At 44.8% G+C, this 57,671-nt stretch carries 51 protein-coding genes and 2 pseudogenes; 30 read left to right on the top strand and 23 right to left on the bottom strand.

The annotated features are described in order from the left end of the window. The first annotated feature begins 386 nt into the window (after positions 1 to 386). On the top strand, positions 387 to 3,416 hold the full coding sequence (locus H6F66_RS03190; RefSeq protein WP_190418141.1) for an SMC family ATPase: 3,030 nt from the start codon (positions 387 to 389) through the stop codon (positions 3,414 to 3,416). A gap of 205 nt (positions 3,417 to 3,621) precedes the next feature. Then, positions 3,622 to 4,344, top strand: coding sequence for an alternative oxidase (locus H6F66_RS03195; RefSeq protein ID WP_190418143.1), 723 nt, complete (start codon positions 3,622 to 3,624; stop codon positions 4,342 to 4,344). 65 nt (positions 4,345 to 4,409) lie between these two features. Here H6F66_RS03195 and H6F66_RS03200 read toward each other — a convergent pair whose 3' ends face one another. After that, the gene (locus H6F66_RS03200; protein ID WP_190418145.1) at positions 4,410 to 4,571 is read right to left on the bottom strand and encodes a hypothetical protein; all 162 of its coding nucleotides are present in this window, start codon (positions 4,569 to 4,571) and stop codon (positions 4,410 to 4,412) included. Positions 4,572 to 4,793: 222 nt separating this feature from the next. Between H6F66_RS03200 and H6F66_RS03205 the strand changes: the two genes are divergently transcribed. Then, positions 4,794 to 5,261, top strand: a complete 468-nt coding sequence (locus tag H6F66_RS03205; protein WP_190418147.1) for a hypothetical protein — start codon at positions 4,794 to 4,796, stop codon at positions 5,259 to 5,261. A gap of 314 nt (positions 5,262 to 5,575) precedes the next feature. On the opposite strand, the gene H6F66_RS03210 is transcribed toward H6F66_RS03205, so the two are convergent. The 4 genes from H6F66_RS03210 to H6F66_RS03225 form a co-directional block, all read right to left on the bottom strand. Further along, entirely contained in the window at positions 5,576 to 7,411 is a 1,836-nt protein-coding gene (locus H6F66_RS03210; protein WP_190418149.1) for an ABC transporter ATP-binding protein, read from the bottom strand. Between the two features lie 64 nt (positions 7,412 to 7,475). Beyond that, positions 7,476 to 7,709: a hypothetical protein gene (locus H6F66_RS03215; RefSeq protein ID WP_190418151.1), complete on the bottom strand. Its 234-nt coding sequence runs from the start codon at positions 7,707 to 7,709 to the stop codon at positions 7,476 to 7,478. Between the two features lie 14 nt (positions 7,710 to 7,723). Further along, positions 7,724 to 8,365, bottom strand: coding sequence for an ATP phosphoribosyltransferase (hisG, locus tag H6F66_RS03220; protein WP_190418153.1), 642 nt, complete (start codon positions 8,363 to 8,365; stop codon positions 7,724 to 7,726). A 259-nt stretch (positions 8,366 to 8,624) separates the two neighbouring features. Further along, the gene (locus H6F66_RS03225; protein WP_190418155.1) at positions 8,625 to 10,679 is read right to left on the bottom strand and encodes a 5'-nucleotidase C-terminal domain-containing protein; all 2,055 of its coding nucleotides are present in this window, start codon (positions 10,677 to 10,679) and stop codon (positions 8,625 to 8,627) included. Positions 10,680 to 11,110: 431 nt separating this feature from the next. On the opposite strand from H6F66_RS03225, the gene rppA reads away from it, so the two are divergent. After that, positions 11,111 to 11,803, top strand: a complete 693-nt coding sequence (rppA, locus tag H6F66_RS03230) for a two-component system response regulator RppA (RefSeq protein WP_190418157.1) — start codon at positions 11,111 to 11,113, stop codon at positions 11,801 to 11,803. A gap of 197 nt (positions 11,804 to 12,000) precedes the next feature. After that, positions 12,001 to 12,228 (top strand): hypothetical protein, encoded by a 228-nt coding sequence (locus tag H6F66_RS03235; protein ID WP_190418159.1) that lies wholly within the window; start codon positions 12,001 to 12,003, stop codon positions 12,226 to 12,228. A 176-nt stretch (positions 12,229 to 12,404) separates the two neighbouring features. Here H6F66_RS03235 and H6F66_RS03240 read toward each other — a convergent pair whose 3' ends face one another. Together H6F66_RS03240 and H6F66_RS03245 are read right to left on the bottom strand one after the other, a co-directional pair. Further along, entirely contained in the window at positions 12,405 to 13,007 is a 603-nt protein-coding gene (locus H6F66_RS03240; RefSeq protein WP_190418161.1) for a DUF3177 family protein, read from the bottom strand. Positions 13,008 to 13,213: 206 nt separating this feature from the next. Continuing rightward, entirely contained in the window at positions 13,214 to 13,435 is a 222-nt protein-coding gene (locus H6F66_RS03245; RefSeq protein ID WP_190418163.1) for a Calvin cycle protein CP12, read from the bottom strand. 404 nt (positions 13,436 to 13,839) lie between these two features. Here H6F66_RS03245 and H6F66_RS03250 point away from each other — a divergent pair, with 404 nt between their 5' ends. Then, on the top strand, positions 13,840 to 15,096 hold the full coding sequence (locus tag H6F66_RS03250) for an FIST N-terminal domain-containing protein (protein ID WP_190418165.1): 1,257 nt from the start codon (positions 13,840 to 13,842) through the stop codon (positions 15,094 to 15,096). 174 nt (positions 15,097 to 15,270) lie between these two features. Here the strand turns inward: H6F66_RS03250 and H6F66_RS28705 are convergent, their stop codons facing one another. From H6F66_RS28705 to H6F66_RS03260, 3 genes are all read right to left on the bottom strand, one after another. Next, entirely contained in the window at positions 15,271 to 16,017 is a 747-nt protein-coding gene (locus tag H6F66_RS28705) for a DapH/DapD/GlmU-related protein (RefSeq protein WP_277874019.1), read from the bottom strand. Between the two features lie 336 nt (positions 16,018 to 16,353). Beyond that, on the bottom strand, positions 16,354 to 16,485 hold the full coding sequence (locus tag H6F66_RS28710; RefSeq protein WP_277874020.1) for a hypothetical protein: 132 nt from the start codon (positions 16,483 to 16,485) through the stop codon (positions 16,354 to 16,356). A gap of 135 nt (positions 16,486 to 16,620) precedes the next feature. Beyond that, positions 16,621 to 17,724 carry a metallophosphoesterase gene (locus H6F66_RS03260; RefSeq protein ID WP_190418167.1) on the bottom strand — a complete coding sequence of 368 codons (1,104 nt, stop codon included), beginning with the start codon at positions 17,722 to 17,724 and terminating at the stop codon, positions 16,621 to 16,623. A gap of 324 nt (positions 17,725 to 18,048) precedes the next feature. Between H6F66_RS03260 and trmB the strand changes: the two genes are divergently transcribed. Next, entirely contained in the window at positions 18,049 to 18,681 is a 633-nt protein-coding gene (gene trmB / locus H6F66_RS03265; RefSeq protein WP_190418169.1) for a tRNA (guanosine(46)-N7)-methyltransferase TrmB, read from the top strand. 53 nt (positions 18,682 to 18,734) lie between these two features. Here the strand turns inward: trmB and H6F66_RS03270 are convergent, their stop codons facing one another. Further along, on the bottom strand, positions 18,735 to 20,255 hold the full coding sequence (locus tag H6F66_RS03270; RefSeq protein ID WP_190418171.1) for a phospholipid carrier-dependent glycosyltransferase: 1,521 nt from the start codon (positions 20,253 to 20,255) through the stop codon (positions 18,735 to 18,737). Positions 20,256 to 20,498: 243 nt separating this feature from the next. Here H6F66_RS03270 and H6F66_RS03275 point away from each other — a divergent pair, with 243 nt between their 5' ends. From H6F66_RS03275 to hpsP, 10 genes are all read left to right on the top strand, one after another. Then, a complete protein-coding gene (locus tag H6F66_RS03275; protein WP_190418173.1) occupies positions 20,499 to 21,938 on the top strand; it encodes an NCS2 family permease in 1,440 nt (479 codons plus the stop codon). A 378-nt stretch (positions 21,939 to 22,316) separates the two neighbouring features. Further along, positions 22,317 to 22,616: a hypothetical protein gene (locus H6F66_RS03280; protein ID WP_190418175.1), complete on the top strand. Its 300-nt coding sequence runs from the start codon at positions 22,317 to 22,319 to the stop codon at positions 22,614 to 22,616. Between the two features lie 95 nt (positions 22,617 to 22,711). Then, entirely contained in the window at positions 22,712 to 24,637 is a 1,926-nt protein-coding gene (locus H6F66_RS03285; protein ID WP_190418177.1) for an ATP-binding protein, read from the top strand. Between the two features lie 304 nt (positions 24,638 to 24,941). After that, positions 24,942 to 26,429, top strand: a complete 1,488-nt coding sequence (gene glmM / locus H6F66_RS03290; protein ID WP_190418179.1) for a phosphoglucosamine mutase — start codon at positions 24,942 to 24,944, stop codon at positions 26,427 to 26,429. A 172-nt stretch (positions 26,430 to 26,601) separates the two neighbouring features. Continuing rightward, a complete protein-coding gene (locus tag H6F66_RS03295; protein ID WP_190418181.1) occupies positions 26,602 to 26,904 on the top strand; it encodes a hypothetical protein in 303 nt (100 codons plus the stop codon). 33 nt (positions 26,905 to 26,937) lie between these two features. After that, positions 26,938 to 28,596: a hormogonium polysaccharide biosynthesis protein HpsL gene (hpsL, locus tag H6F66_RS03300; RefSeq protein ID WP_190418183.1), complete on the top strand. Its 1,659-nt coding sequence runs from the start codon at positions 26,938 to 26,940 to the stop codon at positions 28,594 to 28,596. Between the two features lie 119 nt (positions 28,597 to 28,715). Beyond that, positions 28,716 to 29,834 (top strand): acyltransferase, encoded by a 1,119-nt coding sequence (locus H6F66_RS03305; RefSeq protein ID WP_190418185.1) that lies wholly within the window; start codon positions 28,716 to 28,718, stop codon positions 29,832 to 29,834. Between the two features lie 35 nt (positions 29,835 to 29,869). Continuing rightward, entirely contained in the window at positions 29,870 to 30,886 is a 1,017-nt protein-coding gene (hpsN, locus tag H6F66_RS03310; protein ID WP_190418187.1) for a hormogonium polysaccharide biosynthesis glycosyltransferase HpsN, read from the top strand. Positions 30,887 to 31,009: 123 nt separating this feature from the next. After that, a complete protein-coding gene (gene hpsO / locus H6F66_RS03315; protein WP_190418188.1) occupies positions 31,010 to 32,197 on the top strand; it encodes a hormogonium polysaccharide biosynthesis glycosyltransferase HpsO in 1,188 nt (395 codons plus the stop codon). A gap of 10 nt (positions 32,198 to 32,207) precedes the next feature. After that, on the top strand, positions 32,208 to 33,395 hold the full coding sequence (hpsP, locus tag H6F66_RS03320; protein ID WP_190418190.1) for a hormogonium polysaccharide biosynthesis glycosyltransferase HpsP: 1,188 nt from the start codon (positions 32,208 to 32,210) through the stop codon (positions 33,393 to 33,395). 332 nt (positions 33,396 to 33,727) lie between these two features. On the opposite strand, the gene H6F66_RS28215 is transcribed toward hpsP, so the two are convergent. Beyond that, positions 33,728 to 34,387, bottom strand: a complete 660-nt coding sequence (locus H6F66_RS28215) for a hypothetical protein (RefSeq protein ID WP_242023751.1) — start codon at positions 34,385 to 34,387, stop codon at positions 33,728 to 33,730. 30 nt (positions 34,388 to 34,417) lie between these two features. Between H6F66_RS28215 and H6F66_RS29180 the strand changes: the two are divergent. Next, positions 34,418 to 34,663 (top strand): annotated as a pseudogene (locus tag H6F66_RS29180) (transposase); the annotation flags it as partial. A gap of 124 nt (positions 34,664 to 34,787) precedes the next feature. Here H6F66_RS29180 and H6F66_RS28225 read toward each other — a convergent pair. Next, a complete protein-coding gene (locus tag H6F66_RS28225; protein ID WP_242019250.1) occupies positions 34,788 to 35,276 on the bottom strand; it encodes a hypothetical protein in 489 nt (162 codons plus the stop codon). A 3-nt stretch (positions 35,277 to 35,279) separates the two neighbouring features. Here H6F66_RS28225 and H6F66_RS03340 point away from each other — a divergent pair, with 3 nt between their 5' ends. The 3 genes and pseudogenes from H6F66_RS03340 to H6F66_RS03350 all read left to right on the top strand — a co-directional run bounded on the left by H6F66_RS03340 (position 35,280) and on the right by H6F66_RS03350 (position 37,728). Further along, positions 35,280 to 35,609, top strand: coding sequence for a pentapeptide repeat-containing protein (locus H6F66_RS03340; protein WP_242019251.1), 330 nt, complete (start codon positions 35,280 to 35,282; stop codon positions 35,607 to 35,609). A gap of 47 nt (positions 35,610 to 35,656) precedes the next feature. Further along, positions 35,657 to 35,884 (top strand): annotated as a pseudogene (locus tag H6F66_RS29185) (transposase); the annotation flags it as partial. Positions 35,885 to 36,048: 164 nt separating this feature from the next. Then, positions 36,049 to 37,728 carry a GspE/PulE family protein gene (locus tag H6F66_RS03350; RefSeq protein ID WP_190418197.1) on the top strand — a complete coding sequence of 560 codons (1,680 nt, stop codon included), beginning with the start codon at positions 36,049 to 36,051 and terminating at the stop codon, positions 37,726 to 37,728. 302 nt (positions 37,729 to 38,030) lie between these two features. Here H6F66_RS03350 and H6F66_RS03355 read toward each other — a convergent pair whose 3' ends face one another. The 6 genes from H6F66_RS03355 to yidD form a co-directional block, all read right to left on the bottom strand. Then, a complete protein-coding gene (locus H6F66_RS03355; protein WP_190418198.1) occupies positions 38,031 to 39,551 on the bottom strand; it encodes a site-2 protease family protein in 1,521 nt (506 codons plus the stop codon). A gap of 154 nt (positions 39,552 to 39,705) precedes the next feature. Then, a complete protein-coding gene (gene murQ, locus H6F66_RS03360; protein ID WP_190418199.1) occupies positions 39,706 to 40,626 on the bottom strand; it encodes an N-acetylmuramic acid 6-phosphate etherase in 921 nt (306 codons plus the stop codon). A gap of 12 nt (positions 40,627 to 40,638) precedes the next feature. Next, complete coding sequence (locus H6F66_RS03365) at positions 40,639 to 41,019, bottom strand: DUF3110 domain-containing protein (RefSeq protein ID WP_190418200.1); 381 nt, start codon at positions 41,017 to 41,019, stop codon at positions 40,639 to 40,641. 96 nt (positions 41,020 to 41,115) lie between these two features. Next, complete coding sequence (locus tag H6F66_RS03370; RefSeq protein WP_190418202.1) at positions 41,116 to 41,823, bottom strand: M15 family metallopeptidase; 708 nt, start codon at positions 41,821 to 41,823, stop codon at positions 41,116 to 41,118. A 370-nt stretch (positions 41,824 to 42,193) separates the two neighbouring features. Next, on the bottom strand, positions 42,194 to 42,742 hold the full coding sequence (locus H6F66_RS03375; protein ID WP_190418204.1) for a hypothetical protein: 549 nt from the start codon (positions 42,740 to 42,742) through the stop codon (positions 42,194 to 42,196). 428 nt (positions 42,743 to 43,170) lie between these two features. Next, positions 43,171 to 43,404 carry a membrane protein insertion efficiency factor YidD gene (yidD, locus tag H6F66_RS03380; protein ID WP_190418206.1) on the bottom strand — a complete coding sequence of 78 codons (234 nt, stop codon included), beginning with the start codon at positions 43,402 to 43,404 and terminating at the stop codon, positions 43,171 to 43,173. A 58-nt stretch (positions 43,405 to 43,462) separates the two neighbouring features. On the opposite strand from yidD, the gene H6F66_RS03385 reads away from it, so the two are divergent. Together H6F66_RS03385 and H6F66_RS03390 are read left to right on the top strand one after the other, a co-directional pair. Then, positions 43,463 to 44,167, top strand: coding sequence for a diacylglycerol/polyprenol kinase family protein (locus H6F66_RS03385; RefSeq protein ID WP_190418208.1), 705 nt, complete (start codon positions 43,463 to 43,465; stop codon positions 44,165 to 44,167). A gap of 659 nt (positions 44,168 to 44,826) precedes the next feature. Continuing rightward, positions 44,827 to 45,519, top strand: a complete 693-nt coding sequence (locus tag H6F66_RS03390; protein WP_190418210.1) for a hypothetical protein — start codon at positions 44,827 to 44,829, stop codon at positions 45,517 to 45,519. A 95-nt stretch (positions 45,520 to 45,614) separates the two neighbouring features. Here the strand turns inward: H6F66_RS03390 and H6F66_RS03395 are convergent, their stop codons facing one another. Continuing rightward, positions 45,615 to 45,767 carry a hypothetical protein gene (locus H6F66_RS03395; protein ID WP_190418212.1) on the bottom strand — a complete coding sequence of 51 codons (153 nt, stop codon included), beginning with the start codon at positions 45,765 to 45,767 and terminating at the stop codon, positions 45,615 to 45,617. Positions 45,768 to 46,255: 488 nt separating this feature from the next. Here H6F66_RS03395 and H6F66_RS03400 point away from each other — a divergent pair, with 488 nt between their 5' ends. The 5 genes from H6F66_RS03400 (at position 46,256) to H6F66_RS03420 (ending at position 51,228) form a co-directional block, all read left to right on the top strand. Continuing rightward, a complete protein-coding gene (locus H6F66_RS03400) occupies positions 46,256 to 47,656 on the top strand; it encodes a nicotinate phosphoribosyltransferase (RefSeq protein WP_190418213.1) in 1,401 nt (466 codons plus the stop codon). Positions 47,657 to 47,721: 65 nt separating this feature from the next. Continuing rightward, positions 47,722 to 48,312 carry a nicotinate-nucleotide adenylyltransferase gene (locus tag H6F66_RS03405; protein ID WP_190418214.1) on the top strand — a complete coding sequence of 197 codons (591 nt, stop codon included), beginning with the start codon at positions 47,722 to 47,724 and terminating at the stop codon, positions 48,310 to 48,312. After that, a complete protein-coding gene (locus H6F66_RS03410; RefSeq protein ID WP_190418215.1) occupies positions 48,285 to 49,022 on the top strand; it encodes an NUDIX domain-containing protein in 738 nt (245 codons plus the stop codon). Before H6F66_RS03405 ends, H6F66_RS03410 begins: the two co-directional genes overlap by 28 nt. Before the next feature lie 50 nt (positions 49,023 to 49,072). Beyond that, the gene (locus tag H6F66_RS03415) at positions 49,073 to 49,369 is read left to right on the top strand and encodes an isochorismate lyase (protein ID WP_190418216.1); all 297 of its coding nucleotides are present in this window, start codon (positions 49,073 to 49,075) and stop codon (positions 49,367 to 49,369) included. 113 nt (positions 49,370 to 49,482) lie between these two features. Continuing rightward, complete coding sequence (locus H6F66_RS03420; protein WP_190418217.1) at positions 49,483 to 51,228, top strand: NAD+ synthase; 1,746 nt, start codon at positions 49,483 to 49,485, stop codon at positions 51,226 to 51,228. A gap of 49 nt (positions 51,229 to 51,277) precedes the next feature. Here H6F66_RS03420 and H6F66_RS03425 read toward each other — a convergent pair whose 3' ends face one another. From H6F66_RS03425 to hetZ, 3 genes are all read right to left on the bottom strand, one after another. Continuing rightward, positions 51,278 to 53,593: a DUF3488 and DUF4129 domain-containing transglutaminase family protein gene (locus H6F66_RS03425; protein WP_190418218.1), complete on the bottom strand. Its 2,316-nt coding sequence runs from the start codon at positions 53,591 to 53,593 to the stop codon at positions 51,278 to 51,280. A gap of 173 nt (positions 53,594 to 53,766) precedes the next feature. Then, entirely contained in the window at positions 53,767 to 54,780 is a 1,014-nt protein-coding gene (locus H6F66_RS03430; RefSeq protein ID WP_190418219.1) for a hypothetical protein, read from the bottom strand. Next, positions 54,773 to 55,936, bottom strand: a complete 1,164-nt coding sequence (gene hetZ, locus H6F66_RS03435; RefSeq protein ID WP_190418221.1) for a heterocyst differentiation protein HetZ — start codon at positions 55,934 to 55,936, stop codon at positions 54,773 to 54,775. Before hetZ ends, H6F66_RS03430 begins: the two co-directional genes overlap by 8 nt. 76 nt (positions 55,937 to 56,012) lie before the next feature. Between hetZ and H6F66_RS03440 the strand changes: the two genes are divergently transcribed. Together H6F66_RS03440 and H6F66_RS03445 are read left to right on the top strand one after the other, a co-directional pair. Further along, positions 56,013 to 56,498: a hypothetical protein gene (locus H6F66_RS03440; protein ID WP_190418223.1), complete on the top strand. Its 486-nt coding sequence runs from the start codon at positions 56,013 to 56,015 to the stop codon at positions 56,496 to 56,498. Positions 56,499 to 56,849: 351 nt separating this feature from the next. Then, a complete protein-coding gene (locus H6F66_RS03445) occupies positions 56,850 to 57,443 on the top strand; it encodes a proprotein convertase P-domain-containing protein (protein WP_190418225.1) in 594 nt (197 codons plus the stop codon). Positions 57,444 to 57,671: the final 228 nt, after the last annotated feature.

A 57,671-nucleotide genomic window follows, 5' to 3' on the forward strand; every position in this document is an offset into this window, starting at 1 on the left:
TCCTTCTACCGCATCTTCAGTTCAACGTTCACATAGAGGCACTGGAAACGATGGAAGCTAACAATTCATTCCTTCCTTCTACCGCATCTTCAGTTCAACTGCGTAACTCCTGACCAAGAAAACTTATGACAAAAACAGAAATATTGGCAGCACCCAAACAGATGACAACCGAAGAACGCTGAGAAATCATCGAAGCTGCTTCGCGGATGATGCAGGAAAAAATAGAAGACAAGGCTTCGTTTTTATAGCCCTTAAATTCTATTTGGCAAATATTTTTAGAGCAAATTGGCAAATTTATCGCAAAAATCCTATTTTCAACCGTTAAACTAGGCAATAGTGCAGATGTACTGCTATTTCTAAATAAGAGGTACGGCGCTTTACCCTGAATGATCCCACTGCAACTGGTTCTCAAAAACTTCCTCAGCTACCGCGAGGCAAATTTAGATTTTAGCGGCTTGCATACAGCCTGCATCTGTGGTTCTAATGGTGCGGGTAAATCTTCCCTTCTAGAGGCTATCACCTGGGCAATTTGGGGAGAATGTCGTGCAGCTACGGAAGATGATGCTATCAATGCTGGCGCTAAAGAAGTTCGCGTTGATTTCACTTTCCAATGCAATCAGCAAACTTATCGGGTGATTCGGACTCGTCAGCGGGGACAGGGTGGATCTCTAGAATTTCAGGTACAGAGTTCCAACGATTTTCGCTCTTTGACTGGGCGAGGAATGCGGGCGACGCAACAGATGATAATACATCACCTGAAGTTGGATTACGAGACTTTCGTGAATTCCGCTTATCTGCGTCAAGGTAAAGCGGACGAGTTTATGCTCAAGCGTCCCAATGAGCGGAAACAAATTCTCGCCGACTTGCTGAAGCTGTCTCAGTATGAGGAACTAGCAGAACAGGCGAAGGATGCGTCTAAACAGTATAAAGCGCAGGCGGAGCAGTTAGAGCAGAGTTTACTCTCGATAGAGCAACAACTGCAACAACGGGATGCGATCGCTCTCCAACTCTCCTCCGTGGAAACTCAGTTGAGCGAGTTGCAACAAGCCCAAACTATTGATAATAGCAAAGCCCAAGGTTTGCTTGCCCAACAGCATCAGCGGCAAACTTTTGAACAACAACTGAGTTTTGTCAAGCAGCAGTATCAAAATCTTAACCAAGATTGCGATCGCTATCGGCAAGAAATCGCCGCAACTCAACAGCAACAACGGCAATTAGAAAATTTACTCCAAAAAGAAGACGAAATCTTAGCTGGTTACGCCAATTTTCAAGGCTTGCAAATTCAGGAAGAAACGCTCACTTCTAAATCTCAAGCTTACCAAGATGCCCAACAACAACTCGGTAAACTACAGCAAAAGCTAAGCGAACAAATTAACGAGCTTAATTTACAACTCAGACAAGAGCAAGGGCAACTTGACGCTTTGCGGCAATCTAGAGCAGATATACAACAAATCTTGAGCCGCACGGAAGAAGTAGAAGCCGGGTTGCAAAAATTACAGCAAGCGCGAGCTTATTTAAGTCATCTCGATCAGCTACAGGTGCAAGTGGCTCCCCTGGCGCAACGTCGCGCACAGGTGCAAACGGAACTAGATCGCGTCCAGGCTCGATTATCTGCCAGATTAGAAGAACTCCGCAAGTCAGTTCGCGATCTGCAAAAACAGCAACAACGCCAACCCAAACTGCAAGAAACATTACAGCAGGTTGAAGGACAAATTCAGCAACTCGACAAAAAGCGAGTTTATCAGGAACGAGTGCATGAAAAAGAATTGCATCAGCGTAGTTTCCGCGATCGCTTGCAAGCAAATCAGCGGGAATGGGAAAATAAACTTACAGAATTAGCTCAAAAGCTGCAATTGATCCAGAATCCTAATTCTAGTTGTCCGCTGTGCGATCGGCCACTGGATGAACATCACTGGCAATTGGTAGTGCAAAAAACCCAAAGTCAGGAACAAACGGTTCAAGATCAAATTTGGGATGTAGACGGGCAAATAGCTTTATGCGAGTATCAGTTACAGACGCTGACTCGTGAGTTGAAGGAAATATCCCAAGAACTTGCCAACTACGATGCTTTGCGGGAACAACGCGGACAACTAGCAGCAGAACGCTCAGCTATGGCTGAAATCCAGGCTCGTCTGCAACAGATTTTAGTAGAAAAAGAGCAAATTGAGCGATCGCTTTCTGCCAACGATTATGCTCCCGATAAACAAGAAGAACTGCACCGCCTTGACCAACAATTGCAACAGCTTAAATATAATGAGCAAGATCATGCCTTAGCTAGAGGTGAGGTAGATCGTTGGCGTTGGGCAGAAATTAAACAAGCAGAAATCAAACAAGCACAGCGGCGACAAGCACAAATAGACGCACAACAACCAGAATTATTAGCGAAGATTGCTCATCTGCGATCGCAAATTCAGCAGCTACAAGTCAATTCCGATTTATCTCGACAGATAGAAGCTCTGAATCAGCAGATGGCGGAAATTGGTTATGAGCGATCGCAGCATGACACGCTGAGAAAAGCGTTGCGTCAGGCGCAGGCGTGGCAATTCCGCTATCAAGAACTCCAACAATCACAGCAGCAATATCCTCTGGTGAGACAGCGATCGCAAGATTTAGCGCAGTCCTTGGAAATGCGATCGCAAGACTTGCAACAAATGACCTCTCAAATGGATGCCATTGTTCAACAATTGCAACAAACACCAGATACTAAAGGCGAGCTTCGAGATTTAGAACAGCAGATACACCAGCGGCAACTGTTACAAAATGACCATCAACGACAGTTAGGAAGCTTACAACAACAGCAACAACATCTCGAACAACTCAGCACTCAACACGCAGAACTCAAAAATCAGCACGTAACCACCCAGCGGCAATATCGAGTTTATCAAGAATTAGCACAAGCTTTTGGTAAAAACGGCATCCAAACTTTGATGATTGAAAACGTGTTGCCACAGTTAGAAGCTGAGACAAATTCTTTACTTTCTCGGCTTAGCGGTAATCAATTACACGTCCAATTTGTAACTCAAAAAGCCGGACGTAGTGGACGCTCATCAGCTAAAAAAGCGGCAAAATTAATTGACACCTTAGATATTTTAATTGCTGATGCTCGTGGTACCCGTCCTTATGAAACTTACTCTGGGGGTGAGGCATTTCGGATTAACTTTGCAATTCGTCTGGCGTTAGCAAAGATGTTAGCGCAACGTGCGGGAACGGCTTTGCAAATGCTGATTGTCGATGAGGGATTTGGTACCCAAGACGCCGAAGGATGCGATCGCTTAATTGCGGCGATAAACGCCATCTCTCCTGACTTCGCCTGCATTCTCACCGTCACCCATATGCCACAATTCAAAGAAGCCTTCCAAACCCGCATCGAAGTGTATAAAACCCAGAATGGCTCTCAGTTGAGCCTGATGATGTAAAACCTAACCCCAGGTTTCCGGCAGGAATCAACCTTGCCCCACCCGAACTATACTATTCGGTATTCTCACCCTAATTCGCTCACTCAGACGATGCCCTTCAGCATGGGAATCGCTACGATCAAAGTAACAGAAAGAAAGTGAACAACACAACATCTTCCTCCAGGCTGAATTGTCAGCCATTCTTATCACTCCTGCGAGAGGTTTTATGATTCGATTTCTCGTTAGCGTGCTAGTGTTTGTTATCGACACGCTTTATCGCGATCGCCCTTATCAACGCTTCTACGTATTAGAAACAGTGGCTCGCGTCCCCTACTTTTCCTTTTTGTCAGTCTTGCACCTTTACGAAAGTATGGGATGGTGGAGAAAAGCTGACTGGCTGAAAGTTCACTTTGCCGAATCTTGGAACGAACTGCACCACCTGCTGATTATGGAATCCTTGGGTGGGAACCAACATTGGAGCGATCGCGCTCTCGCCCGAACTACAGCCCTAATTTACTACTGGGTAGTTGTAGCACTTTACATCGTTTCGCCCCGCACCGCCTACAACTTCATGGAAATGGTGGAAGAACACGCCTACCATACCTACGCGACGTTCTTGCAAGAGCATGAAGCTGAACTAAAGGCGCAACCTGCACCGCAAGTAGCAATTCACTACTACCGCGACGGCGATCTCTACCTATTTGATGAGTTTCAAACTGGTGTAGTACCTGAATCTCGACGGCCTGTAGTTGACAACCTTTATGATGTTTTTGTCAACATTCGGGATGACGAAGACCAACACGTCAAAACCATGATCGCGTGTCAAAAAACCGACGCTCAAAATACTTTCCAGAGTCCCCATTCCCTACCTTACACCGAACAGAAGGTTCTCCTGCCTCAAGTATCAGGTGCCGAGGTTGAGTATCAGTTAGCCACTGCTAAAAGTTAACTGATTCTCCAGCATTCATCTCCTTCTCCGTTTGCACTGAGAAGGGGATGAGAGGCTAAAAAATATTATTCCCCAAAGCACCAGACGAATAACACCACCAAAGTTGTAAGAATCAACCAGTTAGGTATAGATACCAAATTTAAGATACTCAAAGGCCACAAAACCAGAATTTGCGAAAATATCCAACTGGCGGTTAACATTAGCACAGTCAAGATAACCAGTGGCATAAAACCCTCCTAAACTAAAGCGATATAAAAATTGCTTTCTCTTTCTGGTTCACTGAGCATTTTTTCGGCGAAACACTTTGTAAATGTGGCAGACAAATAGGTGTCACTTGTGCCAACCGCAAATTGCATAAACTTGATTAAAACAGTAAGTAGTCTTATCTGTACTCGTACTCACCTGCGGGTAGAAAATTAAATCCGTGGTTGAAAAGGAGGGTACCTGCAATGCAACGATTCAGAGTTATTGGTAGTTTAGCTTTAATCTCAGCCTTAAGCGCTACAGCCGTTTTAGCGAAAGAAGCAAATTTTGATAATTTAATTATGTCAGCCGAGGGGAGAAATGCCAGAAGGGTTGCCACAGGTTACACTGGCGGCTCTTTTTCGCTGACATCAATTGCCAATCGCGATCGCTCTAAAAACCCCTGTATCGGTTACGGTTCGCCAAATCCCGATCATATTTTAGTCTTGCAGAAAGATTATCCCCGCCTAAAAATACAAGTAGACAGCGGAGGACAAGACACAACTCTACTCATCAGAGGACAATCAAATATTATTCGCTGTGGCGACGATACAGGTTCGCGTAAGGATGCCAGCATCGAAGATACGGGTTGGAAAGCTGGTAGATATCGCATTTGGGTGGGTTCTATAGACGCTGGGAAACGGCGAAATTACACCATTTCCGTACAAGAATAAGTTTTTCTCCCTCCCAGTTTCCGACTGGGAACGCAACTCTTAAAGGTGCTTCCCGCAAGCCTCGCGAAAGCTGAGAATATGTGAGCCTCACAGTAGCGCCATTTCCAGGCGGGGGACTGAGAACGAGAAAAGCCCCCCTTTTGTTAGCTACCGCATAGACACAAGTCAGCAGACTCCCCAAACCCCTCTCCAACACCCAAAGGAGCTTTGAAAATGGCTCCCTCCGGCTCCCCTTAGCGGCTGGTGGCTAGGTCTGTCACTTGTGTGTACGCAGTAGGCTTTTTAAGAGGGGGTTGGAGAAATCTCCTTATACCTTAATCATTTCCCAGCATTTGCAATTTGTATAAACTCGCATAAAGACCGCCTTGCTGCAATAATTCTTCGTGACTGCCCGACTCCACCAATTGCCCGCGCTTCAACACCAAAATCCGATCCACATTGCGAATAGTAGAAAGTCGGTGAGCGATGATAATAGCTGTGCGTCCTTCCAGCAACTTATCTAAAGCATCCTGAATTAAAGCTTCTGTAGCAACATCCAGACTTGCCGTTGCCTCATCTAACACTAAGACACGGGGATTGCGGATAGCAGCACGGGCGAAAGCTAACAACTGCTTTTGTCCGCTAGAAATATTAGTGCCTCGTTCTCTGAGTTGGGTGTCATAGCTTTGAGGCAGCCGTTCGATGAAACTACCAACATTGGTTTTTTCGGCTGCTGCCTTAACTTCCTCGAATGAATAAGTGTCTCCCAGCGTGATATTGCTCTTGACATCGCCAGCAAAGAGAAAACCATCCTGAAGAATAACGCCCATGTGTTCCCGCAGTTCTTGTTGCGGTAAGTCGCGGATGTTTATTCCATCAAGGAAAATACGACCTTGGGTGGTGTCGTAAAGGCGGCACAGCAGACGGATAATAGAACTTTTTCCGGCACCTGTTGGGCCAACTAGAGCAACCTTTTCACCAGGCTTGATGGTGAAGTTTAGGTTTTTGAGGACGTATTCATCGTTTTTGTAGGCGAAAGAGACATTTTCAAAGCGAATTTCACCTTTTCGTCCGTTGTCCGTTGTCCGTTGCCCGTTGAGCGTTGCCAATGACGACTCGGAATCGCGGATTTCAATCGGCTCACTTAGAATATCAGTGATGCGCTCGACAGCGGTAAAACCAGATTGCAGCGCGGTGAACTTTTCAGCAAATTGACGCAAGGGGTCGAATAGACGCTGGGCATATAGGACAAAAGCTGATAGGGTGCCAAAATTGATGGATTTCCCCATAATCAGGATGCCGCCTAACCAGAGTACGCCCGCGATCGCTACCAAAGCAACCCACTCCAGGGTCGCCGATACCGCTGAGTCGTGAAAGATGGTTTTATCAACTTCACGGATGTATCGCTGGTTGGTAGTGCGAAACAGTTCGGCGTTGAATTTCTCCCGCCGGAACAACTGCACCACGTTCACACCAACGATATTTTCTTGCAGCGTCGAGTTAAGCGCAGAAAGTTCGTCCCTAGCTTTGTAATTAGCTTTGCGGTACTCCTGCTGGAAGTAAATAATCAAACCTGTTACTGGTACCAACAACAGCACCAGCATCAATCCCAGTTGCCATTGCAAGGCAAACATGGTGATAGCAATTACCAAAATCGAGACTAAATCACTGACAATCCCAACAGCACCTGTAGAAAAGACATCCCCCAAGGCTTCTACATCGCTGGTGAGGCGCGTAATCAATCTCCCTACTGGTGTCCGGTCAAAAAACCGCACTGCCAGGGAAGTTACATGGTTAAATAAATCGGTGCGAATTTCTGCGGTAATTTGCTGCCCAACCTTCTGCACCGTGTAACCTTGGATTGCTGTAAACACCAGCCTTACCACCATTGTTACCAGCAGTAAAAGCGAGAGAATATTGATCCCGTCTAATAAAGGTTTACCCCTAAGAAAAGGCCAAACTTGTTCGGAGCGAATCAACGAGATTGCTTGCCCGATTATGATTGGTTGAATGGCTCCTGCTACGGATAGCGGCAGCAACAATATGAGAGAAATTATTAGCAGACCACGACTGCGACGCGCATAGGGTGCTAGTCGTAGGAAAAGCCGCCAGTCGCTTTCGCGCCGACGCGGTTTTGCCAAATTATCCGAAAGAAGCGGGGATTGAGTCATGATCCTTAGTCTTTAGTCTTCAGTCATTAGCCCTTAACTAATCGCTAATGACTAATGACTAACCTTATTCTTTCCCCTTCAGGAGTGCGGTGGCAGCTGCCTGGAGAGATATGTAGGCAGTTTCTGGTTGTCCGTTGATGTAAGAATTACCGTCTTCGGTTTCGCAGAGGAGGCCTATTTTTTGCCCATCAGCACCAACTACCTCTAATACGTCCTGAATCGTCTCAATGTCAAAACCTTCGACAACTGAACTCCAATCACTTTTGTCAACTGCGCGAATTCTAATAGTTTCTTCCATCTAGTTGCCTACTCCTAACAATTCAACGTTGCGCTTCGCAACTGTTCCACCCATTTATGAATATCGCCACCGTTCAGACGATATGAGAGAGGGTGGGCAATCAGCCGCGCCGTACTCTCAAATAGTGTATCAATTTCTACTAAACCGTTTTCTCGTAGAGTGCGACCTGTGGAAACCAAATCTACAATCGCCTCCGACATTCCCGTAATCGGCCCTAGTTCCACTGAACCATACAAAGGCACGATTTCCACAGGTAAATCTAAGCTATCAAAGTATTCGTGGGCGCAGTGAACATACTTAGATGCGACTCTACCATGAGGCGGCAATTCCAGCACAGAGCGGTATGGACTTTCGGCGCGTACTGCTACCGACATCCGACAGCCTCCAAACTGAAGGTCGGCTAAATTAGCTACCAGGGGATTTTTTTCTCGCAGCACGTCATAGCCGACTATTCCCAAATGCGCTTGCCCATATTCAACGTAAACAGGGACATCTTGCGCCCGTACCAGTAGTGCTTTAGCGGTACCTGTGGGATCTTCGATCTGAAGTTGGCGGTTGGCAGAATCTTGAAAGGCGCTAAAATCGAGTCCGACAGATTGGAACAGTCGAATGCTATCAGATAAGAGTGCGCCTTTAGGCAATGCAACGGTAATCATGAATAGTGCAGTAAACGTCCTGCAAAATGGTAGCTGAAAGCTGACACTTTGCACCGTCACTCTTAAGAAGAATGGCAGTGATTTAAGACTTAGAGGATAGGTAGCGCGATCGCGCTACCTATCCTCTCCCTTATTTTAGTTGGGTTTCTCGCCCCTCACCCCTCGGCTCTTGCCGAAAAAGGGTAAAAAGAAAACTCTAAAATATTTTTCTGGCTCCCCTTCTCTGATTATGGGAGAAGGGGGTGAAGGGCATTGTGACTCAGTTAGCCCTACGACGCTTCAGGCGAGTAAGCCCTACAACTGCCACTAAACCTAGTAGCGTAGTCGGTTCTGGTACGGAAACACCATTGCCATCACCAGGTACAATTACCTGGCCCCCAGTTGCAGGAGCAACCAAGGATGAGACATCGCGGGCACGAATGCCTTCACCGCTCTTAATATCGCTTTCATCAATTGTGCCTCCCAGATTTCCGCGGATATACTGTTCCAGAGCTTGCTGGTAAGTAACACCTGAGAGCGTGAACTTGCGATTTTGAGGAATATTCGCCAGAGTTGCGAAGTTGTCCCCACCGTTGGCGGTAAAGTTAATTGTTGCCAGATCGAAGAGTCCTTGGTCAGAGTTTAGCAGGAAGCCACCCTGAGCCACATCATAGAGGAATTGTCCCGTCCGGTCATTGTCAGGATCGAGGAAGATACTCTGAATGCGCGAGCCGGGAGTAGTAATGATGCCATCCGCAGTCACCACCTGAGCAGGGCTGGTAACATCATAAACAACCTCTAACCCGGATAGCTGGAGGAATTGACCGCCACCACCCACATCGGGTGCAGTTTGCCCAGAAACGGCTCTTTCTAAGATTTCCAGCAGTTCTGACGCTGTGATGTCTGTAACTACTGAGACAAAATTCGAGAAGGGCAGAACATCGAAAGTGTCAAACTCTGAGATCGTATCACCGGGCAAGAAACGGCGATCGTTGCGAATGCCACCTCCGTTCTGAATGCCTACTAAAATATTTTCTGGATCTAAACCTACACTTTCTGCACCATCGCGGGCAGCATCACGCACAGCATCAGCAATCAAACTACCAGCAAGCGTACTTTTGGCACGAACATTGGTACGGATGCTGTCCAGAGGGACATTCGTTACTCCAACTGGTGTTTGTTTCAGCCTATCAACAAATGCGGCAACTGGGTTCTGAACTTGCTCTACCAAATCTTGACGAGGAGCCAGCCCATCTAGACTTGTGTTGCGCTTGGGGCCACTTTCTGGTTCTAGAATGCTTGTAACCCTACCATCAGCGAACTCTACCTGCAAGTTGCCCAGATATTTGTATTCGCCATCTGTGGAAACAATCAGCACTGGTTCGCCCGTTACCGCCGCCAGACTGTTGACCTGTGTGCCAGTGTTGGAGTCATAGACCAGGGGGTAAGAGGGAACTGGTGTTTCTCCGGTAAGGGGCAGCAAAGGGTCATCTGGATTTGCTAGACGAGTATCGCTGCCAGCTGCAACGATGATGTCTACGTCTTTGAGTAGACCTGCTAGAGCTTTTTCCTCGTTGATGTTCTGGAGGTGAGAAACCAATACAACTTTATTGATGCCTTGCTGAGTTAGTTTGTCAACTTCGGTCTGCACCTGGTTGGCTAAGGCGGCAAAACCAGGAGTACCTACGACGTCACCGATTGTCTCCACATCTTCGGGGCTGGAAATTGAGCGCAGTAATGGGGTTGTCACGCCTACAACACCAAGGCGCTCTTGCACTCCATTAACGGTCTTGGTGACAATGGTGCTGGGCTGAATCAATCCTTTGAGGGGATTGTTGTCTGGAATAATCAGGTTGGAGGAGACGAAGGGACGGAAACCAGTACCATCGCCTTCCGGGTCGATGAATCTAGCCAGCACATCTGGGCCAAAGTCAAATTCGTGGTTGCCGATGCCACCGACATCAATGTTAAATAGTTCTAGTGCTTTTGCATCGTAGAATTGCTGCCCTTCTGGGAGGCTTAGGCTTGCCTGGAATTGCGGCCCTGATAAGTAGTTATCTCCAGCTGTCACCAGTAGGTCGAAGTCTGTGCTGCTGGCGTTGCGTTGCCTATCGATTAAATCGGCAAACAAGCCAACGCCACTATACTCAAATGTGGTCGGTGGCGTGGTCGTTGGGGAAACAGTGCCAGTCCGGGTTAGCAGGGAGGATTCGGCATCGCTGAAGTGCAGCAGGTTGAGTGTTAGGGCGTGTGTTGTGGTGGATACTAAGGCACTGGTTAAACTCAAGCTGGATACTAGCAACCAGCGCTTGCCACCAGAAAGTTGCTGAAACATTTTATTTATTTCCCTTCAATTACTTAGGTTTCTGCAAGTGGGTAGGTTGGGTCGCTACCTATTAGCGATCGCGCCCTCTGGGTTGCTCCAATTTCTTCCCACTTTTTCGGGGTTAGATTAATAAAGATTAAGCAAATACCCTATACGTATTTGTACGAGTTAGTTCTGAATATCTGATAAACTTCTAGTAAAGAAGAGATTAATAAACTTAATATTTACTTAATCTTCATATAAATAGCCGACTGCTTCACAAAAGCTTTATATATTAAACGGATTGTCAGTTTTTATACTCAGTGGGTCAGAAAAAGTAGCTGAAAGCTGATAAGCAATTCCTTTATAGGTTGTGGCGAGTCTGTCCTTTTTTCGAGGCATCCTATACGTTTCGGAAGAAGAAAATTTTATGATTCATAAAGAAATTGCCATAGCTAATTATGCGGATTCTTTTGGTAGATGATGAAATTGAGCTTGCTGAACCGCTTTCTCGCTTACTTAATCGTGAGGGGTACAGTGTTGATGTGGCTTATAATGGCGCAGATGGCAGCCAGATGGCAATGCAAGGCGGTTACGATTTGCTAATTTTGGATTGGATGCTACCGCAAATGACTGGGTTGGAGATTTGTCAGCAGATGCGATCGCTTAAACTTACTACACCAGTTTTGTTTCTCACTGCCAAAGATACTCTAGACGACCGAGTTCTGGGGTTGGACGCGGGTGCTGATGATTATCTGGTGAAGCCGTTTGAACTGCGGGAGTTATTAGCAAGAGTTCGCGCTTTGTTGCGACGTTCTGCTGCTGATGCGTCTATAGCACCATCAGCATCAAATATACTTCATGTAACAGATTTAGAGCTTGACTGCGACAACCAGCTGGCGTATCGTCGAGGACGCACCATTGAGCTATCGGAAAAAGAAAGCCAACTGCTTGCCTATTTTATGCGTCATTCTGGGCAGTTGCTAACTCATAACCAAATTTATCACCATTTGTGGGATTCCGGAGAACAGCCGAGCAGCAACGTTTTAGCAGCTTTAATTCGCCTGTTGCGGCGCAAAATTGAAGCATCTGGGGAAACACCACTAATTCATACTGTTTATGGCAAAGGTTATCGTTTTGGCGATGGCAGTTGAACAATAGCGATCGCGCTTGTTCAATTCTTCCTACGGGATTGCGATCGCTGTATTGAAGTCGTAATTTAGTATAAATTTTTATAAAAATATAATCTAAATAATGCTCTACAAGGAAATGCCTTTAATTGTTGAGTTGTCTATTTATCTTGACTACAATGAAAATAGCTCAAAATTAAATTACAAAAAACAGAGTTGATATGCCTGAAGATTTTAAAGATCCATTGATAGCTTGGAACTTGAGAAATTTAGATATCATTTTTACGAGTATTCTGTTTATAGGTTTAGCATTCCTTCTGGGCTGGCTAACTCGAAAAAATCCCTATGCCTTGTGGACTACTCTAGTTACTGCTGGCTTAATAATTCTATTATTATTAGTGACGCAGAACGATCATGGTTTTGCTTTTTTCAGCCTGAAACTTGAATAATTAGCTTAGTGTAAAACTAATCAAACTAAACATTTAGTATAGGTTGGGGAGCTGCCCCCTCCGCTGTGTTCCCCGCGTTGAATGGCGTGGCGTTTGAGGAACCTCACCCAACATTGACAAAATTAAAAATTAAAAAAATATATTAAATTTTTAATTTTTAATTTTTACTTCTTTGATTACTGCTCCATAGCCGAGCGTCCTTGCTTGCCTAGTCGAATCAGGACAAAATAGCTCAAGTACAATACATAAATTATCAATCCTACCATTCCTAGAAAACCTAAAAATTGGGGTGAAGTTGTGGAACCGGAGTGGAAAAACTGTTTGTAAAGTCTGGGGGCTTCCAACCAGACATTGCAAAATGGAGACTTAATCGATCCAGGGGAAAATGCACAAGAAAGGAAAGGTAGAAAAGCTAACGCGCCTAAGGTGAGGTAAACAGTGATAGCCCAACGCCATGCTGTTAGCGCTAGTTTCAAAGGACGCAGGGGCCGATCATCAATGTCATCGTTGATATCTTCCCAAAACCAGAGAGAGACGGGAACCAGAAGGCGAGATCCGAAAGAAGCCACAAAAGCAATAGGCCATGCAGGAATCATCAGGTAAAGTGCGATCGCCATCAAACTAGAGACGCGCCAGTAGATAATTAACAAGCGGACAATTGCATCAGCTCTCTGGACAAAAGCCCAAATGAGCAGAATCAGGGGGATGATAACAGTAAACAACACTCCCAGTCGGTAGTCCATCCAAACTAGCGGTCGAAACCAGATGTCATTTTGCATGGGCGGTGTATGGCAGAAATGGCGATTTTTACCAATTTATTCTACCTGCCATTAACACCTTGCACCATGCCCATAGAGTCTCTATGCGATCGCGCTACAGCATAACGCACCCAAAAAACAAGCAAGGAGAACGCCCTTGTTAGACGTTCTCCTTGCTCATATCTCAGAACTATGCCGGAATAGCGGCGTTTAGCACCACGTTAAATCTATTCTTCGTAAATGCGGCACTCAGCAGCGTCCGGATTATCGTCGCAGTATAGCTCAAGAGAGTTTTTCGGTTTTTGTTGACGCTTATGAGACGCTTCTGCTTGCAGTTCTTCAACGGCATCCCACGCAGCAGCGCACTCACCGGAAGTGTCACCCTTGGCATCACAAACAGCCCGGGCTTGATCGCGTTCTTGTTCGATTTGTTCTTGGATATTGCTCATGACTTTATTAGTCCCCGTTTCTTCTTTCAGTTCAGGAAACCTGGTGAATATCGACCTTTGGCGGCATCCAGTCAGGTGTACTACTTAACTTACTCAGTTATTTCAATGATTCCTTACTTGTCATATCTGAATATGCAGTACCAGCACTGGATTGATCTTTATCTTTTAAGATTTGGTCATTTATCCCTCACCGATGTGCCAGTATACACAACAGCTGGCGCATCTAGGCTCATATTAACTAATGTTAATACACCTTACACTAACTTGGTTCCCCCATAGAGATATTGCCCTGGTAGTATAACCAAGCTAACCCGTGCTGGTGTTAGGCTTATGATAAAGCTTTGACATCCTGCCAATCTACCCAAAGGCATCGGATTTTTAGGTGAGACTTTTGTGTAATCCCTATGACTAACCAGATCAAGTGGGCAAACGCCTTATCAACCCGTCCGTCTTTGGAAGCGGCAGTCGAGGAAGTGGTCGAACGCGCCACTAAATCGTTAGAAGCACCTACTGACTTGGGTTTGGTGTTCATCTCCTCTGCTTATGCAAGTGAGTATACGCGGTTGATGCCATTGCTGGAGGAGCGGCTAAAAACAAAAGCCCTGATCGGCTGTGGTGGCGGCGGCATTATTGGGATGAATTCGTCTGGCGAAGTTGAGGAAGTTGAGGGAAAACCAGCTTTAAGCCTCACCTTGGCTCATCTGCCTGGGGTTAAGGTTCACGCTTTTGATATTGCTGGCAATGCGCTACCTGACTTGGATAGCCCTCCTGATGAATGGGTGCAACTGGTTGGCGTATCGCCTGCTGATGAACCGCAGTTCATCTTGTTAGGCGATCCTTTTTCTTCCAAGATTAACGACCTGCTCCAGGGGCTAGATTTTGCTTATCCGGGATCGGTAAAGGTGGGAGGGTTGGCTAGCGGTCGCAACATTGGAGGCAATGCTGGTTTGTTTTGTAACTACCAGTTATACGATGAGGGCGTTGTTGGGGTTGCCTTGAGTGGGAATATTGTTCTAGAAACGATTGTGGCGCAGGGTTGTCGTCCTATTGGTCCGCCTTATCGGGTAATTCAAGGGGAGCGGAATATTGTGCTGTCTGTTTCCCAGCAGGATAATGCTGATGTCAGCAGCAGCGATGGGCAATCTCAGACACCCCTGGAAGCGCTACAGAAGCTAATTGAGAACCTAAGCGAGATAGATAGGCAGTTGGCGCAGGATTCGCTGTTTGTAGGCATTGTACGCGATGAGTTTAAGCAGCAGCTAGAACCGGGAGACTTTCTCATCCGCAACTTACTGGGGGTAGATCCAAGAGTGGGGGCGATCGCTATTGGCGATCGCGTCCGCCCAGGTCAGCGCATCCAATTCCACCTCCGAGATGCCCACACCTCCGCCGAAGACCTGGAACTGCTACTCCAGCATTATCAAAAAGCAGCCACAGGCGAGACACCTACCGCACAAGAAGCAGGTGCCTTGATGTTCTCCTGTCTGGGGCGCGGAGAACGACTTTATCAAAAGCCTAACTTTGACTCCCAGTTGTTCCGTCGCTATCTGAAAAATATTCCTGTGGCGGGTTTCTTCTGTAATGGTGAAATCGGCCCAGTGGCAGGTAGTACCTTTCTACACGGCTACACCTCGGTTTTTGGCATTTGCCGCCAAGGTTAAAATTTTGTATTTCCTCGTTTCCAGCGCCTTATGAAGGTGCTGGAAACGAGGAAAATTAAGAGCTTGTACCAATTTGATTAATATCTGAGAGCTTATACGTGGGTAAGGGCATTGCACTGCCATGCCCCTACAGTCAATTGATGTGTTGGATTGTTTTTTAAAATTGGTATTACATTACAAAAGTGGGACTTTTTCTGAGTTGTCTGAATTACTGTTTCGCTTTTGAATTACCTTTGCAGGAACTCCAACTGCAACTGAGTAAGGTGGAATATCTTTGGTGACAACGGCTCCTGCACCAATGACGCTACCTTGACCAATTGTGACGCCATCAAGTACCTTTACTCCAGCCCCTAGCCAACAGTCATCCTCGATCACAATTCCTTTACGGGTGACTCCTTGGTTCCATATATAACGAGAGGGATCTGCAAAGTTATGATTGTTTGCATAAATCCCAACATATGATGCAATTAAACACTTTTTCCCAATTTTGATATTACCGGGGCCAGCTAAACAGGTGTAGGGGGAAATGTGCGTACCTTCACCAATTTCAATATGGCAGTTACCTTCGTGAGGAACAACGTTGATATCAACACCTCGATCGAGGCAGACATTAGATCCAAGGCGGATCTTACTATTTTCTTCGCAAGCATTTAAACGAACGTCACGGAGAATCTTGACGTTATTCCCAATCTCAATGCAACTAGCACCGATAAATTCACACCCAGTCTGAATATATACAGACTTACCTACCCAACCAAACATTTTAGGGTATAGTAGTTTCCGCATTATAGTGCCGACGGGCCGCCGAATTTGACCCAGTAATATAGTCAATACAGCTTCTTTCACCCGCGACAAACGTGTAAGATAATAATGCTCCGGTGAAGGAAATTGAGATTTTTCATTATTGATAACAAGACTCATGGCAAATACACTCCCTGGTTGTTACGTAAAATCAAAGCTAGTTTTTAAAAACTAACTTTTGTAATGGCAAATTGTGCAGCTGGTTGGATAGCTTTTTCGACTGAATGAAGTCAGTCGAAAGTAGCGATCGCTTGAAATTATGTAGGGAAAATTTCTCAAAGAAGTTAATACATCGGGCAGACTTCCTTGAGGTTGCTATTAAATTTTTTCCAGCCAAAAAACGTACTTACTAGAAACTGGTATAGTTTTTAGTAGTATCTGTAGGGTATTTATGGAGAAGTAATTTAAACCTATGCAGCTACTTCCCACGGCTGGGTCTTAATAACTGTGACCAAATTACGGCGGATTATCTCCAACTTCAGCCATCACGTTGAAATTTACCATCGGTGCAAATAATAAAGGACTTCCACGACGGCTATAGCGACTTTCCTGCAACCAATTTTTTTCTTCTACTGCTGGTGGCTTCACGATGTAGAGAGTGAATTTATAAATTGAGTAGAGACAGACTACAACTAAAGTTATATGTTTTAAGACTTAATCTAGTCAAGGCAGATATTCAACACCATCCCCCTAATGGTAGATATTAGGAGTAGGGATCGTAGATTAAATGAATAAAATTGTGGAGTTGTCGATAAGCTTAGGGGAGCCATCGGTAGCGATCGCGCCAAATGACTCGAAATATCGCTTGACTGCGGGAGGAAATTCCGAAAAGTCAAATAAAGCGTCGCCATTAGCAATATCTGCCCAAAAATAGCGCAAATTGGGGACTAATTTTTCTGCTTCTGCTATTGGTAGATTTAAAGGCGCATCGGTTAGCAGTTTGAGCATAAAGGGAACAGAGCGATCGCCCATCCACTCTCTCGACTTCTGCGATAGCATTGGGTAATTTGGCACAGATTCTACCCGTGGTGACTCAATCTGTAAGGATTTTCTCCCTTCCTTGTCGGTGCGAAAGTTCAATATCCGGTAGGGATGAGGATAGCTGACTAGAGAACCCGTGGTAATATCAAATACATTGCGATCGCAAGCGATATCCTGAACGTGCAAATGCCCTGTAAATACCAGATTTACTCCAGAATCGCGGAGTATTTGCAACAGTAAAGGTGCGTTTTTTAGCATATACCTACGTCCTAACTTATGTTGCGATTGTCTAGGTAAATGCTCGACAACGTTGTGATGCACCATCACCAGCACCAACTCGTTATCATCAATATCTGCTAACACCTGTCGCAGCCAAGCCAACTGTTGCTCGTCTAAACATCCTATCTGTTTTCCCTGCTCATCAAACTGATTAGAATTCAGCCCAATTAGCCGCACTCCAGGCAAAATTTCACAAGTATAATACAACTGCTCTGGATTTTTATAACCGAACTGCTGATAGTAGTAGGGAAAATCTTTTAGCCCAACATTTTGCCCAGTTGATAGTAAACTCAGTACATCATGATTCCCCGGAACGACGTAAACTGGAAAAGGTAGCTTCAACAGACGCTTAGCAAGCCAAGTATGATTATCTGGCTCCCCATCTTGGGTTAAATCTCCGGGTAACAACAGAAAATCTAGGTCGAGTTTTTCTAGATTTTCCAGTACAATCTCTAGTGCTGGGATACTTACTTCCACCAGATGAAATCGGCTGGGATGATCGGAAATAGTGTGAGGAAGCGCGATGTGTAAGTCGCTGACTACAGCAAAGCGAAAATTCAGACTCATAGAGATAATGCCAAGAAAGATTGGGGATGTAATAATACTGATCCCTGTAGATCATAACCTTTGCTGCATTACCTTATGACAAAAGCTCGCGCAGAGCTTCAGTATGGCGCTACACAAATTAAGCCTGACGAGAGTAGGCTTATTATCTATAGCAGTCCTATTTGATTCGTAAAAAAACGAAGCACTCCAGGCGCAGAGGGCGCAGAGAAATAAAAGAGAGAGGGTTACAACTCATTTAGGATTGTTATATAGCTTGCTGTCTTCAGGCTTAGTTTGTTCGACCTTAACTTTAGCCGCCGAATATTTGAAAAAGGAGTTTAAATTTTGGGATCTGTCCGAGTTCGCCAACACGTTAACCCACTTTCACAGAAGTATCTTGAACCAGTGAATCCTCCCGACTGGGAGAAAATTTATGCCGATCCGACACAACCTCTGCATTTGGATATTGGATGCGCCAAAGGGCGATTTTTATTCAATATGGCAACTGTGGAACCTGATTGGAATTTTCTGGGTTTGGAAATTCGAGAACCATTGGTAGAAGATGCAAATGAACGGAAAGTAAGCGCTGAATTGCAAAATCTTCACTACATATTTTGCAATGTGAATAATTCGTTAAATCCTCTTTTAGGTTCTTTGCCAGATGGCACATTGCAGCGCGTGACAATTCAATTTCCCGATCCGTGGTTTAAAAATCGCCATGTTAAACGTCGTGTTGTGCAGCCAGAGATGGTGGGAATTTTGGCAAAATATCTTATTAGTGGAGGAGTTGTATTTTTCCAGTCCGATATTGAGGTCGTGGCGGTAGAAATGCGCGATCGCTTCTCATCTCACCCAGCTTTTCAAAGACAAGGTGACACCTGGCTAGATCCTAACCCGTTACCAGTGCCGACTGAGCGCGAAGTATCTACTATTTCTTCTGGTGAACCCGTTTATCGCGCCATATTTAAAAAGCGATAAACAGGTTTCTCTCGTTCTCTAGGCATAAGCTTAGAGAACGAGCAATAATTTTTCTAAACCCAATTTGGCAACCATTGGCGCAACCAAAACGGCACATATCTACCATTGAAGCGCGGCATTCGCCAATTATAAGCTTCCGATGATAAAGGTAAACCCAGATAAATCGGCATCCAAAATATAAAAGCTAACAAAATTGCCACAATTATTGTGATAGCGATCGCGCGAAACTCAGGTGTCGGACTAAATAGCCATCGATCGACAATCCAAGCTAGTGCCAATGCAGCAAACACACACGCTCCCATGTAATGATACAAAAAAGTGCAGCGTGTCACTCTCACCCAAGGCAACACGTTTGCTAACCAATTAAAAACTAAATACAGGGCTATCCAGGTTGAAGCACTTGGCGTATATTTCCAACTTTTTTTAGTCAGGAACCTTTGAGTTACTAGCAACAGCAGTAGCAAAATTGCCGCTGTTGACAGCCACCACAAAATAGGATTCCCCATCGCATGAACATCATAAATTACTTTCGCTGTACCTACAGGCAAAGGCGGTAAATTTGGTACAGTTTCAGTAGCATTTTGAGCGGTTTGGTAAAAGTAAGCAACTGGGCGCAGCATCAACAGCCAAGTGTACCATCTGGAGCAGTAAGGATGAACTTTAGGCCCATCACCTACCCCTTTGTGGTACGTCAAAATTTTCTTCTGCACCTCCCAAAATCCAAATTCTGGGTTTAGTTTTAAGTGAGGAATCCAGATGACGGAGTAAAACAGAAAGGGGATTATTGCTAGATTTATTGAAATGTGAATTAAATTTAGTTGTGTTAAATTTTGTAGCGGTATTTTGGGAATAAGGGGGGATAAATCATCGGGGATAATTGAAGGATTATCTTTAGTTTTATTCTTAAATAATTTATTATTAACTATTTGTAGTATCCATGCAAAACCCCAAATAAAATATACTCCTAATAGAAACCATAAGCCATTCCATTTTATAGCAACTGATGCGCCGAAAAATATACCAGCAAGAGCAAGAGTTAACCAACGTCGTGCTGATTGATTAGCTAATGCTAACAAGAAAAAATATTGCCCCAGCAGCCCGAAAATAACTAGGTAAACGTTATTGAGGGCATAGCGGGACTCTACCAGGAATAAACCATCAGCGGCGGCAAATATGGCGGCGATTAAGGCATAGCTGCGGCGGTAACTCAGTTGATAAGCGATCGCTCCCACAACTAAGGGAATAAAAGAGCCTGTGAGTGCGTTCAACCAGCGGTAGCTCCAAGGCGATCGCAAAGAACCCGATAATCCATTCATTTCATCGCTCCTAAACAAGCGATCGCCTATCCACATCCCCACGGCAATGATGTATTTACTCAGAGGCGGATGTCCATCAAAAAAACGAGTTTGAGTTAGATAGTTGTTGGCAAATTTAGCATAGTAAACTTCATCAAATACCAGAGTGTTAAATCTTTCCAAACCCCAAAATCTTAGGGCAAGTGAAACTAAAAATACTCCAGTCATGCCAAGCCAGAACCAGTGGTGCCTGATAGAAAATTTGTTCGATGAGGACATAAAATTACGTTAAAAATATTCCTGATATTCCTATTACAGTGCGGCTAGACAAACGAAGCTTGACAAAAGCAGGCTAACAAAAGGCTAATGCTTAAAGGCCGCCAACGCAGTTTTTGTTCAAGTAGCCGCACCGTTGAGGGTGTCGCCTACTCTCAGGATGCACCTCCTCAAAACTGTGTAGCATCATCCCAAAAGTTATTCAATAAGAGTTTATCCTGAGTGCAGTAGCTGCTGGGTACAACCATGAAACACGATGATTTGAGCGAGCGCGAAGTCGTTGCTAGTCGCGGATCTTCTCCGCCGCCGTCTGGGTGGCAAGGCGCGATCGCGCGATTCTTTAAGTTTGACGAATTCAACACTAACTTTCGCACTGAGGTGTTGGCTGGTGTCACCACCTTTATGACAATGGCATATATTCTGGCAGTCAATCCGGGGATTTTGTCAAATGCGATTTTTCTCTCCCAGCCGCAGGATTTGTTTGGCGAGTTGGTAATAGCGACGGCACTTTCCAGCGCGATCGCTACCTTGGTGATGGGCTTAACGGCAAATTATCCCTTCGCTCTTGCGCCGGGGATGGGGCTAAATGCCTTTTTTGCTTTCTCCGTAGTTTTGGCGCTAAAAATCGATTGGCGGGTGGCTTTAAGCGCTGTTTTAATCGAAGGACTAATTTTCATTGCCCTTACCCTATCAAATATTCGCAGCCAAATTATTAAAGCAATCCCTGAATGTCTCAAACAAGCCACAGCAGCGGGAATTGGCTTGTTTATTGCTTACATCGGTTTGGCTGGCGATCCCAAGACTGGCGGCGCGGGAATAATTGTGGCACACCCCGCCACGAAAACCGCTTTGGGTAATTTTGCTCAACCAACGACTTTGGTAGCGATCGCAGGTATTCTCATTACCGCCGCTTTTGTCGCCCGCCGTATCAAAGGGGCGCTACTGTGGGGAATTCTCGCAACTGCCTTACTTGGATGGATTCTTCGCATCGCACCCGCGCCTTCTGGTATTGTTGCATTACCGCAGTGGCCTGGAGATTTATTTGGGCAAGCTGTCGTAGGTTTGAGTCAAATTGGTAGAACTAATATCTGGGATTTAGTCGCTGTTACCTTTGTCTTTCTATTCATAGACTTATTCGACACCATTGGCACCCTCGCAGGTGTCGGAACGCAAGCAGGCTACATTGATGAAAATGGCGAACTTCCCCGCGCCAGCGAAGCGCTGATGGCAGATGCGGTAGGAACTACAGTAGGTGCAATTTTGGGAACTTCCACCGTCACTACTTACATTGAGTCTGCCGCTGGAGTTTCAGAAGGAGGACGCACCGGTTTTACTGCTGTTGTCACTGCCATTTTATTCACCCTATCGATATTTTTTATTCCCCTCCTTTCAGCAGTTCCCGCTTTCGCCACAGCACCAGCATTGTTAATTGTTGGCGTATTGATGGCGGGAAATGTGCGGATGATTCGTTGGGACGACCCAGCAGAATCTATTCCCTCATTTTTGACAATTTTACTAATGCCTTTAACTTACTCAATTGCCGAAGGTCTAGCGATTGGCTTTATCACTTATCCGCTGATTAAATCGTTTCAAGGTAAAGCCCATGAAATTAGTTTAGCAGTGTGGATTTTGGCTGGGATTTTCGTGCTGAGATTTGTGTTGATGGCTGTAAGATCAGGTAGTTGAAGAATGCGATCGCATTTTTCCATAAACGCGATCGCTTCGTACCTCCTACAATTTGTCTTCTTCTTTCTCTAAACTTTTAATGTATATCGTCCTCTGTAATCCGCTAAAATTGCTTTCTGCTTAAAAGAATTTATATTACACAGAATTTATCCCCTGTAAACAACACATTGCAGAGGTAAAAAAGTTGGACAAGCCTATCATATTGAAATTTTTAATAATACGATGCCTTTAATAATTTATTGATAAGATAATAAAACCATACCTTTTTCTACAAATTTAGAAAACTGCATGGGAACTATCGGCTATTTTATCTATCATTAGAATAGATCGCTAATTGTGTAATAATTTATTACTATATATTTACCACTAACAATTTATATGAGCAATTCTGTAGCCCAGCGTCTGGAACAATACACCGTCAAGCGATCGCAAGAGGTTTTACTTGTCACCGTTCTAGTTGCTGAGGAAGAAGATCAAATTGCCATTTTTAAAGGATACTCTAGTTCTTTGATGCGCCCCACAGCTTTTGATCCCGATATTCCGGTGCTGCCAGACAATGCAAAAATTATCTCTATTGATAGGCTATTTGCCCCCTATAATCCCTCTTCTCCCCATTATATACAGCAAGGCTTGACGTGGGAGACGCTGCAACCGCTCTTGTCTGAGGTGGGAGTTTGAGCAAAACTAAGTTAGGCTGATAGTAAAAGCAAAGTGTAAATTTAAGTAGTGACAGGTTAAGAATAGTATTTAAGTATTTCACTTAACGCTTGACTATGCCACCTCAAGACCCTGGTTTTTCGCCAAGAAGCAAAGTTGTAGCTGATAATCCTGCGCTAGAGAGTCAACCTAAGCTCTCACAACCTTCATCCCAGTGGGTAAGCAAACTTATCCATCATTCCAGTATTAGAAAAAAAATTGGACTCGGCTATGTCCTTGCTCTTTCTGTAGCCATTGTAGGAACTAACATTGGGCGTCTAATAGGAGGTTATTTATATGAAATTCAGGCTAAGGAAAAGCTAGAGCTTGCCCGTAAAGAAACACTTCTTTTCCATGAATTGAGGTCTAACGTATTAGAGGCACGAAATCACCAGCAACAATTTATATCTTTTATATCGCAACCAGAGGAATTTAAAAAACACTATTCCCACTATATTGAGCATTCAGATGAAGTTGTGCATCTGCTGTCTGAAATAAAAACTTTAGCAGATAGCACAAATCGCCTGGATTTGCAGCAATTTCTCCAAAATCAGAACAAGCAAGTAGAAGGCTACTTTCAGCAAGTAGAAGCCCTTTTAAAGCAAATTAACTGGACTAATTTAAAACCAGAAGGAATTCCAGCGGCACAACAGGCACTGATCGCTTTTACAAACGAAAGCGTGGCTACCGATTTCGATGAATTTTCTGAAGATATAGAAAACTTGATTGCGATTGCTCGCAAGGCAGAAGACGAAGCCTATCTTGCCCTACAGGAGGCAGAGACTTTAGGAACAAAGGTGGCAATTATCGTAATGCTACTGTCGATCGCGATCGCTACAGTGATCGCCATTTCTACCAGTCGCGCGATCGCCCGTCCCATTGAAGCTGTCACCAGAGTAGCGCAAAAAGCGACGGAGGAAGCTAATTTTGATTTGCAAGCTCCTGTCACCACCAAAGATGAAGTAGGCGTATTAGCGATCGCTTTCAACAATCTGATTCACCGAGTAAAAGACTATACCGAAAAATTAGAGCTATCTCGTATGACATTGGAAAGACGAGTAAAAGAACGCACCGTCGAACTTTGGCGCAAACATGAGCAGCTAGAGGAAGCTCACGAAGATTTGCAACAGCTAAATATGGAATTAATATCTCAGGCTGACGATCTCAATCAAGCTCTGCAAAATCTCCGAGAGACCCAGGCACAGCTGATTCAAACAGAAAAGATGTCCAGCCTGGGGCAGATGGTAGCAGGAGTGGCACATGAAATTAATAACCCAGTTAACTTCATCTATGGCAACCTGTCATACGTCAATGAATATACTCAAAATTTATTAACTTTAATCGACTTTTACCAACAACGCTATCCTAACCCTGACCAAGAACTCCAAGACTACATGGAAGCCATTGAACTAGACTTTTTGGGTGAAGATTTACCGAAAATGCTTTCTTCGATGAAGATGGGAACTGACCGCATCCGCCAGATTGTTCTTAGCTTGCGGAACTTTTCTCGTCTCGACGAAGCTGCTATGAAATCTGTCGATATTCACGAAGGAATTGATAGTACGCTATTGATTCTCAATAGTCGTCTCAAGCAGGGAATTGAAATTACTAAGAAATATGGAGATTTGCCTTTGGTTGAGTGTTATCCAGCTCAACTAAATCAGGTGTTTATGAATATCTTGAGCAATGCGATTGATGCCCTGCTAGAACAAGTAGAGCAACCAGTCAAACAGATAGTGATTCATACAGAAACTGTAACTCCAGAAAATAATATCCCATCTGTACTGGTGCGGATTTGTGACAACGGCCCCGGTGTTCCTCCAGAAATCCGAGCTAAACTATTTGAAGCGTTTTTCACGACGAAGCCAGTAGGAAAAGGCACCGGGCTAGGGTTGGCGATTTGTTACCAGATTGTTGAAAAGCATGGCGGCAGAATTGAGGTAATTTCGCAGGTTGGACAAGGAACCGAGTTTGCGATCGCATTACCTATTCAACATTCTTAAAATAGAAATCCATTCATTCTCTTTTCCCATACTGTGGGCGAATGTGGAACCAAACGCACAAAGCTGGCTCAGATTCTGAATCTGGGTTTAAATACTTAATATTTGGCAATTGAAAGAAAATAGATAAAAAGCTATATGGGGTGAACCCAGAGACAGGGCAAGAAAGCAACCTGCCTTCAAAATCGTCCCACCATACCTAGTGTAACTGCCAAGCAGCTAAATATCTGTGCCTATAGCGGTAGAGTGTCAATCCTGAAAGTGCTATTCTCCACTGTAAGTGTGTTGTGTGGAGTGATTATAAAATATGGTTTCATCCCCTATTCGGACTCAGCCCTCTGGCCTGTCTGAATCTACCTTGTCATTGGCTGATGCGGCACCAGCTGTAAAAAACCTTAATGTTAGAGCTGGTTCGAGTCCCCTAGCATTACCAGCGACACCACTGTTTGGCACAGATGGGATTCGTGGAAAATTCGGAGAACTGCTGAGTGAAACGCTCGCCTTGCAAGTAGGCTTCTGGGCAGGACAAGTGCTACGAGCATCGGCAAAAACAGCCGGGCCAGTAATTATTGGGCAGGATTCGAGAAACTCTAGCGATATGTTGGCGATGGCGCTTGCTGATGGTCTGACCTCGGCAGGGCTTGAAGTTTGGAATTTGGGGCTATGCCCAACTCCCTGCGTTGCTCATCTGGTGAGCGCAACGGATGCGGTGGGAGGAGTGATGATCTCTGCCAGCCACAATCCGCCAGAAGATAATGGGATTAAGTTTTTTGGCTCAGATGGTACGAAACTGCTCCCGGCGATGCAGCAGGAGATTGAGGCGGGGTTGAGAGGAAATGGGAATTTTGCAATTTTAAATGAAAGTTGGGGACAGCACTATCATCGACCGGAATTGGTGAGAAATTATGTTGACTCGCTTCAGCAAAGTTTGCAACCATCGATAAAATTACAAGGTTTGCGGGTTGTGCTGGATCTCGCTTGGGGTGCTGCTGTGCATCTGGCACCTGCGGTATTTAAAGCTATGGGAGCAGAGGTTATTTGCTTGCACGATCTTCCTGATGGCGATCGCATTAACGTTAATTGCGGTTCCACTCACCTGGCCCTCCTCCAGTCAGCAGTAAAGCAGCACGGTGCAGATATAGGTTTTGCCTTTGATGGGGATGCTGATCGAGTCATGGCAGTTGATTCCCAAGGTCGCGTCGTTGACGGCGATTATATCCTTTATTTCTGGGGAACAACCCTCAAAACAGGGGGGCAGTTACCTGGGGATTTGATTGTCGCCACGGTGATGGCAAATTTAGGGTTTGAGCTGGCTTGGAAACAGCTAGGCGGCAAATTTGTTAGGACTTCTGTAGGCGATCAGTACGTCCAGGCAGAAATGCTGCGGACTGGGGGAAAACTGGGCGGCGAACAATCAGGGCATATCCTTTGTCACCATTACAGCCTCACCGGAGATGGACTGCTGACCGCTTTACATTTGGCGGCTCGTGTGCGTAGCACCGGAGAATCCCTATCGCAATTGGTAGATAAAAGCTTCCAGACATATCCGCAGGTGTTGCGTAACGTGAGAGTGGAAGATCGCGATCGCCGTCGGCGATGGCAAGAGTGCGATCCACTGATGAATGCGATCGCTAAAGCCGAAGCCGCAATGGGAGACTCTGGACGAATTTTAGTTCGCGCCTCTGGCACCGAACCCCTCATCCGCGTTATGGTAGAAGCCCAAAGCGCCGAACTTACCCACCACTGGACAGAACAGCTGGTACTAGCGGTTGAGAAACACCTAGCCGTCTCCTGAGACCTCCGCAATCCACTCAATTAAATCTTACTGGGAGGATAGGAAAAGCCTGTCCTCCTAATTATTTTATTTGCCAATATAAACCTGAGGCAGCTATCTTGGAATGGGCATCTTGCCCAGCCCATATCTGCTCTTTTAGGCTAACATCAACTTTAATTGAGAAAAAACAACGATGAATCAGGCGATGGAGATGAATAAAAATGGCATTTGTTTAAATATTGGGTGTTGGATAGATGTAGCTGAAGGATTGGGAAATACAGGAAGTAGAATTACTATTAAAGAGCGGCTTAAAGAATTATTCTCTAATTCAAGACATCAATGGATGTGGGATGAACCATCACTTACAGAGGCTTCGATAAAGCATGGCTTTAAGAATATACGACGCTGCGAGTATGGCGATTGGTCAAATCCCATTGGAACTGTCGGAAGGAAAGATAGACATGGGGATGCTATCTGTATAGAAGTAACCAAGTAATCAGACGGAGTATTTTATAATTTTTACTCCACCATGCCACGTACAAAATCAAAATCGAAAAGTAAATCTAAAAAGCAGCCAACGCCTGAAACTCCAGCTCTTAGTAAGAAGGAACAATCAGCATTAAAGCGTAAGGCTACTAAGGAGCGCGAAGAATTCATAGCCTATACCAGCGCCACTTTATTTGGCTCTCTTTTTCTGGGTTTATTCCTGTTTCCATTTGGCGGCCCGAAAGTAGCGGGGGGAGCGGTTGGAGCAATAGTTTCTATGGCTCTTTCCTACAAATATCCCCGTAAAGCTCTTTGGCTATTTCTGATATATATGCCCTTCGGAGGAACGGTAGTATATATGGTGGCTGGCGGAAATGCCCTATTTCAGGTAGCTAAAGATGCTTTTTATATTCCAGCAGCGATCGCCTTATATCAAGAATGTAAAAAGAAACGCTTACCCTTCCTGCTTCCCAAAGGGCTGAAGACACCCTTAAACATTTTGTTGGCGTTCTGTATAGTCACCTTGCTGTTAGTAAATGGTTCTCAGCAGTTTATAGGCAAAAGACCAGGCGAACAGCCGATTGTAATGGGGCTTTTGGGTTTAAAAGTTCTGCTGGGATACCTTCCCCTGATCGCTTGCGCTTACTATCTAATTCGTAGCAAGCGAGAGTTACTTTTCCTAACTCGATTACACGTAGTTCTCGCTATTATCTGTTGTGTGCTGGGATTGGCCCAGTACAATATGCTACTCACTGGCATCTGTAAGAGTACAGATAGTTTTGCTGTCGAAGGAGCAGATTTATTTAAAGCCAGTCTAGAGGCAAAGTGTTTAGTCGGTGGCTCTCTACTGTATAGTACTTCGCAGGGAGTAATCCGCTTGCCTGGTACGTTCGTTTCTCCCTGGCACTGGGCATGGTTCCTAATATCCAATGCCTGTTTAACTTATGCCACTGCCTTCAGCGACCCAAATATTTTCTGGCGGCTGGGAGGTTTAGCTGGTATGGCAATCGTGTTTGTCAATGCCGTGATATGCGGACAAAGAATTGCCCTGATCTTAGTTCCCATTGTCATAATAATCCTGCTGATACTCACAGGCCAAATAGCTAACCTGAAAAGATTTATACCAATTGCAGTAGGATTAGCTGTGGTTATAGCAATCGGCATGGCAATGTTTCCTGGCATAGTACAAGAGCGGTTAGATAGCGCTGTTGCACGTTGGAATGCTTCGCCACCCACAGAATTTATTGCCTCTCAAGCTGAATTTACATCCAAAGGTCAAGAAGGAATTTTTGGTAATGGCTTGGGCCGAGCTACAAACTCTACCCGCGCCTTTGGCAAAGGCAAGCTGATAGAGACATACTATCCAAAATTGCTCTATGAAATTGGACCTGTGGGAACAATCGGTTTTTTAGCGCTTGTCACCACGCTCACGGTGATTACCTTCAAAATTTACCGCCGTGTTAAAGAGCAGAATCTACGAAGCTTTGGAGCCAGTTTCTGGGTTTTTATTTTGATTATCAGCTACAACACCTATTGGTATCCACTTGATACAGACCCGGTGGCCATTTATTACTGGTTTTTGGCTGGAGTTATTTTAAAATTGCCAGAAATAGAAAAACAGGAACAAGAAAAGAAGCTACTGGAGGAACCAGAATTAAATAATATTAAAAGAAAAAGGCAAGACAGATTGAAAAAGGCTTAAATTATTAGCTTGCCAAGAGTAGTACGCCGCAGCTTATTTAAGCCAATTTTTGATCATAGAAACGCAATATTATATCCGTGTATAAGTTCATAAACTCAAAGGGGAGGGAAATGAAATAAATGCTAGATAATAAGCAAAGAAAAGAACGATTGAATTGGGTTGACCAGACAAAAGGATTGGCAATTTTAGGAATAGTTTTATTTCATTTTTTTCAAAATTATCCTGAACGCCTAAACTTAGTTTCTTTATTAGATAGAAATGGAGCAAAGGTAGGATTTGCAGCGGTAGATATATTCTTCGTAATGGCAGGCTTTAATACCAGCTATGTACTGGCATTTATTACTAAAAAGAGTAATTTAGATTGGATTAGTCCCAATTGGAAATCATGGTTACACAAAAGAATGCTCCGACTGTACCCAACCTATATATTAGCAGTGGTAGTGAGTCTTGTACTATATGCGTTATTCGGAAAGATTAGGCTATCCTCTGGAATTGACACTGCATTAATTTTTATGGGAATTGCAGGATATCAAAAATTTAAGTTAGTGAATCCTGGTTTTTGGTTCTTTTTTGTGATCTTACAAGCATATTTACTCACGCCATTAATATTTTACGTTTGTAAAAATAAGCCGACAAGTATTTTAAGTTTGGGAATTATACTCGGAATTTTGAATAAAATTGCTTGTTGGGCAGTTGCTCCAAATTCACAATTATATGGATTTATCTTACAAAATAACTTTATAGGCAGCTATATAGCTGAATTATGCCTTGGAATATATTGGGGATTTGCCTATGTGATTCGCGGGAGTTTTAGGAAAATAGACGTTATTGTATCAACTGGTATTTTTATAGTGGGGCTTTTAGGATATCTTGGTTTAGATAAAGCAGGAATTGATATTGTACATATGCGTGGATTTGATATGGTATTTACACCATTTTTATTTTTAGTTTGTTATTTGATTTTTGATAAATTAACAAATTTTAATTGGATGAATTCAGGACTGGTATTTCTGACTTTGATGGGTCTTTACTCTTACCAAATTTATTTAATACATCAACCAATGTACTTTGTTCTGCTTCCTTTTTTAGCTTCGCACATTGCTTTTAATCCTTATTTGAAGATTTTGATGTCAATGATAATTACAGCTTTAGTTCTCATAGCCTATGTAGTATTGTTCACCTATGTAGAAAAGCTTCTAATCAAAAAAGTTGGTCAACTGGCAAGTAAACAAATTTAACAAAGATAGGATACTTCTCAACAGGATTAACCATAATGAATTTGCCTTTTATTTCGGTGATTATTCCCACCTACGGACGTGAAGAACCCTTGCGAGACACGATCAAAGATGTCTTGCAGCAAGACTACCCAGCCTTTGAAGTGATGGTGGTCGATCAAACCCAGACGCACCAACCAGAAACTCAGCTCTTTCTGGAGGAAGTAGCAGCAGCAGGTAAAATTCGCTGGTTTCGCTTAGAGTGGGCAAGCTTACCAGGTGCGAGGAATTATGCCGTGCGACGAGCAGCCGGAGAGATATTGCTGTTTATTGATGATGACGTGCAGCTGAAACCGCAGTTTTTAGCGACTCATGCTCGTAACTATTTGGAACGTCCAGAAGTTGGGGCGGTGGCAGGACGAGTATTCGACCGGATGAAGCTAGAAGATTCGGGGAATAAATTGACGATTCTGGATTTGCCGCCAGAAGCTTCCGACCCAGGAATTGCCTGGTACTACATTGATTTAGTACATACAGTAAAGCCGCAATGGGTAATCACCGCTAGGGGCTGCAATATGTCCTTCAGACGCGAAATTTTCACCAAATATGGGATACGGTTTGATGAGCGATTTCGAGGTAGTGCGGTACGAGAAGAATCAGATTTTTGTTTGCGGTTACGGCAAACTGGCTATCAAATTTGGTATGACCCAGATGCTGACTTGATCCACTTAGGCGAGGAAACCGGCGGATGCCACGATATTAGTACGCGATCGCTAAAATATCAGTTAACCTTCTATCACAACCACTTCCTACTAGGGCTTAAAAACCTTACTCCAAGTCAATGCCTGAGATTCTTTGCCAAGCTGTTTGACTGTCATGTACTAGGGCATCCTCCTTGCAACAAAAGCGGCTCCCCTTTAAAAGTCTTGACTCGCTTTGCTTCCTACACTTTAGGCTTTTTCAATGCACTTAGTACAGTTATCCAATCCAGCTGGCAAGACGGTCAAATTTACACTCAGCAAGACCAAGAAGCAGAATCATCAGCCGTCAATAGTCCGTCTTCCGTCGTCAGATGAAATGCTAATTATTCGGAATTTAAACGCAAAGCAGGCTCAGGTTGACGCCAAGATTCGCAAAGGAAAGCCTAACTCTGCGCCCCTTTGCGTTAAAAAGCAAGAAACTATACTTGGAGTTGCGCGATGAGGATTTTGGTTGCTAGTCACACTTATATCGTTGACCTCAATTGTGAGAAACTACGCGCGATCGCTCATTTGGAACCAAACATTGAGGTTACTGTCGTTGTGCCGAAGCGTTGGAAGCCTGGGGGTGTCCAAATTAAGATTATTGAAACTCAGCTGCGTGAAGAAGGCAATTTTCGCATTGTACCAGTTTCTAATTTCAGCCAGAATAATCAGGGAATTCTTACATTTGGCGCTGATTTAATTGGGCTATTAAAGCAGTTTCGCCCTCAGATTATTCAGGTAGAGCAGGGTGCAAAAGCTCTCGGTTATGCGGAGATGATTGCCCTCAATCGCCTGTTGGGATTGAAAGCAAAAAATCTCTTTTTTACCTGGTGGAATCTCCCCTACAAACTGAAATTTCCTATCTCTTTGCTGGAAACTTATAATCTGCGGAACACTCACGGAATTATTGCTGGGAATCAAGACGGAGTAGACATTTTACGGCAACGCGGCTACAAAGGCCCAGTTAAAGTGATGCCTCAGTTGGGTGTAGACGAAACCTTATTTAAACCCCAGACACAGCCAGATTTAGCTGCTAAACATGGAATTTCACCAGATGAATTTGTAGTTGGATTTGTAGGTCGATTTGTGGAGGAGAAAGGCTTAATAACGCTTTTGCAGGCGTTAAGTGGATTGCAAGAACATTCTTGGAAATGTTTGCTTCTCGGTCGAGGCCCATTGCAGTCAGTGCTGATGGAACGCGCTGCCGAACTGGGTATCAAAGATAGGTTAATTTTAATAGAAAGCGTGTCTCACGATGAGGTAGCCCGCTATATAAATTTGATGAGTACGCTGGTGCTACCTTCAGAAACAACTTATCAGTTTAAAACTTTGACTGCCGCTGGTTGGAAAGAGCAGTTCGGTCACGTGCTGATTGAGGCGATGGCTTGCCGGGTGCCAGTTATTGGTTCTGACTCCGGCGAAATTCCTCACGTCATTAAAGAGGCTGGGTTGGTGTTTCCAGAAAAGAATGTGGCAGCACTACAAAATTGTCTGCGACAGCTAATAGAGCAACCAGATTTAGCTGATAAGCTGGGGCAGTTAGGTTATGAACGAGTAATGAACCAATATACAAATAAAGCTTTAGCCAAGCAGCAATTAGACTTTTACAAAGAGCTAATAGCTAATACGCTTTTAAACAATTAACAATTATCAAATGCGTATTTTACAAATTATTCCTTCGATTTCCCTCGTTTACGGTGGACCTAGTCAGATGGTTCTAGGACTATCAGAGGCGCTGGCGCAAGAGGGTGTAGAGGTCACGGTATTAACAACAAATAGCAACGGAGATGTCGGTCAGCCGCCCTTGGATGTGCCTCTCGACCGCCCGGTGGAACAAAACGGCTATCAGGTGCGTTATTTCCCCTGTTCCCCGTTTCGGCGCTATAAGTTTTCCCTGGATTTGTTGCGCTGGCTAGCGGGACACGCGACTGAATTTGACTTAGCTCATATCCATGCTTTATTTTCGCCTGTAAGCACGGCAGCTGCGACTGTGGCGCGATCGCGTCATTTACCGTATTTAATGCGTCCTCTGGGGACGCTAGACCCCGCAGACTTACGCAAGAAGAAGAGAATCAAGCAGATTTATGCGGCACTGCTGGAACGCCCAAATTTAGCAGGCGCGGCGGGGATTCACTTCACCAGCCCCCAAGAAGCCAAGATTTCCGAACGCTTCGGAACTTCAACGCCGGACGTGGTGATTCCCTTGGGCGTAAAGCAGCCAGCGATGCTCCCGAAAGGTCAATCTAGAAAGGAATTAGGCATTCCGGAGACTCAGCCTTTGCTGCTGTTCATGTCGCGGATTGACCCGAAAAAAGGGCTAAATTTACTGATTCCAGCCCTGGAAAGACTTTTAGACGAGGGTGCTAATTTTCACTTTGTGCTGGCGGGTGGAAATCCCCAAGATCCAGCTTATGAAAACAAAATTCGAGAACAATTGCAAGCGTCACCTTTACGCGATCGCACTACTATAACCGGATTTGTAACTGGTGACTCGAAAACTGCCTTACTACAAGATGCCGATTTATTCGTCCTCCCTTCTTACTACGAAAACTTTGGCATTGCTGTAGCCGAGGCGATGTGCAACGGAACCCCAGTGGTAATTTCTGACCAAGTTTATATCTGGGAGGAAATTGAACAAGCAGAAGCTGGCTGGGTTTGTACCTGCGATGTAGATAGTTTAACTAAACAATTGCGCGATTCGCTTGCTGATGCTTCCGAACGACAACGGCGGGGAACCAATGCCCAAGAGTACGCTTTGAAAAATTACAGTTGGAAAGCGATCGCTCAAGCCACTATTAAAGCTTACCAACAAATTCTTACAAGCAAAAGTAGGTTGGGTTGAGGTACGAAACCCAACATCACATCCGATATTTGTTCAATTTCACTAAGCTCGATCGCATCTCATCGTCGCTGAGATGAAAGCACAAAAATCAACATTACATTAGATATTTGTTCAATTTCATCAAAGGCGATCGCACTACATGATCGAGCGAGCGCAATGTGTCCCCTAGGGGTTGGTTGAATTCGCTGTGGTCGAGGGGGGTGGGGTCAATGAACCATCCTACACCGTTGGCGTCGCGTCGATGTCGATGAGGAGAGTGCCACCGTTGGGTCGTCCAGAGAGGTCGAAGGAGGTAATTTGAGCTTCTGCTAGTTGTCCGGTGGGGAGGTCGGTTATTTGAAGGGTGATGTTGAGGGGGTTGAGGGGTTGAGGTAGGAATTCCAGAAATCTTGGGCGATAGAATTAATGTTGTTAATTGTTTGAGGTGTCGAGTTATGGATAGAGAAGAATTGATTAGAAAGTACGCTGGGGGAGAAAAAGATTTCACTGGACGTAACTTTCGAGGTTCTCATTGGGTTGATGAGATAATTAGAGGTGGTATCTACCGAGAAGCGGACTTCAGCAACTCCTATTTTGATGCCAGTGGATTTGATGAGGTTGACTTGAGCTTTGCTAAGTTCATCAGAGTACGTATGTATGAAAGCGGTTTCGGAAAGACTTGTTGCTTGGAAGGAATTGATTTTAGCTATGCTATTTTCGGTCAATGTAACTTCAGTGGTGTCAACCTTAGCCAAGCTGTCTTTAAAAATGCTACTCTTGGCGAGGTTAGTTTCAGAAATGTTGACCTCAGTTATGTTGATTTGAGCGGAGTCGAAAGATTCAATGAAGTTAGCTTTAAAAATGTTATCTTCTATGAAACCATCATGCCCGACGGCAGTATCTATACTGATAGTATCTAAAGTTAGTTTATTTATCAGATTATCGGCTTCTGAATTAGCCGGAAGTGCGATCGCATCGCCTCGTAGGTTGGGTTGAGGTACGAAACCCAACATCACATTTTCAACTAAAAACAATTCAAAGCCATGCAATACCGTAGAGCAAAAATAGAAGGAGGCACCTACTTTTTTACCTTAGTAACTCATAATAGAAGGAAATTTTTATGTATACCTTCAAATGTCTCCTTATTAAGAAATGCTTTCAGAGACATTATGCAAAACCATCCTTTTAAAATTGATGCTTGCGTTCTTTTACCCGACCATCTACACTGCATTTGGACTTTGCCGAACGGAGATAGTGATTTCTCTAGGCGATGGCGTTTAATCAAAAGTGCGATCGCATCGCCTCGTAGGTTGGGTTGAGGTACGAAACCCAACATCACATCCGATATTTGTTCAATTTCACTAAGCTCGATCACATCTCATCGCCGCTGAGATGAAAGCACAAAAATCAACATTACATTAGATATTGCTTCAATTTCACCAAAGGCGATCGCACTACACGATCGAGCGATCGCACTGTGTCCACTAGGGGTTGGTTGAATTCGCTGTTGTCTAGGGGGGTGGGGTCGATGTACCAGCCGATGCCGTTGGCGTTGTGGTCGATGAGGAGGGTGCCGCCGTTGGGACGACCTTTGGAGTCGAAATCGGTGATGGTGGCTTCGGCGAGTTGTCCGGTGGGGAGGTCGGTGAAAAGGAGGGTGATGTCTAGGGGGAATTGGGGAGTGAGTAGGTTTGACCAAATCTGGGTCGCGCTATTGTTGATGTTGTTAATTGTTTGAGGTGTCGAGTTATGGATAGAGAAGAATTGATTAGAAAGTACGCTGGGGGAGAAAAAGATTTCACTGGCGGTAACTTTCGGAGTGCTGACTGGAGAGACAAAATCTTCCGAGGTGGCATCTACCGAGAAGCCGACTTCAGCAACGCCTATTTCGATAGCAGCCACTTCATGGAAGCGGATTTGAGCTTTGCTAAGTTCGTTGGCATTCGGATTTATGAAGGTAGTTTCATGAACTGTTACACGGAGGGGGCTGACTTTAGCTACGCTACCTTCGGGCAAGTTGCTTTCGAGAAAGTCAATCTCAGTCGAGCTATTTTTAGAAATGCTACTCTTAGCGAAACTGGTTTCTATAACACCAATCTTAGTTATGTCGATTTGAGAGGAGTCAAAAGATTCAACGAAGTTAGCTTTGAAAATGTTATCTTCTGTGACACTATCATGCCCGATGGTAGTATGCGGACTGGCAGTGCGATCGCATCGCCTCGTAGGTTGGGTTGAGGTACGAAACCCAACATCACATTTTCAACTAAAAACAATTCAAAGCCATGCAATACCGTAGAGCAAAAATAGAAGGAGGCACCTACTTTTTTACCTTAGTAACTCATAATAGAAGAAAATTTTTATGTATACCTTCAAATGTCTCCTTATTAAGAAATGCTTTCAGAGACATTATGAAGAACCATCCTTTTAAAATTGATGCTTGCGTTATTTTACCCGACCATCTACACTGCATTTGGACTTTGCCGAACGGAGATAGTGATTTCTCTACGCGATGACGTTTAATCAAAAGTGCGATCGCATCACCTCGTAGTGCGATCGCATCCCCCACGTTATAAGTGCGATATAAGTGCGATCGCGTTCTCGTGTCAAAGAGCGATCGCATAAGCTAAAACAAGGTAGTCCCCTCTACAGCTGTTGGTTTTAGTTGGAAACAACAATGCAAACATCCTCTGCTACTCCCTCCGCTTGGCAACGGCTGAAAAATCGCGAAATTGACTGCGAACAAGCCCTAAAACTCCTGATCGACGAGCAAGGAAGTGTTAACCTAGCTCTACTTGACCGAGAAGTGAGTTATCGGTTTTTTAGAGAATTTCAGGATAGAAAAGTTTTGCCCCCAGTGGTTCCGCTGCTACTCTGGCGAAACTGCTACTACCTGGGAAGCCCGAAAACTGTGTCGTTGGAAGCTATCAAAGAAATAAGCGATCGCACCTTCACCGACATTAAAATTATCCCAATTGCCGACAAAAGTTATCGCACTTGGTATCATACCCAAAATCTTAATCCCAACTGCATTTCCTCGGCCCCTCTGGTAAATCCCCTCACCGGAGAACAGGAACAAGAAAACATCAGCGAAACCACAGAACTATACCTTTCCAAAGCAGTTGACCAAATTGGGCGGATTAAAACCCTAATTTCCGGCGCATTGCGGAACCGCGCCAGCGACATCCATATGGAACCCGCGCCAGAAGGCTTAAGAGTCCGCTATCGCATTGATGGCGTACTGCGAGATATTACCACCCTGCCGCTCAATGTTAGCCGCAAGGTAATCGTCGCCCTGAAAGTGATGTCTGAGATAGACATCGCTGAAAGCCGCCGTCCCCAGGATGGACGAATTGGGGAAAAATACGCTTCGGGCGAAGAATTAGAACTGGGAATGGATATGCGCGTCAGTACCCTCCCCTGTGTGGGTGGGGAAAAAGCAGTGATTCGCTTACTACCGCGCAAAAATCCCTTTTCTAAAATCCAAAACTTAGGCTTCACTCCCACAACTCTCGAAACTTACAAAAACTGGTTGGAACAGCCGCAGGGAATGATCATCCTCACCGGCCCGACAGGGAGCGGTAAAACCAGCACGCTGTACACCAGCCTGCAATCCGTCGCCAAGGAACACGTCAACGTAGTGACGGTAGAAGACCCGGTGGAGTACATTTTGCCCCGCATCACCCAAACCCAGGTGAATGAAGCAGCGGGGATGACTTTTGCTGCTGGTTTACGGGCAATTTTGCGCCAAGACCCGGATATCATCATGGTGGGAGAAGTCCGCGACCATGAAACCGCAGAGACAGCCGTTAGGGCGGCGCTCACTGGTCACTTAGTTTTTACCACCCTGCACACTAATGATGCTCCCGGTGCTATTCCCAGAATCAAAGATATTGGCCCAGATCCCGGTTTAATCAGCGATGCTTTGTTGGGAATTGTGGCGCAGCGCTTGGTACGTCGCGTTTGTCCCCACTGTGCGACACCTTACAAGCCAACTGCGTCGGATTTGAAAGTTTTGAGTTTGGAGTCAGAACAGGCAAATTCCACCACTTGGCGGAAGGGTAAGGGCTGCGCTCAGTGCTTCAACTCTGGTTATCTGGGCCGAGAGGCAATTGTTGAGTTGCTGGATGTGGATGATACGGTGCGCGAAATTATCTATGACGGTACGATGACACAGCTGCATCGCTATTTGCGGGAAATCAACTTTTTCTCTTTCGGTATGGCAGCTGTACAAAAGGTGACAAATGGGATCACAACCGTTGAGGAAGTGTTGCGAGTATTACCCCGCAGCGCCTTCTCTCGCCGTAAGTCTCTGGCTGTACGCACGGAACAGTTTACGCCGTTGGGTGTAGGATAGCGATCGCGCTCCTGTTGCGGGAAGGCTAGATAAGCAAAGTTTTTCTTTGCAGGCTTGAAAGCGTGATGTTTCCCCAAAGGTACTATTTAACCCGAACTCACGTTAGACTATCTGCCCTGTACCCCATTTAAATTGGTATCAGTTGGGTGGAATATATCGCGGTTGTTTTGTTTTAGCCACCTTGGTAGGGAACATGGCAACACCATGTCCCTACAGATGTATCGCACCCAGCCCTTGAATTGCCATATCCTTCAGCAAACTGGCTAACAACTAATGGGAATTCACCAATTAGCAATTAGCAATTAACCGCCAATGCCCAAACTTCCCGCCAAGCCTGGAGTCAGGGGTAGGAGAGTCGCCACCATCAAGAACAGAGCCAATAACCCCAAAGCGGCTCGTGCATCATCGGGTTCAGAAATCTCATTCAGGCTAGGGCGTTCCAAACTTCGCTGCAAGAACAGAATCACGATTGCCCAGTACAGCAGCAAAGGATTCGCCGGATTCACTATTGAGATAATCCCCAGCAAAATTAAAGTTGCTACCGTAGCCCGGCGGGCAATTTGCCGTCCGTAGATTGCCTGAACAATTCGCCCGCCGTCAAGTTGTCCAGCTGGCATCAAGTTAAATGCACTTACCACTAAACCCAACCAACCGATAATCGTCAGGGGGTGGACATCAACCAGGGTTTGCTGGAGGGCGGAACCAAGGACGACTCGCGCCAGCGTTCCCACCAAAATAGAACCTTGGAAAAACTGAGATGGCACCTGAAACAGGCTGCCTTCGTGGGAAAGGATTAAACCTGTGATTAGCATTAACAGGGAAATAATACCACCAGTAGCAGGGCCAGCTAAGGAGATATCAAATAGCACCTGACGATTGGGCAACAGCGATTCAAAGCGGGTAATGGCTCCAAAAGCGCCAATTTGACCGGATGGGATGAAAAAAGGCAGACTCAAACGAATTTTGTGACGACGTGCTAGTAACCAGTGACCGATTTCGTGAGCGATTAAAACTGTCCAGATACCCGCGCTGATGGGTAGAACTTCTTTAAATCGGCTCAGGTTGTTGAAGAAATCGAAACCAAGGAAAAGTCCTGCTGTTTCTAAACTGCTGGCAATTGTGGCTATGAACAGAACACCTGCGAGAAGCTTCTGAGTTAAGGTTGCCTTTTGGGGATCATTGCTGCTGGGGAGAACAATGACAACTGGCTTCTCTTCTGGATTTTCTACTAAAAATAGCCGATAGCGATCGCCTAATCTCTCTTCCAAATTAGCAGTCAACCGAGAATGCACTGCATCAGGTTCACCCCGCAGATTCCCCCGAAAAATCGCACCCTCTTGATAGGAAATGGTTTCAGTAGCAAAGAATGTATCAATCCCAAAAATTCCTTGAATGTTTTTCAAGTCTTCATCTGGGATGGGAACTACCTCAGAAGTGACGCGATTTAGTCCATCTGTAGGTGTCTGGGGCGTTTCGATGTCTTCATCAGACTTATTTTCTGTAGGGTTCGATTCCTGGATCATCTTCACGACTTGCTCCCGCAGGATAGCATCCTGACCAGCGGCACGCAGTTTCTTGCCGATGAAGATGTACAACCCAGCTGAGGCTACCAACATAAATAGGATGCCGACTAGGTTGATATAAATCCCGGCGGCGAACAACCCAAAGAACAACAGCCAGGGAGCCATCAACACGACTGACTGCAACCAGGCATATATTCCTAATTTGCCGAAGGGCTTGGCTCGATAGAAGCCCCAACCCAGGATGCCGAAAGCCACCAGCGCAATTAAACTTGTTGTAGCAGTCTCCGATCCAGTAAACATTTTTTATAAAACCGTGCAGCTAGTAGAGCTAATAAGTCTACTCTAACTGAGTGCGATACCGTTACAGGCAATGCGATCGCTGTGAGATCCTACAAGTTTTGCTTATGCCAAGATTCACATCAGTTTTAGCAATCGGGTAGCAACCAGCCAACTTCTACTCTTGCTTTTGGTAACTCGAAACAGCGGCTCTGAGATTCCCGTGATGTTCCGCAAGCAAACTCGCGCTTTGTTCCCTTTCTAACCCTGTCCAGTGCATCAGTAGCGCTAACTTGACAGATCTCCCACTTTGCTCCAATAAATAACTAGCATCTTCCCGATTTAAATCCGTGAGGTCTTGCAACATTCTTAAGGCGCGATCGCGCAGTTTTTTATTGGTGACGGCGACATCTACCATGCGATTGCCGTAAACTTTGCCCAACTGCACCATCACGCCTGTGGAGATGATGTTTAAAGCCATTTTCGTCACAGTTCCAGCTTTGAGGCGTGTCGAACCTGCCAGCACTTCTGGCCCCACTATCAGGCGAATATCTAAATCTGCCTCAATGCTGACTTGTTCAGCGGGGACACAGGCGATCAAAATTGTAGTCGCTCCCCGCCCACGTGCTGATTGAATCGCACCGTGGACAAAGGGAGTCGTTCCCCCGGCGCTAATTCCCACGACGACATCGAGATTGGTGATATGGCGTTGCGCGATCGCATTCGCTCCATCTTCATCTTTGTCTTCCAAATCTTCAGAGCTACGAATTAAAGCCCCCGCACCACCAGCAATAATCCCTTGTACCAAATCTGGCGGCGTACAAAAAGTGGGCGGACACTCTGCTGCATCCAACACGCCTAAACGTCCACTCGTCCCAGCACCGATATAAAAAAGCCGTCCCCCTTGACTTAAGGCACTAGCTGTAGTATTTATTGCTTGGGCTAGTTCAGTTCTGGCGGATGCGATCGCCACCAGTGTTTGAGCATCCTCGCGATTGAACAAATCTACCAATTCCAAAGAACTCAGTTGATCTAAGTTCTGACTATTGGGGTTAATTTGCTCTGTTAAAAGATGCCCCCGCTCCTCCAGATTTTTCATCCTCGATCCTTATTACAACAGTCCTTCTAGTTGACGACGAATTTTGTCTAAATCCGAAAGCTCCGGTTCAGGAGCATCTGGTTCCCAATCGGTTTTGGAAAGGTTATTTTCCGGTGGAGCTAAAAAAAGACGTTCTACATCGTCTTCAGGAACAAATCCTTCCGGAATTAACTTCCAGTCGTAATCTAAGTCTTGACAAATTTCCTCAATTTCCTCTGATTCCATCGGCTCCACAGTGGGAGTGGCAAAATCTTGAGCTTCTAGTAGCAGAGCATAGCGAATAGCATCATCTTCTGCTTCAAAAAGTAAGAGCAAGTTGCGATCGCCAATTCGCAGCGAGTGCATCCCCTCGTTTTCTGTCCCGGTATTAAATATTAATACGTATCCGCGCATAGTACCGCCATAATTCTTTTATCTATCTTTCTTTAATTTAGGATATCTGGCAACTTATTCAATGTCCTAACTTCTGTAGAGACATATACACCATCTCTACACTAATCTTCCATATCGTGCTGTCATCGGTTGGGCTGGATTTTCTTGATTGTAAGCCCAAGCCCACATCTGATCGCCTAGCGAGAAGTGCCACCACTCATTAGGATGACGGCGAAATCCAGCTTTACACATCACAGAATTCAACAACTGCCGATAAATATGATACTGCTGTTGGGCGGCATCAGTGCTATCAGCATAATAATCTGGATACGACGCAGGAGATATTTCATCAATCTGGGTTCCCATGTTAACAGTCTTCCCAGTGTCGTCTACTAACGTCACATCAACCGCAGCACCAGTGCTATGAGGCGGTGGTGTTGCGGGGTTCAAGTTGGGGAATGCCCAAAATTGATAAACTTGTTCCCAAATCTCTTGACGCTGTGCTTCCGTTAACTCAGTTAAATTTAACTTCCGCGCCTGAACAACTTCAGCAAAGGTGTAATCTACCATAAATTGCTGGACTTCCACCGGGCGATAAGCGTCAAAAATTTTGATTTGCCAACCCTGATGTACTTGTTGCAGGAGAGCTTGGGCTACCTTTAAGCTATCTAGAACACTTTGGCGGAGATAATATGGCGAAAGCGCTCCATAACTAGCACCCAGCTTTTGATAAGGATGAGGAGATTCTACCGCAAATTGCTCCAAAGGAATTGCAGCGATCGCTTCCCCACACTCTACAATTGCAATCTCCTGATAAGCTTTCATGCTCAGTTTCCTCTGGCTGACATCATTCTTATTATGTCTTGTAATAAATACACTTAATACTCTTTATTTATTTAGATTGGTGATATTAATAAATCAATACTGTTCCCTTAAGTCTAGTTGTAACTTCGTAGGATTTTTAACTTCCATTTAACCTCCTTGATTAATAAATTGATTAAACCAACCTTACACCATTCCTAAAATTTCCTTACTTCTTTCTTATCTTCTTTTTCTTCCTAAGCGCTCCCCTGCCGACTGATTGCTCTCGCGGCTCATTAATTTTTATAACTCCGGCACAATTGATAACCATCAAAACTAAGGAATTAGAAGTTAAAAATTAATAACTTCTAATTCCTTACTCTTAGATTAGCAACTAGCTACATCCTTCTACAAAATTTACTTCAGGAAGTTTACCGGATCTGATCTGAGTAACACGCTTGCCATCAGTCTCAAATAGTATTCGATAGTTTTTGTCAGCAGCATCTCGTGGCACGAATACCAGATAGTGTCCCCCAGAAACGTATTGATGTGGAGTAACTTTAATTTGCCCTGGATAAAGTGACTTGATTCGCGCTTCAGTATCACCGATACGTGCGCCTCTGAGAGTAGTAATCGTCCTATTTGTCCACACATCTACTCTAGAAATGCGACCGTTTGTTACCATGAAACCAACACCACTGGGGCCTTTTTGCGGTTTGACGTACTGGCAACTGTTATTAGGGTATTCGCCAGTTGAAACTAGCCGAGTACCCGCAGCTTGTGAAGCTTGGGAAACAGTCATGCCAATTCGGACTGCCCCGATCCCTCTAATAACTACTTTTGATTGGTTTGTTAGTGCTGCTTGCACTAGAGTAGCCGACATTACAGAAGAAACTGCAAGTGTGCTAATGCAGAAAGTCAAAATTTTATTATTGTTAGACATGGCGAATATTTAAGTAATTCTGGTTTTTGCCTAAATGTATCTACCAATTAAAAAGGTAAAATTCCAGATTTTAGTTTTATTTTAAATAATTTTTAGATAGGGATAAACCCTAGTAAAACCAAATAAATGTTTGTAACAGCTTGGTTCGGCATCATCAAGTGTAACCTACGGTTTTTTACATTTTTAAGTATTTGTATTTATAGATAACAGGCTAATTTTGATTAGCCATATAGTTAGTTTTTCGATACTTTAATCGACTGCGATTTGAATGTAGAATCTATCAAAATGCTTAAAAAACTATACCAATAGTTAGATTACAGGAAGAATAATAAATGATGATATTGAGGACAGCATTGAGAATTTACCCGATAGAGTGATGGTAAGCGATCGCGATCGCTCACCATCACGCATAATCTCAATGACATAATTTAATCTTTAGTTGTTTCGGGCGCAGGTGGCACCGGATCGTAACCGCCTGGGTAGAACGGATGACAGCGCAAGATGCGGCGAATCGCAAGCCAACCGCCGCGCCATACTCCAAATCTCTCTACCGCCTCTATTGCGTATTTAGAACAAGTCGGCTGAAACCTACAAACTGGAGGAAACAGCGGAGAAATCAAAACCCGGTATCCTTTAATTAACCAAATCAGTAATATTTTCATTCTGGCACCTTAATCTAATAGATTGGTAATAGAGCTTTTTCCCCTTTGAATAAAGTCTTTGTTTAACTCTGTGTCTTCGTTAGAATCATTCCCACAGCTATGGCTCCAAATTGCCTTAATTGGAGTCTGTCTTGGCGTTATTGTACTACTAGCAGAGGGACTACATCGGTATACCTCCACAGATCCGGAACGGGTGCGGAAGGTGGTACACATTGGTACTGGCAATGTGATTTTGCTTGCCTGGTGGCTGAATATTCCCGCTTGGGTAGGTATTACGGCTTCGATTCTAGCGAGTAGCGTTGCCCTTTTATCATACAAATTCCCAATCCTTCCAGGGATTAACAGCGTTGGGCGCAAGAGTTGGGGAACATTTTGCTACGCCCTTAGTATTGGGATTTTAGTTGCTTGGTTCTGGTCTATAAACCAACCCCAATATGCGGCGCTGGGAATTTTAGTAATGACTTGGGGGGATGGGCTAGCAGCGCTGATTGGGCAGAAATTTGGTAAGCATCCCTATCAATTTGGGGGGAGCAAAAAAAGTTGGGAAGGCTCTTTTACAATGTTTTTGGTAAGCTATGCGGTCAGTAGCTTGATTTTACTCGGCGTTCATGGCAATATCTGGCAAAGTTGGGCGGTGCCGTTGGCAGTTGCCTTAGCTGCTACTGCCTTAGAAGCATTTTCCTGGTACGGTATTGATAATTTAACAGTTCCTGTGGGCAGTGCAGCGATCGCATTTTTCTTGACTGGGTTGCTGCTAACCTGAAAATATTGTCTCAGCTTATAGTTACAACATCGCCTCCGCCAAATCACTATTTAAACCTTTCAACATTTCTTGAAAAAACTCGGTTTCTCCCAGAAACCGGGTTTTTTAATGGTCGAGTTTTTCTCAATACGGTTTAGGTTTACTTAAAAACTCAAAATTCAAAACCTGGGATTTGTTGGGAAAGAGGATGCAGAACCCACTACCCATAAGCATTGGTTGGGTGACACTTGCGTACTGCTACGCCAAAGCAAGCTACATACTATTCCCTAAAAACCTTCTTAAGTAAACCTCAAATTTATTTCTTTTGCCTGTTTAATTATTCAAAGCTTATGTATATAGACTTATTTTTAATGCCATTAATAAGCAATTTGTATAATTAATTACCGTTTACTCTAAAGTATTTCCTACCATTGATAGATTAAAAATAGACAATATCCTTTCCACTGGCAGATTCCCGATAAAGGCTTATTAGTACAAAATTAAGCATTAACACAATACAAAGCTGTCATAAATTTAACTTGCATATTAAATTGCTTGCGAGAGCAATTATTAGCGAATAGTCATGGGCTAGATTCTTCCCCTGTGCTAATTGCTTAAATCTTCCTATGTGCAAATTAGATAGACAGCAACTTATCTATCTATTATTAGCAGCACATCAAATGACTTTTTTTAATTCCACAGTACCGCCTCTGCGCCGCAAACAAAAAAACCTTGATTTTCAGGATCTCCAAGGCCTTTGGCGTATTCATTTGCAGATCGGAAACACTACGCTTTATTCCACGTTTTATACTCGGATCGATCAAGCTTGCATTTTCTGGGGTTTGATATCAGCCGCGATTTTTTTCACCGCCCACTTTTTCCCTTTGAGTTGGAATATTCAAGCTGCTTTGTGGTCAGCGCTGACTCTGATTGGTACTGCTGTAATGGTAGTATGGACGCGCTTTTGGGTTAAGGTGGAGCAGGTTAGCTGGGTGCTGTATTGCTGGGTGATTTTAATGTTAGTGGGGCTTGTCCTGACTGACTTGGGTATTTTCTTGGGCTGGGGAAATGTTTTGATGCGCCTGTGTCCGTTGTGGCTGGGGTTGAGCGCCTTTGGCTATTTCTTGACTGGTTTAGGGGTGCGATCGCGTGCTATCCTTCTGGCTGGAATTGTCCACCTGCTATGTATATTTCTCCTTCCCTACTTTTGTGGTTGGGAGTTTCTGATCGCTGGAGGCGTGATGGTGATTAGCTTGTTAATCTTAGCTGAATTTCAGTGGGATATGCGATCGCCTATTAGTTACGATGCGTTGACCCTAGAACAAAAACAATTTAATCAACAGCAACATCAGCTACGCCGAATGATTGTTTAGAAATATTTCAATAAAATTTGGTGGAGAAAAAACGCTTTTCCCCACCAAATTATTGATTATTGACCACACGACGACAGAAAAAGACATTCACTTGGCTACCAATCAGCCCTTCTAGTTTCTTTTAAGGGGTCGCCTGAAAAAGGCTGCACTCCAGTCACAGGATAAGCATCGTCACTTGGGCCAAAGATGCGGGCGATCGCTTCGGAAAAATACTGGGTGATACTATCCATCATTCGGGTAATACCCATATACTTACTCTCCCGGTTTATTTGTAGGCTTGAAATGTAAATTAGCCCTCTATACTTACCATTATGAGTAGTTTTGGATTATTGACGTTTATTTGCAATACTTGTTTGATTAGGTTTGCAATACTTTGCTTCTCGTTGATGAAAGCGGTGCGTATCATTAAAACTTTTACAACTTTTTTAAACTTACTTATATTTTCAACAATTTACTTTAATAATTATGACTTTTGATGGAAATTGCTCCTGTTATGGAGAGCATCCGGCTTTCTTCAGGGCGGCGCAGTTATAGTTTTATGCGATCGCTCTTTATTTCTCTGTTTTAGATAAAAATACTATTAATAATAGTATACAAAGGATATAAATAGCCGTCAGAGGTCATGTAACCTACCTGATACATCTGTTTTCTTTAAAAGATTATCAAAATACCTTGGCAGTATTTTGGTGAATAGCACTATAATCGTAGAAACTATTCTTGCCAAGGTAGCAAGATTATGAAAATTTCCCTTGACGGACTTGCAAAGCACCCGAACCCGCTTCAGGAGCAGGAAAGGGCAGAAGATCGGGAACTGGCGATCGCGCCTGAAGATTATAGCCTCCTGACCGACCTCTACCAGCTGACGATGGCAGCTTGCTACACAGGCGAAGGTTTGGAGCAAAGACGCGCCAGCTTTGAGTTGTTTGTGCGGCGGCTACCAAACGGCTTTGGCTATTTGATTGCGATGGGGCTGGCGCAGGCGCTAGACTACCTGGAGAAATTCCGCTTTACATCAAGTCAGCTGGAGGCTTTGCAGGCGACAGGGATTTTTGCACAAGCACCAGCGCGATTTTGGTCGCTGCTGGAGGAAGGTCGCTTCACAGGCGATGTGTGGGCAGTTCCAGAGGGAACGGCTGTTTTTGCTAACGAGCCGCTGCTACGGGTGGAAGCACCCTTATGGCAAGCTCAGTTGGTAGAAACCTACCTGCTGAACACCATCAACTATCAGAGTTTGGTGGCGACGCGGGCGGCGCGGATGCGCGATGCGGCTGGGGCGCAAGCGACACTGCTAGAATTCGGGACGCGACGGGCGTTTAGTCCCCAAGCCTCTGTGTGGGCGGCGAGGGCGGCGTTGGCAGCTGGGTTAGATGCCACTTCTAATGTGTTGGCAGCGATCAAATTGGGTCAAAAGCCTAGTGGAACGATTGCTCATGCTTTAGTGATGGCGATCGCAGCCACATCTGGAAGCGAACAAGAGGCTTTTAAGGCATTCCACCGCTATTTTCCTGGTGCGCCATTGTTGATTGATACATACGATACAGTCGCCGCTGCCCAAGGTTTGGCACAAATGTTAGCAGCAGGGGAAACACAATTGGCTGGGGTGCGGATAGATTCGGGTGATTTGGTAACTTTATCTAAACAAGTGCGATCGCTTTTACCCGATGTTCCCATCTTTGCCAGTGGCGATTTGGATGAATACGAAATTGCCAGATTGAAAGCAGCTGGCGCTTGCATCGACGGTTATGGGCTGGGAACTCGACTGGTTACGGGAACATCTTTAAATGGGGTTTATAAACTGGTGGAAATTGATGGCATTCCCGTGATGAAAGAATCGAGCGGTAAGATAACTTATCCTGGTCGAAAGCAGATTTTTCGCCGCCATCAGGGAAGTCAGGTTAAAGCAGACAGATTGGGATTGTTGACGGAAAGCCCGAATGGAGAAGAACCTTTGTTGCAGCTGGTGGTTAAACAGGGCGAACAGGTGCAGTTACCAGATTTAGCGGAAATTCGAGAGCGTACAGCTGCATCAGTTGCTAGTTTACCAGCTCTAACGCGATCGCTTGATTCTCCCATTTCTGTATCTGTGGAGATTTCTGAGGCGCTGAGGTTGTTGACTGAAGAAACTCGTCTTGGTTAATCGAAGGAATGAACCGCCTTGGCTACGCTAATGCAGTTAGCGCTATATGAACCCAAAGGAAGAAAATGAAGAGAATTGCTTTGTTTGGTACAAGTGCCGACCCGCCGACATCGGGACATCAGGCGATCCTTAATTGGCTGTCTCAACACTACGATCTGGTTGCGGTGTGGGCATCGGATAATCCGTTTAAGTCTCACCAAACGCCCCTGGAACATCGATCCAGAATGCTACGGTTGCTGATTGAGGAACTTAATTCAACTTGGCACAATATCTGCCTGTTTCAGCAACTCAGCAGTCCGAGAACTCTGGAGACAGTGCAGAAGGCGAGGGCAATTTGGGGAATGTCGGTAGACTTTACAGTAGTAATTGGTTCCGACTTAGTTAGCCAGATGCCGCGTTGGTATAGAGTTGAAGATTGGTTGCGGCAAGTGCAACTGCTGGTAGTACCTAGACCAGGATATCCGATAGAAGACTCTAGTTTAGAGGAACTGCGGCAGATGGGGGCGCACATAGCGATCGCTCACCTTAACGCGCCAGCGGTTTCCTCTACAGCGTATCGTGAGAATGGAAACACCAAAGCCTTGACGACCACCGTCAAAGACTATATCAATAGAGAACGTTTATACGAATGCCAGGACGCGGCTCGAAAAAAATAGCACAACAACCGACATTAGCCGATTTCAAAGTCGGAGTTGATAACGTAATTTTCTCAGTCGATACAGCGCAAAATCGACTGTTAGTTTTGTTAGTAATGCGCCAAGAAGAACCCTTCTCAGGACATTGGTGCTTACCCGGTACTTTAGTCCGTCAAGGAGAATCTTTAGAAGATGCCGCCTATCGAATTTTAGCTGAAAAAATTCGCGTCAAAAACTTGTACTTAGAACAGTTATACACCTTTGGCGGGCCGGGACGCGATCCGAGGGAATGTGATGGTAGTTATGGGGTGCGTTATCTATCAGTTAGTTACTTTGCTCTGGTACGGTTTGAAGAAGCTGAATTAATTGCCGATGGCGTTAGTGGTATTGCTTGGTATCCCTTAGAACAAGTGCCGCAACTCGCCTTTGACCACAATAAAATTTTAGAGTACGGTCATCGGCGTTTGCGAAATAAGTTAGAGTATAGCCCAGTTGCATTTGAAGTGTTGCCAGAGGTATTTACTTTGAGTGACTTATATCAGCTTTACACGACAGTTTTAGGGGATAATTTTGCAGATTATTCCAATTTTCGCGCCCGGTTGTTGAAGCTGGGTTTTCTTTACGATACTAAAGTAAAAGTGTCGCGTGGTGCTGGCCGTCCGGCTAGTTTGTATCGGTTTGATGCTGAAGCATTTGCCCCGTTTAAGGATAAGCCTTTGGTTTTTATTTAAACACCAAGGTACACCAAGTAATTTAATCTTCTGCGTTAAAAAAATAAAACATGGAACCCGAAGAGACTTTAGATATCCAAGACATTCGTAATGAGATTGATAAAATTGACCGGAAAATTATCGAACTTCTTGGCAAGCGATTTGAATATGTGAAAGCTGCTGCCAAGTTCAAAACCAGTCAAGAAAGTGTAAAAGCCCCAGAACGTCGTCAGGCTATGATGCAGCAAAGACGTGTTTGGGCTGAAGAACAAGGCTTAAATCCTGATGTAATTGAAAAGTTATATCAAGATTTGATCACTTATTTTATGAATGAAGAATTACACCATTGGAAATCAAGAAATAAATAATGTAATATATTCAAACATAGCCAACCTTATTTATATATAAAATCTTATTTCTCGGCGTCTCTGCGGTTCGTTTTAAAAAAGTAGCTTTCACACATCAAATAGAATGGCTATATATGAAAATTGCGATCGCTCAACTTAACCCTACAATTGGCGACCTCGCCAACAACGCCCAACAAATTCTCAATGCTGCTAAAATTGCATCTGAGAATAATGTCCGTTTATTGTTAACACCGGAACTTTCTTTGTGCGGTTATCCGCCACGGGATTTGCTCTTAAATCCCAGCTTCATTGAATCAATGGCAAACGTTTTACAGCAATTAGCGCAAAATTTACCGCCAAATATAGCTGTTTTAGTGGGAACAGTTGAACCAAATTCAAAAGCGCACGTTGCTGGCGGGAAACCTTTATTTAACAGTATCGCCTGGTTAGAAAATGGTCAGTTACAACAAATTTTTCACAAGCGACTGTTACCCACCTACGATGTTTTTGACGAATATCGATATTTTGAACCAGGGCTGCAAGCTAATGCTTTCACCCTCGACAATCTCCACATCGGAGTAACAATTTGCGAAGATTTGTGGAATGATGAGGAATTTTGGGGTAAGCGCAGCTATGCAATAAATCCAATTGTTGATTTAGCTCAATTGGATGTAAATTTTATTGTAAATTTATCAGCTTCGCCTTACAGAGTTGGTAAGCACAAGTTGCGAGAATCGATGTTGCGACATAGCGCGTCTCGCTTCAATAAACCAATCGTATATGCTAATCAGGTTGGGGGAAATGATGACTTAATTTTTGATGGTTGCAGTTTCGCTTTAAATCGTACTGGTGAGGTAGTTAGTCGCGCTTTTGCTTTTGAAACTGATTTGGTGTTAATAGAATTTGATGAGGAAAAGCGGGATCTGATCCCCGCCAACTCCTCCTCGTTAAGAGGTGAGGGAAAAATATCGCCTTTACCAGAAACTGAAGATGAGGAAATTTGGGGTGCTTTGGTGTTGGGGGTGCGAGACTATGCGCGTAAGTGCGGCTTTTCTAAAGTAGTTATTGGTTTGAGTGGTGGGATCGACTCGGCATTAGTGGCAGCGATCGCATCCTCTGCATTAGGATCAGAGAATGTATTCGGCATTCTCATGCCTTCTCCCTACAGTTCCGATCATTCTATTAAAGATGCGCTGGAATTAGCGGAAAATCTGGGCATTGCAACTGAAATTCTGCCGATTGGCGATTTAATGACAGGTTACGACAAAACTCTGGAAAAGGTGTTTGCTGACACATCTTTTGGACTTGCGGAGGAGAATATTCAATCGCGGATTCGGGGTAATTTATTGATGGCGATCGCTAACAAGTTTGGCTATCTCCTACTATCTACAGGTAATAAATCAGAAATGGCGGTTGGCTACTGTACGCTTTACGGCGATATGAATGGCGGATTAGCTGTAATTGCTGACGTACCTAAAACTCGCGTTTATTCGCTTTGTAATTGGCTGAATGCTGAGGGACTGGGGACTGGGGAACAGAAGAATGCTAATCTTTCCTCTATCCGACAAGAAATTATCCCCACCAATATCATCTCCAAGCCTCCGAGTGCAGAATTAAAACCCGGTCAAGTCGATCAAGATTCTCTGCCGGATTATGATATTTTGGACGACATTTTACAACGCTTAATTCACGAGCATCAATCATCAGCCCAAATTATCGCCGCCGGACACGATGCAACTGTTGTTAACCGAGTGATGCAGCTGGTAGCGCGTGCGGAATTTAAGCGGCGACAAGCACCTCCGGGAATTAAGATTACAGATCGCGCTTTTGGTACTGGTTGGCGAATGCCAATTGCCAGTCGTTGGGCGGTAAACAACTAAAAATTTCAAAGCCAATAAACTGTAGACAGGCATCTTGCCTGTCTACAGTTTATTGTTTTACGAGTTTTAAACGCGATCGCTTCTCCCAAACCTTCTTCATTTGAGATTTTTTCAAACTTTGCAAGCGCGATCGCAACTGTTTTAAATTCGGTGTCTCTCCGCCATAACGCCATTGGACATATGCCTGAGAAATTTCGTTGATGACTTCGGCTTTGTCAGGTGAATGGTGTTGACGTGCTTGATAAGCATACTCTAGGGGAGTGTGTGCCGGGTGCTTGGCATATCCTTGGACACTCAACTCCTTAAGCATTTGCTGGTAGATACTTTCCATCGGCGGCAACTTACCCAGCCAGAGACGGTAACGCAATGCTTGCAACCTGTTCCAAGCCAACCAACCAAGGAACCCCAGGCAAATTGACAAGATAATACCAGTAAACAATCCCACCCAGCCATTGGAAAGCAGCGCCCAGAGCCAGATTATCGCCCCAATCAGCCAAATGATAATGGCACCGAATACGTTATTTAACCAACTTGATACAGGTGAAGGCAACCACCCGGCAACCCACTTCCAGAACTGGCGCAACACGCTAAAGGTTTGGTCTTCTTCAACTGAGGGGGGAATTAAGGGATTACCGGGAATCGGATCGAAGGCAAACCAGCCGTAGTTGGGAAAATACACTTCTGTCATCGCGTAAGCGTCGGTGTTGCGAACGACATAGAAGCCAGTGAAGGGATTGAACTCCCCTGGTGAAAAGCCTGCTACTAGCCGGGATGGAATGCCAACCGAACGCAACATAATTGTTAAAACGCTGGAGAAGTGGTCAGGATAACCTCCTTTGTGTTTGAAGAGAAATGCTTCTACTAAGTCTTCCTTTTCATCCAAAAAAGGCAAGCCAAAAGGGTCTTGTGGGATGGTGTAGTTTTGTTTGAGATACTGAGCTAAGTAGAGAGCTTTTTCGTAGGGAGAGGTGATGGGTTTTCTCGATTTGGCTAATATTTCTTCGGTTAGCTGCCGCACTTTGTCAGAGATTTCTGGAGGAACTTGCAGATAGTAATTGCGGATTCTTTCGGAATAGTTTGTTGATGTTTTCGCCAAAAGAGCGCGATCGCGTACTGGTACTTCAGAAATCACGGTGTAGGTAAATCCTTCTCCCAAACCTGTAGGCGCTCGCAAACCGCTCTCGGTATCCACCGCTACTTCCTGTGTGGGAAAATACAGTTCTTTAGGATAGGATAAGGCGGGAATCAGATTCGGCAGTTCAGACACTATTGTGTAACTCTGAATCACCTGTTTAGTTTTCCCAGTGAAGATTACCTGTCTGGGAAGGAAAAATCGGTACGACCAAGCTGGACGTTGCACAGTCTGCGTTTGCTTGTCGCGGGAAATCTCCCAACCCTGACCAGTGTAGCGATCTAAAGCCAGCACTCGCCAAAATCCCTCGGCTTGCGATCGCACTCGCATCACCACTTTGGGCTTCATCTCTCCCCGGAGATTCTGGTTAATTTTGCTGCTAAAGCCGTAGTAGAAGGTATCATCCATCTGCCCGGCTCCCCTTTCTTGGTTTTGCCCGCCGCCTCCACCGCTACCTTGTTTACCTTGTCTGGCGTAACCAGGGTTAACTATGGCGCGGCCGTTACTAGAAAAATTTTGTTGTTCTAAACCTTGAGGCCCGCTAACTGGAAATGTTTGTAGTTGATAGCCAGGAAACCGGGGCATCACTGCAAAAATAGTTAGTCCCAGCCCCACAATTAAAGTAAAAAGTAAAAAGTAAAACTTAAAAGTGTTTTTAATTTCTTGGGGATTTTTTTTAACTTTTGTCTTTTTACTTTTGCCTTCAAGTAGGCCTAACCGAGAGCGATAATCTAGCACCAAAACAGGCAGCGCTACGCCCAAGAACAACAGCAAAATGGGTGCAAAGGTTAATGTTTGGCTAACTGTACCAGCAACGCCCAACAAAATCAGCCCAATCACCATCGAATAGCCTAAATCTTTGCGACGCGGGAGGTCAAAGCTGTGCAGCACTTGCAGATGAATCAACAATTCTGCAAGCACCAAGCGTGTATCATTCAAAGCACCAAACAGATTTCTCAGAAAAACTGTTAGTGCTACCACCATCCCAATCGCTATCAAAAATTTTACAGGCACATTGCGATCGCGTCGTCGATAGTAACTCCACGTCGCACCAACTAAACTCAGCGGCACAGCCCATAAACTAATCTGAGTTTCCGCCGCTACATCCGTGGCAATAATTCCCACCACTACGAGTGCCTGCACCAGCACCCGTAGCAGGATTGATTCTTCCGTTTCCGGCTTCGGTGTTGTTTCTAGCCGTTGCCGCACCCGATGCAAAACTGAATTAGTCATTAGTCATTAGTTATTGGTCATTAGTCTATTGTGCTTTGTCTGCTGTCAGTTATCCGTATGTGTTGGAAGGTTGGAAAGCTGTTAGAACGAGAATCTCTACCCAACGTTTCAACTCGACAAGCCTTAAGTGACGATTGACTGCTGACGAATTACTAATGACTACGAACTAATGACTACGAACTAATTGCGATCGCAAAAATCAGCGGTGGTTGATCCACTTCTGACAAGCGAATTTCCAGAGGATAAGTCTGATTAGGTTCTAAATCAAACGATTCTACACTCAGGTAGCCTGGATAGGAACGCTGCGCTGTTGCAGAGGCAACAGCAGTTCGCAGCGTCAAACTGCCGCCACGAGGCAAACGACTAACAATCCTGCACCTGGGAACCCTACCCTCTACCTGGTATTCTGCCTGGATGCTCATGATCCCCAGAGATGTTTGCCAATGTCGCTCCACAGGCTTCGAGTCGGGCGATACTGGCAACGTCAGCGCCTTGATGATTTCTCGAGCCGCCAATAAGGACAGCGCCATCTGTTGGCTATCTGTAGCTTCTTCGTAACGATTGGTGAAAAGTTGCTGCTCTTGGGGGGAACGGGTTGGGTACAGCAACACCATTCCTGCTAACTGGTTTAGTGTCTGGCGTTGTTCTGGAAACAAGGCACTAGCGGCACGCACCAATTTCGCTCCCTGCGCTAGCGGCGACTGCACGACCTCCTGACAGGAATCTAGCAGTTGTGTTAAAACCGTTTCGGGGAGGGTGACAGGCAGACTGAAGTTAGAAAGCTGTGGTATCCACAGGGGAACAGAGCTTTCAGCCTCGCCGTCTAAATAATCGGGTTCGTAGTTGCAAATTTCCGTCTCCCAAGGAAAAAGAGGTGGGTTACGTTCAATTTCAACTTGCAGTTTGCGCTTCAAAAGGGTATGGAAACGATTTTGCACAGTCGGTTTTTCTCCTCCCAAGTTGAGTGGTTGACAGCCTTGGGCCGCTTCATCGAGGTGGTCTAATACTAGGCTCAGGTCTTCTGAGTCTAGGGGATCAGAATAATCCAATTCCATTGCCTCCACAGGATCGCCTTCCAAGTTAGGGTCTTGTGGTGGTTCTGCTGCTGTGGGGTTAGAATCCTTTAGCAGCCATGCTAGGAAGCGGTTATCTATCGCTTCAGAATTGTTATCTAGGTCACTATTCATCTTGAGATGCACTTGCTCCGGATACTGAACGATTGCGAATTTCCCAGGCAAGCTCCAGCAGCTTAAACCATCGCTTTTCGACCTGAGAAACTGTACAATTTAAAGTCTGAGCGATCGCTGCTGGTTCCACTCCCTGTTGCTTTAATCGTAGTAATTCAGCCTGTTGAGCGCTCAAAACTCCTTGAAACACCTGCCATTGCTGGGGTGTTAGACCCAAATTGCGCTCTAAATCCGCTTCTAACCACTGATGCACCAGTTCCCAGCGATGGGAAAGGGCAAACCGAATTAAATGATATTTGAAGCGTTGTTGCAAATAATCCCTCTGGCGGGGAGTCAAACCCAAAATCGCCTCAATTTCCCCGGCGGATAAATCTTTCAGGCGCAGCGTAAAGTAATCGACGCATTCATGCTGCTGGCGGTCTTTGAGATATTTCATCAACTCCTTAACCACCGTTTGGCGCAGGCTCTTTTCCAACGGTTCCGGTTCATGACCTACCATTGCCTCCCGCACCTGATGCACCGTTGCTTCATTCCAAACCGAGTCTGACTCGGTACCGCCTCCCTCTGCCGCCTGCTCCATATCTACGGAAGTTTCCGGAGGTTGCTGTTGCGAAAATGTCTGCGCCCGCAGGATGATTAGTTGCTGAGTGCGATGGCCCGGAAGGGGAATGCGTCGCTTGCCGTAGCGTTCGGCAAAAGCCATGTATTCTGCCAACTCTAAAAGAGTATGGGGACGATACTTGGTAACAATCGCATTCTCGCGGCGAAACGCATTTAAGGATTCCGCATAGAATCCTTGCAAGAAATCTTCAATCAGCACCAGCCGTGCCTGATAGCTCGTTGGCACTTGTGAAGGTGTAATGTAGCGATAGACAATCGCACTCAGAGTAGCGTGTAATTCCACTCTTCCCCGATGTGCGCCCATCTGATAATAGTGAAGACATTGCTTCAAGCGAAGACGAGCCAGCGTCGTCGCCCAAGTTTCCACATCTCCTGAATCTTGGATGCGTTTACTCTCATGACAAATTCGGGCGACTTCACTGGCTATCCGCGCCGCCACCTCACGACAGTTATCCTCCGAGGCTTTTGTTGACTCTCGGAGTTCGTTAAATAGTAGTTTAAAAATTGCCTCCACGCGCTGGTAGATATTCCCCACACTGGCTAAATTGTTACCAAGACCCTAGCATACCCAAACGTCATCCGTTAACAGCACAAGCCCTTAAATTAACAATATGAATTTAGACCAACAGATTCTAGCACTGATTGACAAAGCGCAACTTTATGGTGTACCCCCTGAGTGGATTACCCAAATCGCGCCCGTTCTCATCGAATATGCGACCGGGTTACAACATTTAGAGTATTACATTCTCCAAAGCCCAGAATCCGGTTGGTTATTGACAACCCTTAGTAATCGCGCCGAACCCGATGTCCAAAAAAAGGTGATACACGCTTTCTCAACTCTTGAGGACGCTAAGGGTTTCCAGTTAGTGCCAGAGCCTCAAATTGTTGCCCAAAGAGAGCCTGTGACTCACATTTTGTTTGAGACGGTCGGCAGGGAGGTTATAGACAGCACAATTTTCTTTGATACTCCCGGCAATCGTACCACTGGCTATGAAATTTTTCGGGTAAATTTAATAGAGCGGATCAAAGAACATCAGCAAATACATCGACCTTCCCCCAAATCTAACCCCAGAAACTTGCCTCCAGATATTGCTTGAGCAAGGTTTTTTATGGTGAGCTTTTTTAATCAATGCTTTGAAGCTTTAAGAAATGTAATAGAATGTCCGATTTGTATTAATCGTTTACGCTCGTCTACTTAAATCCGAGCGTAAATAAACGGAACAAAGAAACCGGGTTTGTAGGGCTCCTGCAATCTCCGTTTAATTATGCTCACCGCCTTAGCCGCTAAAGTTAATTGCTCTTGTAAATGTTTGTAAAAATATTTTTAGAGGTTCCTGGTAAGTAGAAAAAGTTCTGTAGACGTACTTATTGATTTTGGATATTAGATTTTGCGAAGGTCGGATATATTCCAAAAGCCTCCCATAAGGCAAAATCTCTTTGATATTGTTTTGACGACAGCACTGTTATGCTTACCATCGAGTGCTTACGCAGCAGTTTTCAACATCGCCTCAGGCGGGCAGATTTTCGATTTTTCAACATCGGTTTTTACTTTCAGTGTCTCCGGCGAGGGAACCATCACCGACCTGAACGTGAGGTTTTCCGCCCAGCATACTTATGATTCTGACTTGACTGTTTTCTTGCGATCGCCAACTGGAACACAAATTGAACTGTTTTCGCAGGTAGGAAGCTTTGAGGACAACTTTCAGGATACCTTGCTCGACGATCAAGCAGCGATCGCTATTACCGCTGGTAACGCCCCGTTTATCGGTGCCTACAGACCTAGTAACCCCCTGAGTGCGTTCAATGGACAGAACCCCAACGGAACCTGGACATTGAGCATTGTTGACGACTTTGCCGCCGAGGATGGCTATTTGTACAAAGCAGGCGACGCAGCACCGTGGGGGACTGCCCTTGGTACGCAGTTGAGTTTTAATTCTTCTACTCCAGTGCCTTACGAGTTTTCACCAACCTTGGGCATATTGGTGCTGGGCGGTTGGGGTGCGGCGACTCAACTCAAAAAACAACTGCAAAAACGCAAATAATACTACGCGATCGCAATCTTTTCTAGTTGTTTCTAACAGTATCAAATTTCAAACTACCCAGCACTTACGAATAGTTACTGAAATTAAAAACCACCCAACTTTAATTAGGTTATTAGCCAGTAATTACACTGAACTTTTCAGTAAAACCCTCTATATCTCGATAGATTGTCCGGAAGTTCAAACCAGAAACGGAAAGATGAACCAGGACGTCCTGATTGAACTTTACAC

It is taken from the genome of Trichocoleus sp. FACHB-6, from assembly GCF_014695815.1.
Lineage (GTDB): Bacteria > Cyanobacteriota > Cyanobacteriia > Cyanobacteriales > FACHB-T130 > Funiculus > Funiculus sociatus.

Bases quoted from the DNA above. Each gene is read 5' to 3' on its own strand.
- H6F66_RS03375 (WP_190418204.1), bottom strand. From the start codon at position 42,742: ATGTCTAACAATAATAAAATTTTGACTTTCTGCATTAGCACACTTGCA.
- H6F66_RS03250 (WP_190418165.1), top strand. From the start codon at position 13,840: ATGACTAACCAGATCAAGTGGGCAAACGCCTTATCAACCCGTCCGTCT.
- H6F66_RS28705 (WP_277874019.1), bottom strand. From the start codon at position 16,017: ATGAGTCTTGTTATCAATAATGAAAAATCTCAATTTCCTTCACCGGAG.
- H6F66_RS03205 (WP_190418147.1), top strand. From the start codon at position 4,794: ATGCAACGATTCAGAGTTATTGGTAGTTTAGCTTTAATCTCAGCCTTA.
- H6F66_RS03225 (WP_190418155.1), bottom strand. From the start codon at position 10,679: ATGTTTCAGCAACTTTCTGGTGGCAAGCGCTGGTTGCTAGTATCCAGC.
- hpsL (WP_190418183.1), top strand. From the start codon at position 26,938: ATGCCACGTACAAAATCAAAATCGAAAAGTAAATCTAAAAAGCAGCCA.
- H6F66_RS28215 (WP_242023751.1), bottom strand. From the start codon at position 34,387: ATGTTGGGTTTCGTACCTCAACCCAACCTACGAGGCGATGCGATCGCA.
- yidD (WP_190418206.1), bottom strand. From the start codon at position 43,404: ATGAAAATATTACTGATTTGGTTAATTAAAGGATACCGGGTTTTGATT.
- H6F66_RS03190 (WP_190418141.1), top strand. From the start codon at position 387: ATGATCCCACTGCAACTGGTTCTCAAAAACTTCCTCAGCTACCGCGAG.
- H6F66_RS03260 (WP_190418167.1), bottom strand. From the start codon at position 17,724: ATGAGTCTGAATTTTCGCTTTGCTGTAGTCAGCGACTTACACATCGCG.
- murQ (WP_190418199.1), bottom strand. From the start codon at position 40,626: ATGAAAAATCTGGAGGAGCGGGGGCATCTTTTAACAGAGCAAATTAAC.
- hisG (WP_190418153.1), bottom strand. From the start codon at position 8,365: ATGATTACCGTTGCATTGCCTAAAGGCGCACTCTTATCTGATAGCATT.
- H6F66_RS03405 (WP_190418214.1), top strand. From the start codon at position 47,722: ATGAAGAGAATTGCTTTGTTTGGTACAAGTGCCGACCCGCCGACATCG.
- H6F66_RS03390 (WP_190418210.1), top strand. From the start codon at position 44,827: ATGACTTTTTTTAATTCCACAGTACCGCCTCTGCGCCGCAAACAAAAA.
- H6F66_RS03430 (WP_190418219.1), bottom strand. From the start codon at position 54,780: ATGAATAGTGACCTAGATAACAATTCTGAAGCGATAGATAACCGCTTC.
- H6F66_RS03280 (WP_190418175.1), top strand. From the start codon at position 22,317: ATGAGCAATTCTGTAGCCCAGCGTCTGGAACAATACACCGTCAAGCGA.
- H6F66_RS03400 (WP_190418213.1), top strand. From the start codon at position 46,256: ATGAAAATTTCCCTTGACGGACTTGCAAAGCACCCGAACCCGCTTCAG.
- H6F66_RS03245 (WP_190418163.1), bottom strand. From the start codon at position 13,435: ATGAGCAATATCCAAGAACAAATCGAACAAGAACGCGATCAAGCCCGG.
- H6F66_RS03420 (WP_190418217.1), top strand. From the start codon at position 49,483: ATGAAAATTGCGATCGCTCAACTTAACCCTACAATTGGCGACCTCGCC.
- H6F66_RS03350 (WP_190418197.1), top strand. From the start codon at position 36,049: ATGCAAACATCCTCTGCTACTCCCTCCGCTTGGCAACGGCTGAAAAAT.
- H6F66_RS03240 (WP_190418161.1), bottom strand. From the start codon at position 13,007: ATGCAAAATGACATCTGGTTTCGACCGCTAGTTTGGATGGACTACCGA.
- H6F66_RS03340 (WP_242019251.1), top strand. From the start codon at position 35,280: ATGGAAGCGGATTTGAGCTTTGCTAAGTTCGTTGGCATTCGGATTTAT.
- H6F66_RS03285 (WP_190418177.1), top strand. From the start codon at position 22,712: ATGCCACCTCAAGACCCTGGTTTTTCGCCAAGAAGCAAAGTTGTAGCT.
- H6F66_RS03355 (WP_190418198.1), bottom strand. From the start codon at position 39,551: ATGTTTACTGGATCGGAGACTGCTACAACAAGTTTAATTGCGCTGGTG.
- H6F66_RS03215 (WP_190418151.1), bottom strand. From the start codon at position 7,709: ATGGAAGAAACTATTAGAATTCGCGCAGTTGACAAAAGTGATTGGAGT.
- hpsP (WP_190418190.1), top strand. From the start codon at position 32,208: ATGCGTATTTTACAAATTATTCCTTCGATTTCCCTCGTTTACGGTGGA.
- hpsN (WP_190418187.1), top strand. From the start codon at position 29,870: ATGAATTTGCCTTTTATTTCGGTGATTATTCCCACCTACGGACGTGAA.
- H6F66_RS03295 (WP_190418181.1), top strand. From the start codon at position 26,602: ATGAATCAGGCGATGGAGATGAATAAAAATGGCATTTGTTTAAATATT.
- H6F66_RS03200 (WP_190418145.1), bottom strand. From the start codon at position 4,571: ATGCCACTGGTTATCTTGACTGTGCTAATGTTAACCGCCAGTTGGATA.
- rppA (WP_190418157.1), top strand. From the start codon at position 11,111: ATGCGGATTCTTTTGGTAGATGATGAAATTGAGCTTGCTGAACCGCTT.
- H6F66_RS03195 (WP_190418143.1), top strand. From the start codon at position 3,622: ATGATTCGATTTCTCGTTAGCGTGCTAGTGTTTGTTATCGACACGCTT.
- glmM (WP_190418179.1), top strand. From the start codon at position 24,942: ATGGTTTCATCCCCTATTCGGACTCAGCCCTCTGGCCTGTCTGAATCT.
- H6F66_RS03235 (WP_190418159.1), top strand. From the start codon at position 12,001: ATGCCTGAAGATTTTAAAGATCCATTGATAGCTTGGAACTTGAGAAAT.
- H6F66_RS03270 (WP_190418171.1), bottom strand. From the start codon at position 20,255: ATGTCCTCATCGAACAAATTTTCTATCAGGCACCACTGGTTCTGGCTT.
- H6F66_RS03275 (WP_190418173.1), top strand. From the start codon at position 20,499: ATGAAACACGATGATTTGAGCGAGCGCGAAGTCGTTGCTAGTCGCGGA.
- H6F66_RS03305 (WP_190418185.1), top strand. From the start codon at position 28,716: ATGCTAGATAATAAGCAAAGAAAAGAACGATTGAATTGGGTTGACCAG.
- H6F66_RS03210 (WP_190418149.1), bottom strand. From the start codon at position 7,411: ATGACTCAATCCCCGCTTCTTTCGGATAATTTGGCAAAACCGCGTCGG.
- hpsO (WP_190418188.1), top strand. From the start codon at position 31,010: ATGAGGATTTTGGTTGCTAGTCACACTTATATCGTTGACCTCAATTGT.
- H6F66_RS03395 (WP_190418212.1), bottom strand. From the start codon at position 45,767: ATGGGTATTACCCGAATGATGGATAGTATCACCCAGTATTTTTCCGAA.
- H6F66_RS03370 (WP_190418202.1), bottom strand. From the start codon at position 41,823: ATGAAAGCTTATCAGGAGATTGCAATTGTAGAGTGTGGGGAAGCGATC.
- H6F66_RS03410 (WP_190418215.1), top strand. From the start codon at position 48,285: ATGCCAGGACGCGGCTCGAAAAAAATAGCACAACAACCGACATTAGCC.
- H6F66_RS03415 (WP_190418216.1), top strand. From the start codon at position 49,073: ATGGAACCCGAAGAGACTTTAGATATCCAAGACATTCGTAATGAGATT.
- H6F66_RS03365 (WP_190418200.1), bottom strand. From the start codon at position 41,019: ATGCGCGGATACGTATTAATATTTAATACCGGGACAGAAAACGAGGGG.
- H6F66_RS03425 (WP_190418218.1), bottom strand. From the start codon at position 53,593: ATGACTAATTCAGTTTTGCATCGGGTGCGGCAACGGCTAGAAACAACA.
- H6F66_RS03440 (WP_190418223.1), top strand. From the start codon at position 56,013: ATGAATTTAGACCAACAGATTCTAGCACTGATTGACAAAGCGCAACTT.